The 56,181-nt window shown below is 69.5% G+C and carries 52 protein-coding genes, 1 tRNA gene and 3 pseudogenes (1 of these 56 only partly in view); 26 read left to right on the top strand and 30 right to left on the bottom strand.

Annotation, left to right across the window (positions count from 1 at the left end; translation table 11 throughout):
- Positions 1-209: 209 nt before the first annotated feature.
- Positions 210-1,016, bottom strand: a complete 807-nt coding sequence (locus Ato02nite_RS24980; protein WP_213009049.1) for a VOC family protein — start codon at positions 1,014-1,016, stop codon at positions 210-212.
- 79 nt (positions 1,017-1,095) lie between these two features.
- Here Ato02nite_RS24980 and Ato02nite_RS24985 point away from each other — a divergent pair, with 79 nt between their 5' ends.
- The gene (locus tag Ato02nite_RS24985; RefSeq protein WP_213009050.1) at positions 1,096-2,265 is read left to right on the top strand and encodes a cytochrome P450; all 1,170 of its coding nucleotides are present in this window, start codon (positions 1,096-1,098) and stop codon (positions 2,263-2,265) included.
- A 2-nt stretch (positions 2,266-2,267) separates the two neighbouring features.
- The gene (locus Ato02nite_RS24990; protein WP_246607395.1) at positions 2,268-2,747 is read left to right on the top strand and encodes a DinB family protein; all 480 of its coding nucleotides are present in this window, start codon (positions 2,268-2,270) and stop codon (positions 2,745-2,747) included.
- A 65-nt stretch (positions 2,748-2,812) separates the two neighbouring features.
- Here Ato02nite_RS24990 and Ato02nite_RS24995 read toward each other — a convergent pair whose 3' ends face one another.
- Both Ato02nite_RS24995 and Ato02nite_RS25000 read right to left on the bottom strand, forming a co-directional pair.
- Entirely contained in the window at positions 2,813-2,998 is a 186-nt protein-coding gene (locus Ato02nite_RS24995; protein WP_213009052.1) for a substrate-binding domain-containing protein, read from the bottom strand.
- 15 nt (positions 2,999-3,013) lie between these two features.
- Complete coding sequence (locus Ato02nite_RS25000) at positions 3,014-3,208, bottom strand: LacI family DNA-binding transcriptional regulator (protein ID WP_213009053.1); 195 nt, start codon at positions 3,206-3,208, stop codon at positions 3,014-3,016.
- A gap of 182 nt (positions 3,209-3,390) precedes the next feature.
- On the opposite strand from Ato02nite_RS25000, the gene Ato02nite_RS25005 reads away from it, so the two are divergent.
- The 3 genes from Ato02nite_RS25005 (at position 3,391) to Ato02nite_RS25015 (ending at position 7,292) form a co-directional block, all read left to right on the top strand.
- Complete coding sequence (locus Ato02nite_RS25005) at positions 3,391-4,362, top strand: glycoside hydrolase family 6 protein (protein ID WP_213009054.1); 972 nt, start codon at positions 3,391-3,393, stop codon at positions 4,360-4,362.
- 148 nt (positions 4,363-4,510) lie between these two features.
- On the top strand, positions 4,511-4,993 hold the full coding sequence (locus Ato02nite_RS25010) for a hypothetical protein (RefSeq protein ID WP_213009055.1): 483 nt from the start codon (positions 4,511-4,513) through the stop codon (positions 4,991-4,993).
- 97 nt (positions 4,994-5,090) lie between these two features.
- Positions 5,091-7,292 carry a glycoside hydrolase family 3 N-terminal domain-containing protein gene (locus Ato02nite_RS25015; protein ID WP_246607396.1) on the top strand — a complete coding sequence of 734 codons (2,202 nt, stop codon included), beginning with the start codon at positions 5,091-5,093 and terminating at the stop codon, positions 7,290-7,292.
- Between the two features lie 9 nt (positions 7,293-7,301).
- On the opposite strand, the gene Ato02nite_RS25020 is transcribed toward Ato02nite_RS25015, so the two are convergent.
- The gene (locus Ato02nite_RS25020; RefSeq protein ID WP_246607397.1) at positions 7,302-7,886 is read right to left on the bottom strand and encodes a TetR/AcrR family transcriptional regulator; all 585 of its coding nucleotides are present in this window, start codon (positions 7,884-7,886) and stop codon (positions 7,302-7,304) included.
- A gap of 85 nt (positions 7,887-7,971) precedes the next feature.
- Here Ato02nite_RS25020 and mddA point away from each other — a divergent pair, with 85 nt between their 5' ends.
- Both mddA and Ato02nite_RS25030 read left to right on the top strand, forming a co-directional pair.
- A complete protein-coding gene (gene mddA / locus Ato02nite_RS25025) occupies positions 7,972-8,706 on the top strand; it encodes a methanethiol S-methyltransferase (RefSeq protein ID WP_213009057.1) in 735 nt (244 codons plus the stop codon).
- Positions 8,693-10,798: an alpha/beta hydrolase gene (locus tag Ato02nite_RS25030; RefSeq protein WP_213009058.1), complete on the top strand. Its 2,106-nt coding sequence runs from the start codon at positions 8,693-8,695 to the stop codon at positions 10,796-10,798. Before mddA ends, Ato02nite_RS25030 begins: the two co-directional genes overlap by 14 nt.
- 54 nt (positions 10,799-10,852) lie before the next feature.
- Here the strand turns inward: Ato02nite_RS25030 and Ato02nite_RS25035 are convergent, their stop codons facing one another.
- A complete protein-coding gene (locus tag Ato02nite_RS25035) occupies positions 10,853-11,557 on the bottom strand; it encodes a hypothetical protein (protein ID WP_213009059.1) in 705 nt (234 codons plus the stop codon).
- A 147-nt stretch (positions 11,558-11,704) separates the two neighbouring features.
- Here Ato02nite_RS25035 and Ato02nite_RS25040 point away from each other — a divergent pair, with 147 nt between their 5' ends.
- A complete protein-coding gene (locus Ato02nite_RS25040; protein ID WP_438873070.1) occupies positions 11,705-12,622 on the top strand; it encodes a serine hydrolase in 918 nt (305 codons plus the stop codon).
- On the opposite strand, the gene Ato02nite_RS25045 is transcribed toward Ato02nite_RS25040, so the two are convergent.
- From Ato02nite_RS25045 to Ato02nite_RS25055, 3 genes are read right to left on the bottom strand one after another with little or no spacing between them, the layout of a single operon-like run.
- Positions 12,612-13,190 carry a DedA family protein gene (locus tag Ato02nite_RS25045; RefSeq protein ID WP_213009060.1) on the bottom strand — a complete coding sequence of 193 codons (579 nt, stop codon included), beginning with the start codon at positions 13,188-13,190 and terminating at the stop codon, positions 12,612-12,614. The two genes, Ato02nite_RS25040 and Ato02nite_RS25045, sit on opposite strands and share 11 nt — an antisense overlap.
- Entirely contained in the window at positions 13,187-13,963 is a 777-nt protein-coding gene (locus Ato02nite_RS25050) for an MBL fold metallo-hydrolase (RefSeq protein WP_213009061.1), read from the bottom strand. The genes Ato02nite_RS25045 and Ato02nite_RS25050 overlap by 4 nt, the downstream gene beginning before the upstream one ends.
- A complete protein-coding gene (locus Ato02nite_RS25055; RefSeq protein WP_213009062.1) occupies positions 13,960-14,460 on the bottom strand; it encodes a DUF1990 domain-containing protein in 501 nt (166 codons plus the stop codon). Before Ato02nite_RS25055 ends, Ato02nite_RS25050 begins: the two co-directional genes overlap by 4 nt.
- Positions 14,461-14,513: 53 nt before the next feature.
- Between Ato02nite_RS25055 and Ato02nite_RS25060 the strand changes: the two genes are divergently transcribed.
- From Ato02nite_RS25060 to Ato02nite_RS25085, 7 genes and pseudogenes are all read left to right on the top strand, one after another.
- A complete protein-coding gene (locus Ato02nite_RS25060) occupies positions 14,514-15,467 on the top strand; it encodes a diacylglycerol/lipid kinase family protein (protein WP_246607398.1) in 954 nt (317 codons plus the stop codon).
- On the top strand, positions 15,464-16,471 hold the full coding sequence (locus Ato02nite_RS25065; RefSeq protein WP_213009064.1) for a YihY/virulence factor BrkB family protein: 1,008 nt from the start codon (positions 15,464-15,466) through the stop codon (positions 16,469-16,471). The genes Ato02nite_RS25060 and Ato02nite_RS25065 overlap by 4 nt, the downstream gene beginning before the upstream one ends.
- An 8-nt stretch (positions 16,472-16,479) precedes the next feature.
- Positions 16,480-17,091, top strand: coding sequence for a toll/interleukin-1 receptor domain-containing protein (locus Ato02nite_RS25070; protein ID WP_213009065.1), 612 nt, complete (start codon positions 16,480-16,482; stop codon positions 17,089-17,091).
- Positions 17,088-17,651: pseudogene (locus tag Ato02nite_RS53315) on the top strand (tyrosine-protein kinase family protein); the annotation flags it as partial. The gene Ato02nite_RS25070 and the pseudogene Ato02nite_RS53315, both read left to right, overlap by 4 nt.
- Positions 17,652-17,918: 267 nt before the next feature.
- On the top strand, positions 17,919-18,875 hold the full coding sequence (locus tag Ato02nite_RS53320; RefSeq protein ID WP_438873072.1) for an effector-associated domain EAD1-containing protein: 957 nt from the start codon (positions 17,919-17,921) through the stop codon (positions 18,873-18,875).
- Between the two features lie 30 nt (positions 18,876-18,905).
- Positions 18,906-20,363: a phosphatase PAP2 family protein gene (locus tag Ato02nite_RS25080; protein ID WP_213009067.1), complete on the top strand. Its 1,458-nt coding sequence runs from the start codon at positions 18,906-18,908 to the stop codon at positions 20,361-20,363.
- 2 nt (positions 20,364-20,365) lie between these two features.
- Entirely contained in the window at positions 20,366-21,115 is a 750-nt protein-coding gene (locus tag Ato02nite_RS25085; protein WP_213009068.1) for an endonuclease/exonuclease/phosphatase family protein, read from the top strand.
- A 12-nt stretch (positions 21,116-21,127) separates the two neighbouring features.
- On the opposite strand, the gene Ato02nite_RS25090 is transcribed toward Ato02nite_RS25085, so the two are convergent.
- Together Ato02nite_RS25090 and Ato02nite_RS51835 are read right to left on the bottom strand one after the other, a co-directional pair.
- Entirely contained in the window at positions 21,128-22,711 is a 1,584-nt protein-coding gene (locus Ato02nite_RS25090) for a GGDEF domain-containing protein (protein ID WP_246607400.1), read from the bottom strand.
- Positions 22,712-22,803: 92 nt separating this feature from the next.
- Complete coding sequence (locus Ato02nite_RS51835) at positions 22,804-24,822, bottom strand: fibronectin type III domain-containing protein (protein WP_246607402.1); 2,019 nt, start codon at positions 24,820-24,822, stop codon at positions 22,804-22,806.
- Positions 24,823-24,909: 87 nt separating this feature from the next.
- Between Ato02nite_RS51835 and Ato02nite_RS25100 the strand changes: the two genes are divergently transcribed.
- Positions 24,910-25,794, top strand: a complete 885-nt coding sequence (locus Ato02nite_RS25100; RefSeq protein WP_246607404.1) for a hypothetical protein — start codon at positions 24,910-24,912, stop codon at positions 25,792-25,794.
- On the opposite strand, the gene Ato02nite_RS25105 is transcribed toward Ato02nite_RS25100, so the two are convergent.
- From Ato02nite_RS25105 to Ato02nite_RS25120, 4 genes are all read right to left on the bottom strand, one after another.
- Positions 25,791-25,964, bottom strand: a complete 174-nt coding sequence (locus Ato02nite_RS25105) for a DUF4236 domain-containing protein (protein ID WP_203798362.1) — start codon at positions 25,962-25,964, stop codon at positions 25,791-25,793. The genes Ato02nite_RS25100 and Ato02nite_RS25105 overlap by 4 nt on opposite strands.
- Positions 25,965-26,028: 64 nt before the next feature.
- Entirely contained in the window at positions 26,029-26,484 is a 456-nt protein-coding gene (locus tag Ato02nite_RS25110; protein ID WP_203727839.1) for an RrF2 family transcriptional regulator, read from the bottom strand.
- A 65-nt stretch (positions 26,485-26,549) separates the two neighbouring features.
- Positions 26,550-27,404 (bottom strand): helix-turn-helix transcriptional regulator, encoded by an 855-nt coding sequence (locus tag Ato02nite_RS25115; protein WP_438873071.1) that lies wholly within the window; start codon positions 27,402-27,404, stop codon positions 26,550-26,552.
- 192 nt (positions 27,405-27,596) lie between these two features.
- Complete coding sequence (locus tag Ato02nite_RS25120; protein ID WP_020514863.1) at positions 27,597-28,028, bottom strand: SsgA family sporulation/cell division regulator; 432 nt, start codon at positions 28,026-28,028, stop codon at positions 27,597-27,599.
- A gap of 277 nt (positions 28,029-28,305) precedes the next feature.
- Here Ato02nite_RS25120 and Ato02nite_RS25125 point away from each other — a divergent pair, with 277 nt between their 5' ends.
- From Ato02nite_RS25125 to Ato02nite_RS53440, 3 genes and pseudogenes are all read left to right on the top strand, one after another.
- The gene (locus Ato02nite_RS25125; protein ID WP_213009070.1) at positions 28,306-28,707 is read left to right on the top strand and encodes a TIGR02611 family protein; all 402 of its coding nucleotides are present in this window, start codon (positions 28,306-28,308) and stop codon (positions 28,705-28,707) included.
- Positions 28,708-28,759: 52 nt separating this feature from the next.
- Positions 28,760-28,831 (top strand) — tRNA-Val (locus Ato02nite_RS25130).
- 83 nt (positions 28,832-28,914) lie between these two features.
- Positions 28,915-29,340: pseudogene (locus Ato02nite_RS53440) on the top strand (DUF488 domain-containing protein); the annotation flags it as partial.
- Between the two features lie 69 nt (positions 29,341-29,409).
- Here Ato02nite_RS53440 and Ato02nite_RS53445 read toward each other — a convergent pair.
- Positions 29,410-29,511, bottom strand: a pseudogene (locus tag Ato02nite_RS53445) (hypothetical protein); the annotation flags it as partial.
- 419 nt (positions 29,512-29,930) lie between these two features.
- Between Ato02nite_RS53445 and Ato02nite_RS25140 the strand changes: the two are divergent.
- Positions 29,931-32,381, top strand: coding sequence for a cellulase family glycosylhydrolase (locus Ato02nite_RS25140; protein ID WP_213009072.1), 2,451 nt, complete (start codon positions 29,931-29,933; stop codon positions 32,379-32,381).
- A 449-nt stretch (positions 32,382-32,830) separates the two neighbouring features.
- On the opposite strand, the gene Ato02nite_RS52575 is transcribed toward Ato02nite_RS25140, so the two are convergent.
- The 7 genes from Ato02nite_RS52575 to Ato02nite_RS25170 form a co-directional block, all read right to left on the bottom strand.
- Complete coding sequence (locus tag Ato02nite_RS52575; RefSeq protein WP_281419787.1) at positions 32,831-32,959, bottom strand: hypothetical protein; 129 nt, start codon at positions 32,957-32,959, stop codon at positions 32,831-32,833.
- A gap of 1,709 nt (positions 32,960-34,668) precedes the next feature.
- A complete protein-coding gene (locus Ato02nite_RS25145; protein ID WP_213009073.1) occupies positions 34,669-35,550 on the bottom strand; it encodes an arginase family protein in 882 nt (293 codons plus the stop codon).
- A 126-nt stretch (positions 35,551-35,676) separates the two neighbouring features.
- On the bottom strand, positions 35,677-36,342 hold the full coding sequence (locus Ato02nite_RS25150) for a hypothetical protein (protein WP_213009074.1): 666 nt from the start codon (positions 36,340-36,342) through the stop codon (positions 35,677-35,679).
- Positions 36,343-36,385: 43 nt separating this feature from the next.
- Positions 36,386-37,183 (bottom strand): DUF4142 domain-containing protein, encoded by a 798-nt coding sequence (locus tag Ato02nite_RS25155; RefSeq protein WP_213009075.1) that lies wholly within the window; start codon positions 37,181-37,183, stop codon positions 36,386-36,388.
- A 219-nt stretch (positions 37,184-37,402) separates the two neighbouring features.
- Positions 37,403-39,034, bottom strand: a complete 1,632-nt coding sequence (locus Ato02nite_RS25160) for a cellulose binding domain-containing protein (protein ID WP_246607406.1) — start codon at positions 39,032-39,034, stop codon at positions 37,403-37,405.
- 409 nt (positions 39,035-39,443) lie between these two features.
- Positions 39,444-40,319: a ketopantoate reductase family protein gene (locus Ato02nite_RS25165; RefSeq protein WP_213009076.1), complete on the bottom strand. Its 876-nt coding sequence runs from the start codon at positions 40,317-40,319 to the stop codon at positions 39,444-39,446.
- Positions 40,316-42,499 (bottom strand): MMPL family transporter, encoded by a 2,184-nt coding sequence (locus tag Ato02nite_RS25170; RefSeq protein WP_213009077.1) that lies wholly within the window; start codon positions 42,497-42,499, stop codon positions 40,316-40,318. Before Ato02nite_RS25170 ends, Ato02nite_RS25165 begins: the two co-directional genes overlap by 4 nt.
- A 186-nt stretch (positions 42,500-42,685) precedes the next feature.
- Here Ato02nite_RS25170 and Ato02nite_RS25175 point away from each other — a divergent pair, with 186 nt between their 5' ends.
- Together Ato02nite_RS25175 and Ato02nite_RS25180 are read left to right on the top strand one after the other, a co-directional pair.
- Positions 42,686-43,261, top strand: a complete 576-nt coding sequence (locus Ato02nite_RS25175) for a TetR/AcrR family transcriptional regulator (RefSeq protein ID WP_213009078.1) — start codon at positions 42,686-42,688, stop codon at positions 43,259-43,261.
- A gap of 128 nt (positions 43,262-43,389) precedes the next feature.
- Positions 43,390-44,598: an alpha/beta hydrolase gene (locus Ato02nite_RS25180; RefSeq protein WP_213009079.1), complete on the top strand. Its 1,209-nt coding sequence runs from the start codon at positions 43,390-43,392 to the stop codon at positions 44,596-44,598.
- Between the two features lie 151 nt (positions 44,599-44,749).
- On the opposite strand, the gene Ato02nite_RS25185 is transcribed toward Ato02nite_RS25180, so the two are convergent.
- From Ato02nite_RS25185 to Ato02nite_RS25200, 4 genes are all read right to left on the bottom strand, one after another.
- A complete protein-coding gene (locus Ato02nite_RS25185; RefSeq protein WP_213009080.1) occupies positions 44,750-45,208 on the bottom strand; it encodes an ankyrin repeat domain-containing protein in 459 nt (152 codons plus the stop codon).
- A 134-nt stretch (positions 45,209-45,342) separates the two neighbouring features.
- Positions 45,343-45,840, bottom strand: coding sequence for a hypothetical protein (locus tag Ato02nite_RS25190; protein WP_213009146.1), 498 nt, complete (start codon positions 45,838-45,840; stop codon positions 45,343-45,345).
- Positions 45,840-46,358, bottom strand: coding sequence for a SigE family RNA polymerase sigma factor (locus tag Ato02nite_RS25195; RefSeq protein ID WP_213009081.1), 519 nt, complete (start codon positions 46,356-46,358; stop codon positions 45,840-45,842). Before Ato02nite_RS25195 ends, Ato02nite_RS25190 begins: the two co-directional genes overlap by 1 nt.
- A 118-nt stretch (positions 46,359-46,476) precedes the next feature.
- Positions 46,477-46,752 (bottom strand): hypothetical protein, encoded by a 276-nt coding sequence (locus tag Ato02nite_RS25200; protein ID WP_213009082.1) that lies wholly within the window; start codon positions 46,750-46,752, stop codon positions 46,477-46,479.
- Positions 46,753-47,613: 861 nt separating this feature from the next.
- Here Ato02nite_RS25200 and Ato02nite_RS25205 point away from each other — a divergent pair.
- The 3 genes from Ato02nite_RS25205 (at position 47,614) to Ato02nite_RS25215 (ending at position 50,997) form a co-directional block, all read left to right on the top strand.
- Complete coding sequence (locus Ato02nite_RS25205) at positions 47,614-48,798, top strand: flavin-containing monooxygenase (RefSeq protein ID WP_213009083.1); 1,185 nt, start codon at positions 47,614-47,616, stop codon at positions 48,796-48,798.
- A 116-nt stretch (positions 48,799-48,914) separates the two neighbouring features.
- Complete coding sequence (locus tag Ato02nite_RS25210) at positions 48,915-49,691, top strand: SAM-dependent methyltransferase (protein WP_213009084.1); 777 nt, start codon at positions 48,915-48,917, stop codon at positions 49,689-49,691.
- 70 nt (positions 49,692-49,761) lie between these two features.
- Positions 49,762-50,997: a M50 family metallopeptidase gene (locus tag Ato02nite_RS25215; RefSeq protein ID WP_213009143.1), complete on the top strand. Its 1,236-nt coding sequence runs from the start codon at positions 49,762-49,764 to the stop codon at positions 50,995-50,997.
- A gap of 21 nt (positions 50,998-51,018) precedes the next feature.
- Here Ato02nite_RS25215 and Ato02nite_RS25220 read toward each other — a convergent pair whose 3' ends face one another.
- Positions 51,019-51,759, bottom strand: a complete 741-nt coding sequence (locus Ato02nite_RS25220) for an esterase family protein (RefSeq protein ID WP_213009085.1) — start codon at positions 51,757-51,759, stop codon at positions 51,019-51,021.
- A 135-nt stretch (positions 51,760-51,894) separates the two neighbouring features.
- Here Ato02nite_RS25220 and Ato02nite_RS25225 point away from each other — a divergent pair, with 135 nt between their 5' ends.
- Complete coding sequence (locus Ato02nite_RS25225; protein ID WP_213009086.1) at positions 51,895-52,353, top strand: PLL family lectin; 459 nt, start codon at positions 51,895-51,897, stop codon at positions 52,351-52,353.
- 124 nt (positions 52,354-52,477) lie between these two features.
- On the opposite strand, the gene Ato02nite_RS25230 is transcribed toward Ato02nite_RS25225, so the two are convergent.
- The 3 genes from Ato02nite_RS25230 to Ato02nite_RS25240 form a co-directional block, all read right to left on the bottom strand.
- Positions 52,478-53,245, bottom strand: coding sequence for an oxidoreductase (locus Ato02nite_RS25230; protein WP_213009087.1), 768 nt, complete (start codon positions 53,243-53,245; stop codon positions 52,478-52,480).
- A gap of 10 nt (positions 53,246-53,255) precedes the next feature.
- A complete protein-coding gene (locus Ato02nite_RS25235; RefSeq protein WP_213009088.1) occupies positions 53,256-54,044 on the bottom strand; it encodes an alpha/beta hydrolase in 789 nt (262 codons plus the stop codon).
- Between the two features lie 89 nt (positions 54,045-54,133).
- On the bottom strand, positions 54,134-56,181 hold the 3' portion of the coding sequence (locus Ato02nite_RS25240; RefSeq protein WP_213009089.1) for a helix-turn-helix transcriptional regulator. The gene runs 733 nt beyond the window's last position; the window shows 2,048 of its 2,781 coding nt (coding positions 734-2,781); the start codon falls outside the window, past its right edge; the stop codon is at positions 54,134-54,136.

A 56,181-nucleotide genomic window follows, 5' to 3' on the forward strand; every position in this document is an offset into this window, starting at 1 on the left:
GGGGGCTTTTAAGAGCTTGCGCCGCATGTGGCTACGAAAGCGCCTGTGGCTTGGGGGTGTGTAGTTGGAGCAAACGCAGCGGCTCGAATATCTGGGGTTGGGGTTTGTGCGGAGCGTTCGCGAACGCAGTGCCCAAGCCGAACCCCCCACCCAGGCCCGGCGGTCTCCGAGCGCTCGGCCGGGGGTTCGGGGGCAGAGCCCCTGAGGTCTTACGACCTCCGCAAATGCGGATCGACGGCGATCGTCTCGGGGGTCAGGCCGTAGTACGACGCGACCTCGCGCAACCGCTCCTCGCCCCGCCCGAGGATGAAGCGGTGCCCGTCCGGGTCGCGCACCACGAAGTCGCGCATGCCGTTGGGCCGAGAACCGACCGGCTCGACGATGTCGGCGCCGGCCTCCTCGTATTCCGCGCACAGGGCGTCCGGATCCTCGACGTAAACGTAGGCGACCTGCTCGGGCGGGGGTGCATCGCCGGTCCAGGGAACCAGCAGGAGCATCTCGACCGCGCCGCTGGCCAGGGCGGCGACACTGTCGTCCGCGGTGCGCCACGCGAGGCGGAAACCGAGGGCCTCCTGGTAGTAGGCGACCGAGCGGTCCAGGTCGGCGACCGAAAGCCGCGGCATCACGTGCAGCCAGGTCGTCAGGTCGGTGCGTGCGTCAGTGGTCACAGTTTCCTCCTGGGTCAGTGCGTCGACCGCCTGCAGCAGGCGGCGGACTTCTTCGAGGCGGGCTTCCAGCCGCGCGCGATGGTCGTGGAACAGCCGGCGCCGTTCCTCGTCGCCGGTGCCGGCCAGGACGCGCCGGATGTCGGCGATGGGCATGTCCAGCGACCGGAGCAGGGCGATGACCCGCGCGGCACCGGTCTGGCCGGACGTGTAGTAGCGGTAGCCGGACTGGGCTTCCCGGCTCTCCGGTTCGAGCAGCCGCAGCCGGTCGTAGCGGCGCAGCTGCGGGATGCTCAGGCCGACAAGCTCGGCGAACTGCCCGATCTGCCAGCGTTCGGATTGATCGTCCACGGGTCGATTCTGCGAGGCTGACCCGCGTCAGGGTCAAGAGGCCTTGCCACCATCCACGATGGACCTGTCGAATCAGGCGATGACGACCGTCGAATCGCAGCGCAAGGTCGACCGCGGGGAACTGGCTCCGGGATGCCCGGTGCATCGGGGGAGCGATGACGTCTGGCGCATCCAGGACTATGCGACCGCCCGCGAATTCCTCCGGCACACCGAGACCAGGCAGGCCGGTTTCGGCATCGAGGGCGTCAAGCGTTTCGCCAAGGGCATGCGCCTGGCCGTTCTCTACCGGGACGGGCCCGAGCACCGCGAGCACCGCCGGCAGACCGCCAAATACTTCACTCCCAAGCGGGTCGACTCGGCCTACCGCGGCCTGATGGAACGGCTGGCCGACGAGCAGTGCGCGGTGCTCCGCAGCGCCGGGACGGCGAACCTGTCGGATCTGTCGTTCCAGCTCGCGGTGGCCGTTGCCGCGGAGGTGGTCGGGCTGACCGAGAGCCGGGGGAGCACGGCCAAGCGTCTCGACCGCTTCTTCGCGCTGGTGCCGGACGGCGACGCGAAAGGCCTCTCGGCGCTGTATCAGGGTCTGCACCAGCTCTACACGATGGGCGCCGTCTACTGGCGGGATGTCCGGCCGGCGGTCAACGCGCGGCGGAAGCAGGGCCGGGACGATCTCATCTCGCACCTGATCGATGAAGGGTGCAATCGCAAGGAGATCCTGGGGGAGTGCGTCACGTTCGCCGCGGCCGGGATGATCACCACGCGGGAGTTCATCTCGGTGGCGGCGTGGCATCTGTTCGCGGACGAGGAGTTGCGGACGCGCTACCGGAGCGGAGACGAGAAGGCGCGGTTCGGGGTGCTGCACGAGATTCTGCGGCTGGAACCGGTCGTCGCCGACCTGATGCGGTGGACCACCGCGGACGTCGAGGTCGGCGGCGTGACGATCCCCGAAGGGGTGCTCGTCGACGTAGGGGTGGCCGCCGCGAACGCCGACCCGGCCGCGGTCGGCGACGATCCCCAGCTCGTGTGCCCGGCGCGGCCGCTCGCCGACGGCGTCGCGGACTCGGGGCTGTCGTTCGGCGACGGCGCCCACCGCTGCCCGGGTGCGTACATTGCGATTCAGGAGACCGACATCTTCCTGACCAGGCTGTTCGCGATGGAAGGGCTGCGCATGGTGCACGAGCCGAAGGTGCGTATCCGTCCGGAGATCGCCGCCTACGAGTTGGTCGGGCTGATCGTGGCGGTGGAGTGAGCGTGGGCCTGCGCGATGACGAGCGGACCACCCTCGAGCAGTTCCTCGACGAGCACCGCGCCGGGGTGCTCCGGGCGCTGGACGGGCTCGCCGACGCCGACGCGGCCACGCGCCTGCTGCCGCACACCGGGATGACCATCGGCGGGATCGTGAAGCACCTCGCGCAGATGGAGGACCTCTGGTTCACCTGGAAGTTCGCCGGGGGCGACTGGCCGCCGCCGTGGCCGCACGGTGAGCGGGAGGAGTGGGCGTGGGAGTCGGCCGCCGAGGACACGGTGGCCGAGCTGGCGGCCCTCTATCGGGTGGCGTGCGCGCGCAGCCGGGCGGTGGCCGCGAGGCAGCCCGACCTGGACGCGCTCGCGGCGTCCCCCTCGTTCGGCAAGGGGCCGGTCAGCCTGCGCTGGCTGTTCGTGCACATGATCCGGGAGACCGCCCAGCACCGCGGCCACCTCGACCTGATGCTCGACGTGGTGCGCGGCTAACACTGCAACGGCACCTGTAGTCCATTCACCGCGGAACAGTCGGGGGAGCGGCCGGCTCGGCCCGGTCATGCTGACTCGCGCAGCACCAATTTGGTGGGCAGGATGAGCGGCGTACGCCCCTGCCCCCCGATCAAACCGATGAGCATCCGGGTCATTTCTGTTCCCAAGGCCTGGATCGATTGGTGGACCGTGGTCAATGGCGGATCGGCTCGCTCAGGCATGCCCAGATTGTCGAAGCCCACCACGGCCACGTCGGTCGGCCATGATCATCGACTCGCGGTAGCCAGGCACAGCAACAGGTGCAGGTCGGTCTCCTCGCGGGCCGCGGACACTCCGACGATGACCTGCGCGACGAAGGGATCGGCGAACAACTCGGGCCGGTCGTGGGAGATCGCGAGGGCGACGATGCCGGTCTGCTGGGTGGCCAGGGCGCGAGCGGTGCGGTTGGGCAGGTAGCCCATAGGCCTGGAAGCGGTCCCAGTTTCGCATGCGTCACCGTGTCATGCCGATCAGATGACGAACGGTGAATCGTGGTCCTCTTGACTTTCTAGGAGGCTCGGCTAAGCATCGCATCGATAGGTATCAATCAAGATTACTGGAAGCGCTTCCAGTAATCCGTCCGCTCAATGCTTCGGAGACCGTGATGAGACAACGAATCCGTTCCCGTACGCTCGCCGCCGCACTGGCGTTGGCGGTACCCGCGGTGCTGCTGCTCGCCGCGCCCGCCGCCCACGCCGACCCCATCAGCCAGACCAGCGGCTTCTATGTGAACCCCAACTCGGGCCCGGCATCGTGGGTTGCCGCCAACCCCGGTGACGGGCGCGCCGCCGCGATCCGGAGCCAGATCGCGCAGAAGCCGATGGCCAGTTGGTTCGGCAACTGGAGCGGTGACATCACCGGTGCGGTCGGCCGATACGTCGCCGCTGCCGATGCTGTCGACAAGCTGCCCCTCCTGGTGGCCTACAACCTCCCCGGCCGGGATGCCTGCGGCGGCCACTCCGGCGGAGGTGCCGGCAGCGTCGCCGCCTACGACTCGTGGATCGCCTCCTTCGTCGCCGCCATCGGCAGCCGGCCTGCCGTGGTGGTCCTCGAACCGGACTCGCTGGGCGACTTCAGCTGCATGAGCCAGACGCAGATCAACGAACGCGTAGGCATGCTCTCCCGCGCCGCCGGCCAGTTCCGGGCCAAGGCGCCCAACACCTGGGCGTACCTCGACGCCGGCAATCCGGGCTGGGTGGACGCGCAGACCATGGCGCAACGCCTCAACATGGCCGGGGTGGCCAACGCGCACGGTTTCGCGCTGAACGTGTCGAACTACTTCCGGACCAGCGAGAACACCAACTACGGCAACAGCGTCGCGTCCGCGCTGCAGCGGTTCGGATACAGCAAGCCGTACGTGATCGACACCAGCCGCAACGGCAACGGCTCCAACGGTCAGTGGTGCAACCCGGCGGGTCGCCGGATCGGCACACCGAGCCAGATGGGCGGCGGTGCCGAGATGGTGCTGTGGCTCAAGACGCCGGGGGAGTCCGACGGCAACTGCGGGGTCGGAGCCGGATCCACCGCCGGGCAGTTCCTGCCGGAAGTGGCCTACAAGATGATCTACGGGTACTGACCACGAACATCCGCCGTGTGGGGTGACACGCCGTCCGGCCGGACGGCTGGGCGGCGTCGTCCCGTTCGGGTCGGGTCGTCGGACTTGTCCGCGCGGGCCTGCGATCTTGGGGGTTTTCCGAGCGCGGTCCGGCTGGCATGGTGTCGGCATGAGCCAGCGCCTGTACAACCGAAGCAGCCGGACCATCGCCGTGGCCGACGTGCCGCCGGATGTGCTGGCCGCGATCGAGGCCCACGCCGCGGAACGGCTGCTGGACCCGATCACGGAGACGGCTGTCGCGTGCGTGGCGACGCTCTCGAAGAGCCTGCGCAAGCCGGGCTTGTTCGCCCGCCTCGGCGGGCGGATGCCCGAGGCCGAGCATCAGACCTTCGCCGTCCTGATACCGACGACCCTGGTGGTGGCGACCGCCGGCGACCAGCGCGGTATCACCGTGCTGTCGACCCGTCTGGCCGACGTCGACCTCGTCGGACAAACCGATCCCGCGTACGCCGTCGACTCCAGCATTCATGTCCGGGGACGCTGGGGTGGTCCGGACGTCGGGTCGTACGTCGTCGCGCTGGGTGACGACCCCGCGGGGCAGGCGTTCCACGCCGCCTTGCGTACGGCCGTCGCCGCGGCGAAGCGCTCCTGATGAGTACCGCTTTCGGTCACGTATTGACCCGGCGTTGTTTTGGGAGCGCTCCCATGTCACGATGACGGTCAATGTCAGTCGGGTGTGAGGACACGCCATGCGACCTTCCGGAACCGCCACCGCCGCTGTCGCCCTGGCCGCCGCCGGCCTGCTCGGCGCCATCGTGCCGGCACCCGCCGAGGCTCGTGCGGCCGTGCTGCCGTATCAGGACCCGTCGCTGCCGGTCGCCACCCGCGTCACCGATCTGCTCGGGCGGATGAGCCTGGACGACAAGGTCGGCCAGATGACGCAGTCGGAACGGGGAACGACCACCGCCGCCGATGTCACGGCGTACCGGGTCGGGTCCGTACTCTCCGGCGGCGGCTCCGCGCCGTCGCCGAACACCCCGGCCGGCTGGGCCGACATGTACGACGCCTACCAGCGCGGCGCGCTCGCCACCCCGCTGCAGATCCCGATCCTGTACGGCATCGACGCGGTGCACGGCAACAACAACGTGCCCGGCTCGACGATCTTCCCGCACAACATCGGCCTCGGTGCCACCCGCGACCCCGCCCTGGTGGAGAGGATCGGCCGGGCCACCGCCGAGGAGGTGACCGGAGCCGGGCAGGACTGGACGTTCGCGCCGTGCCTCTGCGTCGCCCGCAACGACCGGTGGGGCCGCACCTACGAGTCGTTCGGCGAGAAGCCGGAGATCGCGACGGCCATGACGACCATCGTGGACGGCCTCCAGGGCTCCCGGCTGGACGGGCCCGCCTCCGTGCTCGCCACCGCCAAGCACTACATCGGCGACGGCGGGACCACCGGCGGCACCGACCAGGGCAACACCCAGATCAGCGAGGCCGAGCTGCGGGCCGTGCACCTGCCGCCGTTCGCCGCCGCGGTGCAGCGCGGCGTCGGCTCGGTGATGATCTCCTACAGCAGCTTCAACGGGGTCAAGCTGCACGGGAACAAATATCTGATCACCGACCTGCTGAAGGGCGAGCTGGGCTTCACCGGGTTCGTCGTCTCGGACTGGGCCGCCATCGACCAGCTCGACGGCCAGCGCGGGTTCACCCAGGCCGAGGTCGTCACCGCGGTCAACGCCGGCCTGGACATGATCATGGTGCCGACCGACTGGAAGACGTTCGTCGGCTACCTGCGCGCCGCGGCGCAGAGCGGGCAGATTCCGCTGTCGCGGATCGACGACGCCAACCGCCGCATCCTCACCAAGAAGTTCGAGCTGGGGCTCTTCGAGCGGCCGTACGCGGATCGCGGTTACGCCACGACGATCGGCAGCGCCGCGCACCGGGACCTGGCCCGGCAGGCCGTCCGCCAGTCGCAGGTGCTGCTGAAGAACGCCGGCGGGATCCTGCCGCTCGCAAAGACCGGCGGCAAGATCTTCGTGGCCGGCAAGAGCGCCGACGACATCGGAAACCAGAGCGGCGGGTGGACCCTCAGCTGGCAGGGCGCCGGCGGCAACACGGTGCCCGGCACGTCGATCCTGGCCGGCATCCGCGCCGCCGCCGGCAGTGGCACCACCATCACGTATCAGCGGGACGGCACCGGCATCGACAACTCATACCGGGCGGCCATCGCGGTGGTCGGCGAGACGCCGTACGCCGAGGGGCAGGGCGACCGGACCGGCTCGATGAGCTTGGACGCGACCGACCTGGCCACCCTCTCCCGGCTGCGCTCCGCCGGCGTACCGGTGATCGTCGTTCTGGTGTCCGGCCGGCCGCTGGACGTCGCCGCCGAGATCGGCAACTGGAACGCGCTGCTCGCGGCCTGGCTCCCCGGCAGCGAAGGAGCCGGGGTCGCCGACGTGCTCTTCGGTGACTACGCGCCCACCGGCAAGCTGCCGGTGACGTGGATGCAGTCCGCCGCCCAGCAGCCGATCAACGACGGCGACGGCAAGACACCGCTGTTCCCGTACGGCTTCGGGTTGACCTACGCGGATACCCAGCCGGACCCGGACCCGACGCCGACCGATCCGGCCCCGGCCGGGGCGTGCCGGGTCCGGTACACCACGAGCGACTGGAGCTCCGGCTTCACCGGCACCGTCGCGCTGACCAACACCGGGCCGGCGGCTCTCGCCCCGTGGACGCTGAGCTGGACCTTCACCGGCGGGCAGACCGTGACCCAGGCGTGGTCGGCCCGCGTCACCCAGAGCGGCGCGGTGGTCACCGCCACCGGCGAGACGTGGAGCGCGTCGCTGGCACCGGGCGCGACGGTCAGCTTCGGTTTCAACGGGTCGCACGGCGGCAGCAACCCGCGTCCCGCGGCGTTCACCCTGAACGGCGCCGCCTGCACCGCCGAGTAGCTCTGGCGATCAGCCGGCGCCTTCCTCGAACTGCCGGATCAGCGGGCCGAGGCTGCGCAACCAGTCACGCGCACGGGAGCTCCAGTCCGTCCCACCGAGGAGGACCACCGCTTCGCCACCGAGGAAGGACAGCCCGATCAGCCCGGCCACGTCCTCGGCGCGCAGTGGCCCCAGCGACCCGAACCGCTGTTCGGCCTCGCGGGCCACCTCGGCCAGCACCTCGAACCACGACTGCAACAGCTCCAGTACGCGGTGGGCCACCGCACTGTCCGACCAGCCCGCCGCGATCATCTCCTGCAGGACGCGCACGTATCCGGAGGCCAGATCGTCGTCGAGGAAGTCGCAGGCCTGCTCGTAGCGCTTCCACAGGGGCATCTCGGTGCCGTACATCTGGCGTTGCCGGTCGATCAGCCGGCGGTTTTCGTAGTCCAGCAGCGCCAGCACGAGTCCCTGCTTGCCGCCGAAGTGGTAGTGGATCTGGCTGAGCGGAACCCCGGCCTGGTCGGCGACCCGCCGGGTGGACAGTGCGGCGAAGCCGTCGGCCAGGACGCGTTCGCGCGCCGCCTCGATGATTCTGTCGGCTGTCGGGTTCACGTCGGATCCTCTTGTCGGTCGGTCGACCGAATGATAGCTTGCGCGCATTCGGTCGGTCGACCGACTCAGGCGGAAGGAGAGTCGCATGCTCCGCAAGGCACTGACATTCACCTATGGGGCAGTCGCCTACCTGGCGTTCCTCGGTGCGTTCCTGTACACGATCGGTTTCCTGGCCGGCGCGGTCGTCCCCAAGGACGTCGACGACGGAACGGTGCGTCCGGTCTGGCAGGCGGTAGTGGTCGATCTGGCTCTGCTGGGCCTGTTCGCCGTCCAGCACAGCGTGATGGCCCGGCCGTGGTTCAAACAGCGCTGGACCCGGATCGTGCCGCCGGCCATCGAGCGCAGCACCTACGTCCTCGCCGCGACGGTCGCCCTCGTGCTCCTTCTGTGGCTGTGGCAACCCTGGCCGACGACCGTCTGGTCGGTCGACGCCGGCTGGGCGCGCGCCGCGCTGTGGTCGCTCTACCTGCTCGGCTGGGGCTTCCTGGTACTCAGCACGTTCGCGCTGGGCCACTTCGACCTGTTCGGCCTGCGCCAGGTGCTGGCCCGCCGGCACGCCGAGCCCAGCTTCCGCGAGCCGCCGCTGTACCGCGTGATCCGGCACCCGATCATGGTCGGCTTCCTCATCGCGTTCTGGGCTGTTCCGGACATGAGTGCCGGCCGGTTGCTCTTCGCCGCGGCCTCCACGGCGTACATCATGGTGGGTGTGCGTCTCGAGGAGCACGACCTCAAGCAGCAGCTGGGCGCTCCCTACGCCGACTACCTCGACCGGGTGCCGCGCTTCGTTCCCCGCCCGAAGGTGAGTCATGGCGAACACTGACGGCTTCGTCGAGCACGGCAACATCAAGATCCACTTCGAGGTGTACGGCAAGACCGGCCCGACCATCCTGCTGATGCCCTCGTGGACGCTGGTGCACAAGCGGCTGTGGAAACTGCAGGTCCCATACCTGTCCCGGCACTTCCGGGTGGTCACCTACGACGGCCCCGGCAACGGCCGCTCCGACCGCCCGCGCGACAGCGAGCCGTATTCGCAGGAGAACCAGATCGCGTACGCGTTGGCCGTGCTCGAGGCCACCGGCACCGACAAGGCGGTGGTCGTGGCCCTGTCCCGCGCCGCCAACTGGGCGCTGGAACTGGCCGCCGAACACCCCGACCGAGTGCACGGCACCGTGGTCATCGGTCCCGCGATCGCCCTGCCCCCGCACGCGGCCCGGTCGACCAACCTCGACATCACCGCCGCCGAACCCGATCTGCCGGCGAGTGCCGTGCCACTGCTCGGCACCGATCCGCCGGCCCACTGGACGAAGTACAACTGGTCGTACTGGCTGTCGCACTACGAGGACTTCGCCTGGTTCTTCCTGGGGCAGTGCTTCCCCGAGCCGCACTCCACCAAGGCGATCGAGGACGGCGTGGCCTGGGCCCTGGACACCACCGGCGAGGTCCTGGTGGCCGAGAGCCGCGCACCCCGCCCGGACGAGCAGACGGTACGCGCCTGGTGCGCCCGGATCGACAGTCCGCTGCTGGCCCTGCACGGCACCGACGACCGGATCTCCCCGCCGGCCCGCAGCGAGTTGTTGTGCGAGTTGACCGGCGGCGAACTGGCCACCATCGAGGGCGCCGGCCACATCCCGCTGGTCCGCGACCCCGTCCGCGCGAACCTGTTCATCCGCCGCTTCGCCGAACGGTTCCGCGTCCCCTCCGGCCACCGTTCGTGGCCGCGATGGAACAGCCGGCCGAAACGGGTGCTCTATCTCAGTTCACCCATCGGGCTGGGCCACGCGCGGCGTGACCTGGCGATCGCGCGGCAGCTCCGGGAACGCCGGCCCGGAGTGCGGATCGACTGGCTGACCCAGCATCCCGTCACCCGCATGCTCGCCGACGCCGGCGAGCGGATCCACCCCGGAAGCCGGCTGCTGCGCAACGAGTCCGCCCACATCGAGGCCGAGTCCGGCGAGCACGACCTGCACGCCTTCCAGGCTCTGCGCACCATGGACGAGGTCCTGACGAACAACTTCATGGTCTTCCACGACGTGGTCACCGAGCAGCAGTACGACCTGGTGGTCGGCGACGAGGCCTGGGATGTGGACCACTTCCTGCACGAGAACCCCGAGCTGAAGCGTTTCGCGTACGCCTGGTTGACCGACTTCGTGGGTTTCCTGCCCATGCCCGACGACGACGAGCGGGCCGCGCTGGTAGCCGCCGACTACAACGCCGAGATGATCGAACGGATCGCCCGCTTTCCCCGCCTGCGGGATCGGGCCGTCTTCATCGGCGATCCGGACGACATCGTGCCGTCGCGGTTCGGGCCGGACCTGCCGTCCATTCGCGACTGGACGGAGGCCCACTACGACTTCGCCGGCCAGGTGACCGGCTTCGCCCCGGTCGACCGCGCCGCCTTGGGCTACCGGCCGGGCGAGCCCGTCTGCGTCGTCACGGTCGGCGGCTCCGGGGTCGGGTACGACCTGCTGCGCCGAGCGGTGGACGCCTACCCCGAGGCCGCCCGTCGCGTCCCCGGCCTGCGCATGGTGGTGGTGACCGGCCCGCGCATCGACCCGTCCGCGTTCCCCCGCCACGACGGGCTGGAACTGCACGGATACCTGCCGGACCTGCATCGCCATCTGGCCGCGGCCGATCTGGCCGTGGTTCAGGGCGGGCTCACGACCTGCATGGAGCTGACCGCGAGCAACCGCCCCTTCATCTACGTCCCGCTGCGCCACCATTTCGAGCAGCACTTCCACGTGGACCACCGCTTACGCCGCCACAACGCCGGCCGCCGGATCGACTACGACGACCTGACCCCGTCCTCGCTCGCGGAGGCGATCGCCGCCGAGATCGGGCGCGAGGTGCATTACCGTCCGGTCCCGTCCGACGGTGCCGATCGGGCGGCCGCCTTGCTGGCCGACCTGCTCTGACGCGCGGCGGCGTCAGCCGGGCACGCACCAGGAACTACAAGTGCCGATGCGGGCCTAGTCGCCCTGTTCGATCTTCTCCTCGCCGCGGCGGCGCAGCATGCGCAGGCCGGGGATGCCGGCGATGGCCAGCCGCAGGTCCTCGGTCACCTCGAGGAGTTTGTGCAGGTCGGGGCCGACCTGGTCGAGCTTGGCGAGCAGCGGCATCACGTCGTCGACCAGGTGGGCGCGCAGCTGGGGCAGCTGGTCGACCATCCGGATCGCGGCGGTCACCTCTTCGGGGGACAGCTCGTCGACGAAGCGGGCCGCCAGTGGAGCTCCCTTGCGCAGGGTCTCGGCGTACGCCTCGAGCAGTTGGGTGGCGTCGACCGCGGCCGTTTTCGCCTGCTGGATCACCGCGGCGGCCTCGGCGCTGATGCCGGAGGCGGCGTCGGTGATGCCGGCGGCCTCGCCGACGACCGACGACGCCGCCTGGGTGATGCCACCCGCATCCCGCACCACCACCGACGCGCCGGCGGTGATCGCCCGCGCCTCCACCACCGTGGTCTCCGCCTCGTCGACGATCAGGGTGACCCGGCCGATCAGCAACTCGGCCTGGTCGGCCAGGACGGTAATGCGGCTGACCAGCAGTTCGGCCTGGCCGAGGGCACTCAGCACGCGGACCGGGAGGGTCGCGGCCGCGGCGGCGATCTCGACCGCCTGGCCGATCGTGGTGCGGGCCAGGTCGGCGAGCGCGGCGGGGGAGACGAACGGGAAGGCCATGTCTCCATCATGCGCCCGGCTGTCCTGCCACGCGATCGATCACACGCCGTGAGCGGCGGTGTTCCGTGGGTCGAAAGTCTCTGTCAACTTCGTATGCAGCGGGGGTCGAGCCGCCCAAAATCGGCGCGAACACGGCACTATGGCTCAGTGCGTACTCGAATCTGGATTCTGGCGGTGGCGGCTGTGGGAGTCCTGGGCGGTGCCGGACTGGTCGGTGTGGGCATGATGAACGACGCCGACGGCAGCGGCGCGACGTCGCTGGCCGGCGTGTTCCAGGACGCTCCGGCCGACAAGGCCTCGCCGACGCCCACCGGGCCGACACCCGAGGAACTCGCGGCCCAGGCGCACGCCAAACAGGTGAAGGCGCTGGACGCGGCGCTGAAGAAGTACGCGGCGACGGTGCCCGAGTTCTCGGTGGCCGTGCTGGACAAGAAGACCGGCGAGAAATATTCGTTCCGCGGCACGGAGAAGTACGAAACGGCCAGCGTCGTGAAGGTGCAGGTGCTCGCGTGCCTGCTGCTCACCGCGCAGGACAAGCAGCGTGATCTCAGCTCGACCGAGTTGTCCCTGGCCAAGCGCATGATCCGGCTCAGCGACAACGACGCGACGACCTCGCTGTTCTCCCGGCTCGGCAAGGCGCCCGCGATCCAGAAGTGCGACAAGCGGCTCGGCCTCACCCAGACCACGGTCAACAGCGCCTGGGGCCTGACCCGTACGACCGTCGACGACCAGGTGAAGCTGCTCGGTGAGCTGGTGGACTCGAACGGCCCGCTGGACGCGGATTCGCGCGAGCTGGCCTTCACGCTGATGAGCACGGTCGACGAGGGCCAGGACTGGGGTGTTCCGGCCGCCGCCACGACCGGCGAGACCACCACCGTCAAGAACGGGTGGCTGCCGCGCTCGACCGAGAACAACCGCTGGATCATCAACACGGTCGGCCGGATCACCGGCGGCGACACCGACGTCTCGATCGCGGTCCTGTCACACGGTCACGCGTCGATGTCCGGCGGCATCGCCGTGGTGGAGAAGGCCGCCAAGATGACCCGTCAGTACCTCAAGTACTAGGCGCTGTGCGGGCGTCGCGGCGCTTCTGCCACCACGAGATGCTCTGGTTGACGACCAGGATGAGGATGACCGCGGCGACCACGCCCTCCCACGGCTTCGGGAAGATCGAGCCGCCGGCCACCCCGATCGCGGCGTAGACGGTGGCCCAGAGCGCGCAGGCCGGCAGGTTGGCCGCCACGAAGGTGCGCCACGACAGGCCCAGGAAAGCGGCCGCCAGCAGCACCGGCACCCGGCCGCCCGGGATCAGCCGGGACACCAGCAGCACCGGGAGCGGGCTCTTCTCCAGGCGCAGCTTGACCGAGGCCAGGTGTTCCTCGTCGCGCAGCCAGCGCAGGCGGCGAGCCAGTTTCTCGCCGCCGAGCCGGCACATCGCGTACATCGCCAGGTCGCCGACGTAGGCGCCGGCCGCACCGAACGCCACCACCAGCACGATGGTGAGCGGGTGGTGCTCGTGGAAAGCCAGGGTGGCGGCACCGCTCACGGCCGCGCCGGTCGGCACGATCGGGATGATGGCGCCGAAACAGACCACGGCGAACAACCACGCCATGGCACCCAGATAGGCGATCACGCGCCGCGCCCGATGGTCACCGATTCGCCCTGGTCGAGAACCCGCACATGCACCTCCGGCGCGCGTTCCGCGGCCAGCTCGGCGAACCGGGTGCCGGGGTCGCGGAACATGTGCGGGCGGACCCGGCCCATGCCGATCGGCCACAGCGTGCCGTAGTGCACGGGCACCGCCCAGGCCGCCTTCATCCGGCGCACCGCCTCGACGGCGTCGGCCGCGTCGAGGTGGTGGTGCGCGCCGAGGGTCGGGCCCCAGCCGCCGACCGGGACCAGGGCCAGATCGAGCGGGCCGATCGCGGTCATCTCGTCGAACAGGCCGGTGTCGCCGGCGAACCAGGTGCGGGCGGCGCCCTCGACGACGTAGCCGATGGCCTCGGCGCGCTCGCGGGACCAGGGGCCGCGGCCGCCCTCGTGGGCGGCGGGCACGGCCCGGACCTGCACGTCGCCGACGGTGACCTCCTCACCCGGGGAGACCTCGACGCAGCGGCGGGCGTAGCCCGGGCCGAGGCTCTTGGCCACGAACGCGGCGGCGCCGCGCGGCATGATCAGCCGGGGCGAGCCGGGAACGATCCGCAGCGAGGCCAGGTGGAAGTGGTCGGCGTGCAGGTGGGACAGCAGCACGGCGTCGGGCGGGGCGGGCAGCCGCGGGGTGACACCGGCCATCCGGCGCAGGTGGGCGACGCGGTCGGTGAGAACCGGGTCGGTGAGCAGGGTGGTGCCGGAATCGGCGAGCCACACGGTGCTGTGGCCCCACCAGGTGACCGACGTCGTGCTCACGCGTTCACCGTACAGAGCCGCCGCAGCGCACGGCCGCACAGCCGGGCGTACGCGTGCTGGCCGACCACCGCGAACGGGCCGGCCAGCCGCATCGGCAGGCGGGCCGGGCGGCTGTACGCGAACACGGTGAACCAGACACGGTCACGTTCGTCGTGTTCGACGTAGAACGCCTCCTCGCCGGAAGCTTGATGTCCGGGCAGTGTTCCGTACCCCCAACCGGTCCTTCTTTCCGTTCTTTCGCTCCAGACCACCTCGCACGGGACGCTGAGCGGACCGACCCCGACGGTGAGCCGGACTCCCGGTTCGGCCGTCGGCCCGGAGGTCACGACGCGGGCTCCGGTGGCTCGATGCATCCGGAAGGACAAAACGTGTGAACCGGCACGTTCGTAGAGATCGGATCCGGATCCGAGGGGCATCCGGAAGAACAAATGCCGGAAACCGGGCGGCCGCAAACCGGTCTCGGTCCCGCCGACGGGGGAGTATGTCAAGTCACTCACCCCTGCATGATTCCCGAGTCGCCGCGAATCGAAGCTTCCGGCACACTGTCGGCGTGACAGGTCCCCGGAGCGCGGTCGTCTTCAATCCCACCAAGGTCGACGATGTCGACGAACTGCGCCAGATGGTCGAGAAGGGTCTCGCGGGCAAGGGCTGGCCGCTGCCCACGTGGTACGAGACCACCCCGGAGGACCCGGGCCGGGGTCAGACGAAGGACGCCGTCCGCGACGGCGCCGAGCTGATCTTCGCCTGCGGCGGCGACGGCACCGTGATGGCCGTGGTCACCGCGCTGGCCGGCTCCGACGTCGCGATGGCCGTGCTGGCGGCCGGCACCGGCAACCTGCTGGCTGCCAACCTCGGCCTGGCCGGCGACCCGGCGACCGGCGTGCAGGTGGCGCTGGACGGCGGCCGGCGCCGCATCGACGTCGGGGTGATGGGCGACCTCTGCTTCGCGGTGATGGCCGGCATGGGCTTCGACGCGCAGATGCTGGCCGGCACGTCGGAGAAGGCGAAGAAACACATCGGCTGGATCGCGTACGTCTTCGGGGCCGCCCGCCACCTGCGCGACCGCCCGATGCGGGCGCGCATCGTGCTGGACGGCGACCGCTCGCTGCCGCGCCGCCCTCGTTCGGTGATCGTCGGCAACGTGGGCCGCCTGCAGGGCGGCGTGCGGCTGCTCAGCAAGGCCGACCCGGCCGACGGCAAGCTCGACGTGGCCATCCTCAGCCCGAACAATCTCGGTCACTGGGCCAGCCTCGCCTGGGCCGTGGTGAGCCGCCGCAAGCGGGTGCCGTTGATGGAGACGTTCACCGCCGAGCGGGTGGAGATTTACACCAAGCAGCAGGAACAACGGCAGCTCGACGGCGATCTGATCGAGCCCGGTCGCAGCATGAAGATCAGCGTCAAACCCCGGGCGCTCCTGCTCTGCGTGCCACTTCCGGACGGCGACCCCGATTTGGCGTACGACGTGAGCGCGGCCAGGAAGAGTGCCGAGGACCTCCGCTCGTGAGTTCGACCGAACCGGTTCCGGAAACCCGGGACATGAGCGGCGACGAGCTCTCGGCCGACGACGCGCTGCTCGCCCTGCGCCGCTACGGCCGCTGGCCCCTCGTCCGCGACGCGTTCATCCGGTTCCGCTACGGCGACGGCTTCAGCCACGCCCGCGCCTTCGCCTTCCAGCTCTGCCTGGCCGCCGTACCCTTCATGATCGCGGTGGCCGGGCTGGCCGCCGACCTCGGCGCGGAAACCCCAGGCCAGGTCGTCGCCGACACGATCGCCTCGATCACCCCCGGCCAGAGCGAGTCGCTGGTCCGCGAGTTGCTGGCCGACACCGAACGCAGCCGGGACGCCGGCGAGGTAGCCCTTTTCCTCGGTCTGCTCACCGGCCTGGTCGCGCTGACCACCGCGATGGCCCAGATCGAACGCGGCGCCAACCGCATCTACGGCGTCGAGCGCGACCGCCCGGCCCTGCTGAAATACGTCCGCGCCGCGATCCTGGCCGTCCTGGCCGGACTGCCCGCACTGTTCGGCTTCGTGCTGCTGGTGGCCGGCCGCCCGTTCGGCGAGTCGGCCGAGGAACACTGGGGCTGGGGTGGCCACCTGCGGGTCACCTGGGACGTGGTGCGCTGGCCGGTCAGCCTGGTCCTGATCGTGGTCGCGGTCGGCCTGATCTTCCGGTACGCCCCGCGCCGCCACCAGCCCGGCCTGTCCTGGCTGCTGTTCGGCGCGGCCGTCTCCACCATCCTGTGGTGGCTGGTCAGCCTGCTGCTGGCCGGGTACGTCCGGGTCAGCGGCGGTTTCGGCGCCACCTACGGGCCGCTCACCGGCGTCATCGCCCTGCTGCTGTGGGCCAACCTGACCGGCATCGCCCTCTTCCTCGGCGTGGCCTTCGCCGCGCAGCTGGAGGCCCAGCGGGTGGGCGTCCGCCGACCCGCCAAACAGGACAGCTGGAAGCCGGGCCGCACCGGCGAGATCCCCCGTGCGCGCGGTCGCGGCACAAGGCAAAAACAATAGACTCAGGCGTGGCGTACGAGTACGAGGTCTTCCTCAGCTACCGGCGAGCGGGTGAGTGGCCCCGGTTCGTCAACGACACGTTCCTGCGGATGTTCAAGTTCTGGCTCGAGAACGAGCTGGACGACCCGCGCGTGTTCGTCGACACCGAGATCATCGAGACCGGCGCCTCGTGGCCGCAGGTCCTCGCCAGGGGCGTGTCCACCTCCAAGGTGATGCTCTGCCTGTGGTCCCGGCAGTACTTCGCGAGCAGCTGGTGCCTCGCCGAGCTGGCTCAGATGCTGGCCCGCCGAGCGGCCGTCGCCGAGCAGACCGGCACACCGCCGCCCCTGGTGCTGGCCGCGGTGATCCACGACGGCGAGCACATCTCGCCGGACCTGGGTGATATCCAGCGGTTCGAGATCCAAGGACTGGCCACCCCGTGGCTGGCACCGAAGACCCCGGACGAACAGGAGCTGTCAAACCGGATTCGAGTCCTGTCCGGGCATGTCGCGCGCGCGGTCGAACAGGCACCCGACTACGACCCGGAATGGACGAAGCTGGCCACCGAGACGTTCATCGACCTCCATCGCCGTTCCACCCGGCAGTCGACGGTGCCGAGCCTGGGAGGGAAGCCGACATGATCGTCACGTTCTACTCCTACAAAGGCGGCACCGGGCGCACAATGGCCCTGGCCAACATCGCGGTGCTGCTCGCCCGGGCGGGCCGTCGGGTGCTGATGGTCGACTTCGACCTGGAAGCGCCGGGTATCTGGCGGTATTTCGCCGATCTGCAGAGCGGCTTGGACCAGCGCGCCGGGCTGCTTGAACTCCTCCAGGAGCGCCGGTCCTCCTGGCGCGGGTCGGTTGTGCCCATCCGGATCGGTGCGCAGTCGGTGTCGCTTCTGACCAGCGGACGGCAGGACGACAGCTATCCGGGGCGGCTGCTCGCGTTCGACTGGCAGGGGTTCTTCGACGCGGACGGCGGTGAGTACTTCGAGCGGCTGCGTACGGAGTGGCAGGACGAGTACGACTTCGTGCTGATCGACAGCCGCACCGGCGTCACCGACATCGGCGGCATCTGCACGATCCTGCTGCCCGACATGATCGTCCCGGTGTTCGTCGCGAACGCGCAGAACGTGGACGGCGTGGTGGATGTACTGCGACGCGCGCAGAAGGGGCGCCAGGATCTGGCCTATGACCGGGCCCCGGCCCTCGTGCTGCCACTGCTGTCCCGTTTCGACGGCCGCACCGAGTTGGAGCTGGTCAACGAGTGGCTGACCATCGCGGCCAATCGGTTCGGCGAGTTCTACACCGGCTGGCTGCCGATCGGGATCGAGCCCCGGCAGATTCTGGAGCGCACGAAGCTGCCCTACGTGGCGTACTTCGCCTTCGGCGAGAAGCTGGCTGTCCTGTTGCAAGGGGTGTCCGACCCGGATTCGCTGGGTTTCGCCCTCAACGCGATCGCCACGATGATCGACAGCAGCCTGTCCGACCTATCGAAGGTCCTGCCCGACCGTATCTCCCCACGGCCCGCCGGGAACGAGGCCTCTCCCGCGCCGCTGGACGATTCCTGGCTCGCCGTTGTCTACTCCCGAGAGATCGCTACCAAGGCCGCCGCCTTCGCGGTGGATCGGCATCGACTCCTGACTGCCGGCTACGTCGCCGAAGGGACGGAAATAAAAGTTGCCTTTCCGAAGGCGACCGGCGACCGGCTATATGACGTTGCCCGCGTGTCCCTCCCCGAGGACCGGCAAAGATTCGACGCGGCCGTGCTGCATCTCGCCGAGCCGCTGCCGGACTCGATCACGCCCGCCCCGCTCAGCTTCGTTCCGCCGGCCCAATTGGTCGGGAGCCCGTGGTGGGCGTTCGGATTTCCGAGCGACCTGGGCCGGGCGAGCCGAGGGACCATCGACGCGAACCTCTCCCTCGGCCTGGTGCAGCTGGAGCCGACGTCCCGGTCCGGCATCGAGTCCGGATTCGGCGGAACAGCGCTGTGGTCGAGTGCGACCGGGGCCGTGGTGGGAATCGTCGTAGGAACTACTGGCGCAGGCAGCGGCATCGGGTTGTCGCTGCACCGAGTCGATGCGGTACTGCCGGGCGAACGGCTTCGTGCGCTCGGCGACCCGCTGACCGGTTCCGCCCCCCTCGGCCCGCTCCATCGGGAGCAGTTCGTCGATCAACTCGCGACCATTGCAGGTGCCGAAAGCCAGGCATATGCGCTGCTGGGGAGGATCCGCTTTCCTCGGGAACGCACACCGGCTTTTTCGAGCTACGCGTCGGCTGAGCTCTTCTGGGAGCGCATCCTCGTCGAGCTGGAGAACGGCATCATGGAGGGCGGTGTGGCCCGGTTGGCGGAGGCGGCGCTCAGCCTGTACACCGCCAATCGGACGTTGCAGGAGATTGCCGCCTCCCTGCGTGCTGTGTAGCGGTCGGGTCCGGCGGGTATTTGGCCCCGCATGACCGATGACGACAACCGGGTGGTGGAACGCGCCGGCTGGGCGCCGATCCGGCATTTTGCCGAGCGCAGCGTTCTCGGGCTGGTCGCCGTCGTGGCGGCCGGGCTCGGGTTCGGGGTGTTGCTGTTGCTCGTGCGGTTTCACTGGGGGCCGATGCAGCGCCTCGATCAGTCGATCGCCGATGGGCTCAACAATTTGGTCGCGCCGAACTCGGCTGCGGTTGCGGTGCTCAAGGGGATCTCGACGGCCGGTGGGCGGAGCTTCCTGATTCCGCTGGTCGTCGTCGTGATCGTGCTGCTGCTGATCCGGCGGCGGCCGCGGCTCGCGATCTACCTGGCCGTCACCGGGCTCGGGGCGATGCTGCTCGACCCGTCGCTCAAGGCCCTCGTCGGGCGGGTGCGGCCGGTGGTCGCCGATCCGATCGCCTACGGCGGGGGGAACAGCTTCCCCAGCGGGCACACGCTCGGCTCGACCATTGTCTACGGCATGCTCGCGCTGGTCTTCCTGTCGCTGGTCAAGGGGCGCGGGCGGGGCTGGCTGATCGGGGTCGCCGCGGTGGTCATCGTGGCGATCGGGCTGAGCCGCATGGCGCTCGGCGTGCACTTCCTGTCCGACGTACTCGCGGGTTGGCTTCTGGGTTTGGCCTGGATCAGCGTCACCGCGTACGCCTTCCGGGTCTGGCGCCGCGAAGCGGGCCATGTGACGCCTTCGCTGGCGGCGGGCCTCGAACCGGAAGCCGCCGCCGACCTCGCCCCGGCCCCGGCCGAAGGGCCGCTGCTGCCGCACCCGTGGGCGAAGGGCGCCGAGATCCTGGTCGGGTGGGTGCTCACGTTCGGCCTGCTCTGGGCGTTCGGGTGGCTGGTGACCCGGTGGAACCCGCCGTTCGACGACGGCGTGCCCCGGTGGCTGCAGACGTTCCGCACCCCGGGCCTCGACCACCTCAGCTGGCTGTGGAGCAAGGCCGGCGACACCCACGCGATCCTGATGGTGTCGCTGATCTTCTGCCCGATCGCGCTGGCCCTGTGGCGGCAGTGGCGGCCGGTGCTGTTCCTGGTGCTGGCCATGTTCGGCGAGCTCACCCTGTTCCTGACCAGCGCGGCCGCGACCGGCCGGCCCCGGCCGGGGGTCGAGCAGATGGACGGGCAGATGCCCACCTCGTCGTTCCCGTCGGGACACATCGCCGCGACCATGTGCCTCTGGGTCGCCATCGCCATCGTGGTGCTGGCCCGGACCCGGCACTGGTGGCGCTGGGTGTTCGTGGGTCTCGCGGTGATCATGCCGATGGGGGTGGCGCTGTCCCGGATGTACCGCGGCATGCACCACCCGACCGACGTGGCCGGCGCGGCCCTGCTGACCGCCTGCTGGCTGTCGGTGCTGTGGTTCACGGTGCGGCCGAACGAGCACGCCGAGACCGCCACCGAGGCCCGCGAAGAGGCCCGCGCCCTGGTGACGGCGTAGCGATGCGGCTGCTCACCTGGAACATCCTGGTCGGCGGCGGGGACCGGTGGCCGGCGATCGAGGCCGTGCTGCGGCGCGAGCGGCCCGACGTGCTCACCCTGCAGGAGCTGCGCGGCTTCGACCAGCGCCGGCTCGACCAGCTCGCGGCCCGGCTCGGCCTGGTCGGGCACCTGTCCCGCTCGGTCTTCGGTCAGCCGGTCGCGGTCCTGGTCCGGCCGCCCCGGCAGATCTCCCGGCGCTGGTCGGTGCGGTGGCGGCTGCACCACGCGGCCGCGGCGGTCACGGCCGGTGACCTCACCGTGGTGAGCACCCACCTCAACCCGTTCTCGCCCGAGCGGCGCCGGCGGGAGGCGACCTGGCTGGCGGCGCACTTCCGGTCGCGCAGCCGGCTGGTGCTGCTGGCCGGCGACCTCAACGGCCTCGACCCGCACAGCGACCACACCGAGGCGGTGGCGTCGCTGGATCCGCGCTACCGCCGGCGGCACCTGGCCGCCGACGGGACGGTCGACACCCGAGGGCTGGCCGCGTTCGAGCGGGGCGGGCTGGCTGACCTGTGGCTGCGGGCCGGTGCCGGGGACGGGCGGACCGTGCCCACCGGGCTGGGTGGCGGCGAATTCGGCGGGATGCGCCTCGACTACGTCCTCGGCAACCCCGCGGTGGCCGAGCGGGTGCGCGAGCTGCGGGTCCTGCGCGGCGACGAGACCGAGTACGCGTCCGACCACCATCCGGTGATCGCCGACTTCGATCTCTAGGGCACGCCCGCGCTACGCCGGATCCGCGACCACCCGGTCCCGGCCGGCCCGCTTCGCCGCGTACAGATTGCGGTCCGCCTGCGACAACAGCGCCGACACGGTGGCCCGGCCGTCCGCCGCGGTGGCGACCCCGATGCTCGTGGTCACCGGCAGCGCACCGGTCACCGGCTGCCAGCCGTGCGTGCGGATGCGCAGCCGCAGCAACTCGCAGCGCTTTCGTGCCTCGGCGCCGTCGACCCCCGGGAAGATCAGCAGGAACTCCTCGCCGCCCATCCGGGCCGCGATCGCCGGGCCGTCGGCCGCCTCCTCCAGCAACGTTCCGATGTGCTGCAACACCGTGTCACCGGTGGCGTGCGACAGCGTGTCGTTGATCCGCTTGAAGTGGTCCAGGTCGGCGATCGCCACCGAGATCGGGGTACGCCGGGCCGCCGCCTCGGCCAGCATGGCGGGCAGCCGCTCGTTGACGTACCGGCGGTTGTGGAGGCCGGTCAGCGCGTCCCGGTGGGCCATCTCGCGGAAGTGCTCGCTGGCCCGGCGTGCCTCGTTCGCCTCGAAGACCGCCTGCAGGGCCCGGGCGCGGGCCTCCCGCTGAGTGGAGTGCAGGGCGGTGGCGTCGGCGTGAAAGAGCAGATGCTCCTCGTACGCCTCCCGGAAGTTGCCCTGGGCGGCGTGCAACGCCGCCTGCTCCTGCCGCGCGCGGGCCCGCAGCCGGCCCAGTCCGTTCGTCTCGCACTGGAGGACCGCCCGGTCGATCGCGATCTGCGCGTCGCCGAACCGGCCGGCCAGCCGGCGTGCCTCGGCCAGGGTGAGCATGCACTCGGCCGCCGCGTCGCCCTCGTTGGCCGGCAGGCTGCCGTCGAGGATGCCGGCCAGCGCGTTCTCCACCGACTCGTAGCGGCCACCCATCATCTCGACCCGGGCCACGGTGTCCCGCTCGTTCGCCGAGAGCGGGCGGCCGGCCTTGCCGGACGCCATTCGCATCTGCTCGGCCAGGGTGCGGGCGGCCGCCTCGTCACCGTTCTCGTAGGCCGAGTAGGTCATGTTGTTGAGCACGAGCAGAGCGAGCGCGTCGTCGCCGATCTCGTCGGCGATCCGCAGCGCCTCCCGGGACCGCCGGTCACCCTCCTCGGTGGAACCGCTGTCGTCGAGCGCCACCGCCAGGGTCATCAGATGCCGCGCCCGGATCGCCGGGGGCACGTCGTCGCCCAGGTGCGCCACGCACTGCACCCCGTGGGTGAGCGCGTCGGAGATGTCGCCGACCAGCCGGTAGAACATCGACAGTTCGCGGTGGGCCCGGGCCAGGACGTACGGGCTGTCGTGCGCCTCCGCCCAGGCCCGCGCCTGGTGGGCCAGCCGGCCGCCCTCACCGACGCGGCCCGCGCGCAGCAGAGCGTCCGCACCCAGCAGCGCGGCCCGCTGGACCGCCTCCTCGTCGCCGGCCTCCCGCGCCTCGCGTTCGACCGCGGCGGCGGGCTCCCGGACACTGCGGTAGTCGATCACCCCGCGGATCTCGAGTTCGGTCAGGGTGGCCGCGAAGGCCGCACGGACGTCGTCGGCGGCCGTGGCGTGGCCGCGCTCCACCGCCTTCGTCGTCACGTTTTCTGCTTCCTGCCGGGGGGTGCCGTGACGACCCATGGTGCACAGCGGCGGGAGCAGAACCGGGTGCCGCCCGGTTGCGGCCGGGTTGCTTATCTGCGGGTGCAGACCGGGGCCGACGCGGCGATGCGGTCGGTCGCATAGGCCACGGCGACGGTGAAGCAGTAGTTCTGGTCGGGGTTCAGCCCGTACACCATGTAGTCGGCCGTGCCCGCCGGCAGCTGCTGGAACGCCCGCAGCTGCTGCCCGGCCCGCCCGCCGGAGACCAGCACCGGCCCCTCGGCGTCCTTCGGGTAGGCCCAGCTCAGCGCCACGCTGTCCCGGTTGTCCCGGAGCTTCACCCCGCTCGGCGCGCCCGGGTCACCGACCGGGGGCGCGGTGGCGCTGCTCGCCACGGTGGGGGTGGCCGACGGGCCGGCGGCGGTGGTGGTGATGACGGGGGCCGCGGTGGGCTGCGGGCCGGTGGCGCCGTCCGCGTCGGGCAGGGTCAGCGCCACGATCGCGATCGCCACCGCGATGCCCGCGATCAGCACGGCGACCAGCAGGAACGGCTGGCGGCCGCGCCCGGTCACCGGCTGCTCGGTGCGCACCGGCAGAAGCCGCTCCGAGTTGGGCGGGGTCGCCAGGGTGCTCGCCGGGGCCGAGCCGATCGGCTGCGGGCGCCCGTCCGGGCCGTAGTCGGGGGCGCGGTGGCCGGGCAGCGGCGGCGGGGTGTCGGCGCGGGCGTGCCGGCCGATCAGGTCACCGGGAGCCTGGTGCACGTCGGCGAGGTAGAGCGGCTGCTGGTAGACGGTGCCGTTCGGGTCGGTGGGGCGGTTGTCGGGCGGCGGGCGCAGCGGATCGGCGTCCGGCGGGAAGCCGTCGCCACCCGGGTCGGGAACGCCCGGCCGGCGCGGGAACGGCACCTGCTGAACGGTCGGGGTGTCGTCCTCCGCGTGCTCGTCGTCGTAGGCGCCGTCGTCCCACGGGCGGCTGTCCCGCAGCATGCCGTTCTGCGGGCCACCGTTCCGGGCATCGCCGTACTCCGGGCCGCCTGGAAGCGGGCCGCCCGGATGAAGATCCGCCGGATGTGGGCCGCCCGAATGTGGGTCGGCTGCCTGGGGGTCGGCCGTAAGTGGGCCGCCCGGATGTAGAGCCGCCGGGTGTGGGCCGGCTGCCTGGGGGTCGGCCGTAAGTGGGCCGCCCGGATGTAGAGCCGCCGGGTGTGGGCCGGCCGGATGTGAGCCATCTGCCTGCGGGTCGCCCGGAAACGGGCCGGCCGGATTTGGGTCGCCTGCCTGCGGGTCGCCCGGATGAGGGCCGGCTCGATGTGGGTCGGCCGGATGCGGGTCGACTGCTTGAGGGGCGGGCGGGATCGGGCCGCCCGGGCGGGGTGCGGGCTGCTGCGGGCCGGTCGACTGCTCCACCCGGCCGCACACGTGCCGGCCGGTCGCCGACGCGGTGGCCAGCGCGGCCACCTGCCGCACCAGCGGGTGGTCGGCCGGCAGATAGCGGGCGCACAGCTCCTGGGCCAGGGCGAGGTGCTCGCGGGACTCGGCGTCGCGGGCGCACTCGCGCTCCATCGCGCCCAGCCGGGCCAGCATCTTGATGCCGGCCGGCGCGGCGTCGCCGTGCTGGGCGCGATGCCTGGTCCAGGCGTCGGTGAGCCGGGCCCGGGCCGACTGGCAGTGCCCGGCCGCGTGCTCGGCGGTGGCCAGGTCGGCCTCGGCGGCCAGTACCCGCGGCGCATCGGGCCCCTCGCGGGCCGACAGCTCGGCGACCAGGGCCTGATAGACCTGCGCGGCCTTGCCGTAGTGGCCGACCCGCTGCAGCACCGCCGCGTGCGTGGCGGCCGCGCCCAGCGTGCGCTCGTCGTGCGGCCCGTGCAGGCGCTCCTCGGCCTCGTGCGCGTAGGCCGCCCACAATCGAGCGCTGTGCGGGTCGCCCAGCGCGATCAGCAGGCGGGCGTGCAGCGCGGCGGCCAAGGCCAGATCGGCGTCGGCGTGCCGCGGATCGGTGGCGTCGGCCGGGTCGAGCGCGCTGGCCAGCACCCGCTGGGCACCGACCAGATCGCCCGCGGACGACAACGTCTGCGCGCGCTGAGTCAGGTCGGCGGTCGTGGCCGAAGGCATGTGTCCCATAGTGCTCGCCTGAACACCCTAGGTACAACCCCGCAGCCGCGCAGCACTTTCCGACTACGTACCGCGACAATGTAGAGCGTGATTGCGACCGTGAAGCGAGAACTGCTGGTCCGGCATCTGGAGGCGTGGGCTCCGGCCGCGCTGCACCGCGGGCGGCGGGTGACCTACGCGCACGGCTTCGCCGATGCGGACGGTGGGGAATCGGCCGAGGCGGCGGCCCGGGTGCTGGTCGAGCAGACCGATTTCGTACGCGGCCGCGAGCTGTCCATGCTGCTGGTCGGCGAGCAGGCGGACGGCGTACGGGAAAGGCTTGTCTCGGTTGTGGGTGCCGCGGCACTGACCGTTCTCGCGGTGTCCGGCGGCACCGACGCGCGGCTCGCGGTCGCGCTCAAGGCGGCCGGTGCTCACCGCGTACCGCTGCTGGGTTTTCTTGATGCGAGCGCGAGCGAGCCGCCCGCGCCGGCCACCGTGGCCGCCTTGGCGGTGGGCAAGCCGGCGGAGTTTCTGCTGGTGCTGCCGCCCGGCACGGAGGTCGATCCGTATCGCGAGGGCTGGCCGCTGTGCGCGTCGGTGGAGCTGGCCACCGGGGAGGAGCCGGGGGAGTTGCTGGTCTTCGGAACCACGTCGGGCAAGAGCCTCGAGGGGTTCAAGGAGGCATTGTGGGCGGTCGACGAGTTTGCCGGAGTGCGTTACCGCGACCCCGGTGACCCGGACCGGCACCTGATCGACATCTCACTCAGTCCACACCCCGGACCGCTGCGGCGTGAACTGCTCGCCCACCTCGGCCGGGTTGGCTCGGCGACGGTGACCGAGCTGCGGACGTTCGCGCTCACGTCGACGATCTACCGGGCGGCCGACGCGACCCGGGTGCTGCACACCCTGGTCGACTCGGGGGCCGTCACCCGCCAGCCGCCGAACGGGCGACTGGGCGGGGATGTCGTGATCGGCCTGGGAGACAACTAGCGCTTGTCCTGCTTCCAGGACAGCGGGCCGGGCAGGTCGACGCGGTGTGCGCGGGTGCGCGAGTTCCAGGACCAGCGGCCGATCTTGAAGCTCCAGGAGGAGAAACCATTCTCCGTGAAGTTCAGGATCAGCGGCCCGAACTTCTTGCGGCTGCGGAACAGGATGGCCATCGGTACGTCCTCCCTGGGGGTACTGGGTTGGGCCATCGATTCCCGGTTTTGAGTTTTTGCAAACTCAGCGCGGCTGCCAGGCGTCGGGACGGGTGGTGAGCTTGCGGACGTGCGCCGGCATCCGGCCGCTGATCAGCTCGGCCAGGCTCACCTCGTCGACCACCTCGCGGACCGCGGCCCGCACCGCCACCCACAGGTTGGGCAGGTTTTCGGCGGCACCTTCATATCGTGTCTCCTCCGGACGGAGACCGCGCACACCGGCGAGTGGTCCATCGACCGCTCGCAATATCTGGCCGATTGTTACGTCTCGGGGGGGCTGTGACAGGGTGTAGCCGCCTTCGGCACCTCGCTGGGCCCGGACCACACCCGCACGGCGCAGATCGGCGAGCACTGCCTCGAGGAACTTGCGGGGCATGTCCTGGTCCTGGGCAATGGCCTGGGCCGACATCAGGGATGGATAGGCCTGCGCCAAGCTGAGGGCGGCGCGGACCGCGTAATCACCACGCGCGGAGATCTGCACCCACCCATCATGCCCCCTTGATGTCAACAAGCCGCACATACCCCATGGATGAATGGGAATTACGCTCAGTCAGGGGGTCGTCGCTGCTCGGGGATCGCGGCGTGGTTGTCCGGAGTGGCATCCGCGCGGAACTGACCGGGGCTGATCCCGACCTCGCGATGGAAGAACCGGCCGAAATTGGTCGGCTCCGGAAACCCGAGGTGGCGGCCCACTTCGGCGACCGACATCGGGGTGCAGGCGAGCAGCCGGCGCGCCTCGAGCGCGACCCGGTCGTCGACGACCTGCTTGGCGGTGCGACCGGTGACGGCCAGGCTGGCCCGGGTCAGGGTGCGCACCGAGCAGCCCATCTCCTCGGCGTAGTCCTCGACCCGGCGGCTGCGCGGATGACCCGACTCGAGCCGGCGCCGGAACCGGGCGAACGTGCGGGCCTCGGCGCCGTGCACCGGTGGCCGGCCGGCCAGCAGGGCGATGCGCAGGAGCAGCACGGCCAGTTGGTGGCGCAGCAACTCGGCGGCGAGCGGGCCGGCCCGGTGCCGCTCGCAGTCCACCGCCAGTTGGGTGAACTCGCTGATCACCGCGTCCTCGTCCTCGCCCTCCAACTGCCAGCGGGTCGGGGATTCCGGTTGATCGGGCCAGTGGTCGCCGGCCAGCCGGCCGTCGAACGTGACGACGGAGGCGGCCAAACCGTTCGAACCCAGCTTGAGTGCCTGCCCCGGGCGGACCCAGAGCAGGGTGCCCGGCCGGCAGGTCTTCGCCTCGAAATCGACCTCGACGGTGCCGTGGCCGGCCGTAGCCAGCAGCAACGCGTGGAACGTCGGGCGCCACGGCGGCATCGGCTGGATCTCTCGCAGAACGCACGTGCCCACGCCTGCCCAGCCGGGCGGCGAGAGCGCTGTGGCGTGCGTTCTTGTTGAGGTCATCGCGCCGACGGTAACTGCCGATGACCAACGACGCACGTGCTAAAAGGCCGCGTGACGGGAATCTGCTGGAAAACCCGGATGATTGTCCTTTGTCGGGCCTTTTGTCCGGTTGCAATTCATTGCTGTACAGAAAAGACCCGCGCGGACCGGCAGTGTCCGCGCGGGTCTTTATCTACTTGATCTACGTGCGCTCTATCTTCCCGCCAGCAGGCGGTTGACCGCGGCATCGACGTCCAGATGTTCTGATTCCCGGCCGCGCGGCACCACGACATAGGTGCGACGGAGGAATCGGACGAGGACACTGCGGGGTACTTCGAACAGGGCGTTGCCGTCCGGAGACGACAGCGCCAGGGCGACGAAATCCCCCCGCGGCGTGGCCCACGGCCACACCCGGACGTCGCCGATGCCCGCGGGCTCATCGAGCCCGGTCACGAGAAGTTCCCGTGCGAAGGACCAGCTCACGGCTTCCCCACCGGCTGATTCCGCATGGAACAACACGTGGACCGCATAAGGGTCGGCTGGGTCGTAGCGGAGACTGGCGCGCACGGGCAGAGCCGTGGCGTCAGGCGCTACGAGCCGCAGCGAGGTCTCGACCTCGACGGTCGTTGGACGAATGGTACTCATGGACGAACTCCCCCCGGCACCGCTGCGAGGCTGGTGAACCCCGCGTTTCCCATACTCAGGTGATCCCTGTCGTTACGCTCCGCCATACGCTGATCTCACCCAGTAGTGGGAAGACGGTTCCGAAAACCCTTTCGCACAAGACGTAAAGCGATATCTTGTACTGTTCTGCCCCAAGTACTCGGTTCCGCCCGGCGTCGGGTGGTCCAGCAGTTGACTTACTCCGGTAACGTCCATTCCTCCCGGGTAGTGACGGGGACTCGGGACACTGGGGGATGAAATGAGCACGAAAGCGGACGAAGATCGGGCACCGATGGGCGTTTTGGACAAGATCCGGGCGAACCCCACCGGTCGTCTTGCCCTCAAGATCGGAATTGGCGTGCTGGGCGGCCTCGTGGTCGCCGTCGGGATCGTCCTGATCCCCTTCCCCGGGCCTGGCTGGGCGATCGTGATCCTCGGCCTGGCGATCTGGGCCGTCGAATTCGCCTGGGCCAAGAATCTGCTCGAGTTCACCAAACGTCACGTCAAGGCCTGGACCAGTTGGATCGGCCGGCAGAGCCTCGGGGTGCGCGCGATCATCGGCGTGGTCGGGATGATCTTCGTCGCCGCCATCGTCTGGGTGTCGGTGAAGCTGAGCTTCGGCATCGACCTGATCCAGGAGGCACGCGACTGGCTGAGCTGACCCCGGATTGGCAACCCGGTGGCGCCGTCTAGTACAGTCTGTCTGCAGTTGAGGGCGATTAGCTCAGCGGGAGAGCGCTCCGTTCACACCGGAGAGGTCACTGGTTCGATCCCAGTATCGCCCACCCTCGTTTCACCAGCTCAGAGGCCTGTTGCCAGAATCTTGGTAACGGGCCTTTCACGTATTGCTCGTTACATTGGGAGCAAAATGGGAGCGCAAGATCATGTCGGGTCTGAGGTGCCTACGACTGTGACACCCGGGCTGGTCGGCGTCGGCTATGAGGGGCTGACGGTCGGCGAGTTGGTGGCCCGGCTCAGGGATCTGGGAGTGACCCGGCTGGTGGACGTTCGGCTGACGCCGATTTCGCGGAAGCCGGGGTTGAGCAAGACGGCACTCGGCCGTGAGCTGGCCGCGGCGGGCATCGTCTATGAGCATCGGCGGGAGTTGGGTAACCCGAAGTCGAACCGGGCGGGTTTCGCGTCCGAAGGTCTGCAGCGAGCGGACGCGCGCCGGCGGTATGTGGGGCTGCTGGGTGGCGTCGAGGCGAGTGGTGCTTTGGATGCGCTGACGGAGGCTGGGCGTCTGGAGCGGGTGGCTGTTCTCTGTTTTGAGGCCGAGCAGGACCGTTGTCACCGTGATGTGGTGCTGGCGCAGGCCCAGCGACGGCTCACGGGCGGGCCAGCACCAAACGCCGAGCACGCTGAGGACGTGTGCGCGTTTGGCTTGACTGCCGACGTAGACGGCGACGTCACGGCTGGGCGCGCATATCTCGTCGAGGATTCTGCCGCGGATGGCCTGGATCAAGGGGTCGCAGGTCCGAATCCTGTCAGCCCGACAAAATAAGGCCGGTGACCTGCGGAAACGCAGATCACCGTTTTCGTTGGATCAAGACTACTCACCGAAAACCCATCGTTTTCAAGTTCTAACGTCGCTGCGTAACCTCTCCGGCAAGACTCACGATGCCCCAGTGAAGCGGGGACCGTGCTCACGAGAGGCGGTCCGCGACCCGATGGATGCCCGCCTCGGCGCCAACGCAGGATTGCTACGGCATCGTCACTGCGAGTGATCCGCCGCACCGCCACCGCGACAGCGGTCATTTCCCCCTACTGTCCCAGCCGCGGGACGTTAGTAACCATAACGAGCAAATCGGAAATATTGGTGACTGTGATAGCCTGCCCGCCGTTTGCACCGGGATGCCGGTCGGGCACACGGGGAGGAGCCGCATGCGCCGATTGCTCGCGCGGATCATTGTCTTGATCATGGCGTTGGGCGTCGCTGCCTGTGGCTTGTCGGCCTCCCCCGATCCGGTGCCGATCCCCGTTCCGGTGCCGACTTCCGATTCGGTGCCGACCCCCGATCCGTATGCGTTCACGTCCGCTGATGTCGGCTTCGTCGATGGCAGCGACCAAGAGCACCAAGTGGACCGGATCGCGGCGATGGACGCGTATGTCGGGGACAAGAAGCCGATCGTCCGCATCGACCTGTACTGGCACCTCGTGCAGCCGGCCCGCGACGTCGCGCCGAACTGGACCAGACTGGACCGTGTGATCAACGCCGCCTACGAGCAGGGCGTTCGGGTGCTGCTGATCCTGGACTACTCGACGAAGTGGGCCAACGGCAACCGCGGAACCAACTATTTTCCGACGGACGACGCTGCCTGGGCCGTCATCGTCCGGCAGGCGGTGGCGCACTTCGGGCCCAAGGTGCAGGCCTACGAGGTGTGGAACGAGCCGAACCTCAAACAGTTCGGTAAATACGGTGACAACAGCGTCGACGTCCGCGCCGGGCGCTACTGGCAGCTGGCGAAGATCGCTTATCAGGAGGTGCACGCCGGCTGTCCCCAATGTGTCGTGCTGGCCGGCGGCTCGACGGGCGGCGACACCTACGAGGACGCGAACGGTGTCTGGCATGGCGACGACGAGGCGAGCGTCTGGCTGGAATGGGCCTACGAGCACGGGATGGGCGGATACCTGGACGCGGTCGCTTACCACCCCTACGCGGACTTCGACGGCGGCAACCTTCCCTCGTTTGCGAGGGACCCGTGCCAAGCCAACCGCCACCATCAATGGCACCGGTTCTGGTCCTGGTTCGGACCGGATGACCCCAAGTGTGGCGGTCTGTCGGCCCTCCGCGAGGTGATGGTCCGCCACGGCGATGCGGGCAAGCAGATCTGGGGCACCGAGATGGGGTTCCCCAGCGATGGCTGGCGTGACCCGCAAACGCCGGAGCACGTCCGCGATGCCCTTGAGGAGGGGGTCCGGATGTGGCGGTCTCGCCCCTACGCGGGGCCACTGTTCGTCTATTCCTTCCAGGACGTCCCGACGACGGTCAAGCGCTGTAAAGCCGATCCTCACGACGTGCAGTGCCACTTCGGGCTCCGCGACAGCTACGGAAATCCCAAGGAGCCGATGTACAGCGACGTCCGCGCCGCGCTGATCGGTGACGACTGGCTGCCGACGCTCGCACCGGGCCGGTCGCTGTTCCGGGGCGCGGAGGTGAGGTCCGCGAACGGCCAGTTCACGCTGAGGATGCAGGCCGACGGCAACCTGGTGCTGTACGACCTTCGCGGTCGGGCGCCGGCGCCGATCTGGGTGCGGGGCGACCGGCGCGGGTACCGCCTTGCCAACCGGCACGACGGCAACCTGGTCCTCTACGACTACGCCAACCGGCCGCTGTGGGTTTCCAGCACCTCGGGTCGGGGCGTCTCGACAATGCGCCTGCAGGACGACGGCTCCCTGGTTTTCGGCTCCGGTGCCGGCGAGTATTGGTCGGCCGCGCCAGGCGCAACGGCATACCAGCACCTGGCAGGAGCACAAGCAGGAACCGACCCGTACGAAGGGTCGATGTACACCTCAGTTGGTGCCACCCAGGCCGGCGGAAGTATCTACCAAGATATCAACAAGACCGTCAATCCCGGCGATACCGTATGCGCGGACGGCCACGTGGTGACCGAAGGCGAAGCCACCGATGGCGCCGGCACCTTCGCGCTTTTTCTTACCGGGGGCGTTGCCGAAACCTCAAACAAGAGCGTCGGCAAGCTCCCGAACGGCAATAGTTGGACGCCATTGAGCACTTGTGTCACTGCAACAAGTGGACATTCGGCCGTGCGCGTTCAGTTTTTCCCCGCTGTCGGTGGTCCGACGATTGGTGTCGATGCTGTCGACGTGCACCTCAGTGTCGCCAAGAATGGCGGCTTCAACAACGGCTTCGACAGTTGGACGGACGCCCCCGGCTCACAGCACGCCATCTATGGTCCCGGCGTCACCGGCAACAATCCCTATGAAGGGACCGGGTTCGCCGCTACCAACACCACCGTGGCTGGTGGCGGTATATACCAGGATGTCAACCTGGCCGTAAAGGCAGGGGACACCTTCTGTGGCAGCGCTCAGGTCGCTTCGCAAGGCCTGACAGAGGGTGTCGGTGGCAGTTTCGCGATATGGCTGATTGGTGGATCTCAGGTAAACTCGGTAACTACTTACGCAAACCTGCCTGGTGGTAGCGACTGGACTCCCGTCTCCACCTGCGTTACAGCGGCGACCGCGTACAGCAAACTCCGTGTGCAGTTCTATCCGGACCCGAACACCGGCGCCGTGGTCATCGACGCTGTCGATGTCCGGCAAAGCCTGGCCGTCAACGGCGGATTCAACACGCAGGGCGATTGCGTGGTCTGCTGACTACACCAGCGTCCTGACCGCCCTGCGCGCCAGGTCCCTCTACAAAATCCTGCTGACGACAGCTCGGCAAGGAGACAGACCGGTTGCTGGCACACGACTCGGAAGGCCAGCGGCGCATCCGGATCCGGCCAGCGGTTACCCGGGAGCCTGACTCGACTCGAACGGTGCTGCCATCCTTGAGCTCAGTGACGCGCGCTTACCCGGCATCGCGCGCGTTGGGCAGGCCTGCTGGTTCAGAGTACGGCCCACCGCGAACTCATTTGCCGCGTCGAGGGCGTCCCGGGGCGCGGTCGAACGGCGTTGGCGGGAGCGGCAGCTCCCCTCGCAGCAGCTGTACTTTGCCACCGTCCGCCCGGCCGAGCGCGCTGACGTCGTCGTGTACAACGATGACCCTCAGCGCCGGCCTGGGAGGAAGGACCTCGATCTGGATAGCTCGGCCCGGCCGTTGGCTACCTGTTGCGCGAGCGCAGGAACAGGATCACGACTATGGCGATAGCGACAAGGGCGAAGAAGCCGATCAGCACCGGTTCGGCGACAGGGGTCTTCGGGCCGCCGACGACGGCGAGGTCTTCCAGCATGCCGGTCTCCGTCCGATAGGGAGCGCTTTCCTGTTCCCGGATTGCCGAGCGTGTAATCCGGTCAGGGCTGACCGACGATGATCGCCATGCGTCGAACTTGGTGGCCGACCAGAACGAAAGCGCTCCCAGATCCGTCGTTCTGCCCAGATTCGGGAGTAGCGAGCACGGTTCCGGGGTATTTGCGAGCGCTGCGCCTCCAGGAACTCCTGGTAGGGCCTGGCGCCGGCGCCGTCCAGCCACTCGGCGGCACCTTCCGCGAATGCGATCACGCGGTCCGAGCCAGGCGCATCGTCAGGTTCACTCGTCGGAGGCGCATCGGAGCCTAAGTTCCGGGCATCTGAGCTATGGCGGGAGGTTCAGATGGCGCTTGAGATGAGATTTCTCGGTACGGTCAGGCCGACCCGACTGCCGCTTACCGTATATCCGCACTTTGGCCCACCTTCGGCCAAGTCGAGCCGGGCAGACATCTTCGTATTAATGCCCTTTTCTCCAGCGTTCCGGCCCGTGTATACGGAATGCATTCGCGTCGTCGCCGAAAACCTCGGACTGACGGCTGAGCGCGCGGACGACCTGTTCACTTCCAATCAAATCATGGAGGACGTATGGAGCGGCATCAACGAGGCCGGCGCGATCGTGGCGGACTGTACGACGCGTAACCCGAATGTGTTCTACGAAATTGGCATCGCACACACTGTAGGCAAGCCCGTAATTCTGCTTACGCGAGATGTCTCAGACATTCCCATCGACCTCCGACACTTCAAGTACCTCCTATACGAGACCTCGCCAACTGGAGCCGCGCGACTCCGGGAAGATCTGACTCGAACTATTACAACGATCTTCGGCTTAGATCAGTGGGGTTACTCAAAAGCAATGGAAGGGTCGTTACCAGATTCTCGCGCTACGCCAACGCCAACTCGAAAGTTGCCGTCAAATCGGCGAGTCGGCCGGCGTCTGTGGCGCCGTAGGATGGGCAGGGATACCCCTTCGCTGCGGCCATTGTCGGCCGACGGCAGGGGCGAGCCGGACGGCGATGGCAATGACGTCGCACACGACGCATAGGGTGAGAGCATCGACCGGGGTGTTGCACCGCCCAACACCTAGATCATCCACCCCACAGTTCGTGCCCAATCGTATGACGGGGTGCCGAGCTATCGCCCAGCAGGGACGTTGACTTATTGCTTCTCCGGCATCAAAACGTTCAGGGGAAAGGCAGTCACCTACGGCCGAGTTGGGTACACGTGCGGGTGTCACTCGATTTGGGTTTGGCGGCAGCGCCGCAAGTTGAGTCGGCCCGCAGTAGGTCACGATGATTTGCACCATCTCCCTCGCGCTTGGCGTCCGCTCATGCCGCCGATTACGCGCGGGGCACGGTGACAGCGAAATATCCGTCGCGTCGCGTCTGTGCAGGTCGTTTGCAGAGTCGCTGGTCAGAGGGGTTGCGGTCCGTCCGTTCACACCGGAGAGGTCACTGGTTCGATCCCCGTATCGCCCACCACAGTTTCAGCAGGTCAAAGGCTTGTTCCCAGATATTTGGTAACGAGCCTTTCGCATTTTGCTGCTACGGCGAGAGCACAAGATCGTGTCCGGGTCTGAGATGCCCACGACCGCGGCGCCGGCGATGCCAGGGGCTGGTCGGCGTCGGGTATGAGGGGTTGACGGTCGGTGAGTTGGTCGCCCGGCCGCTCGAGTCCTCGGGATGTGGTTCGGCGTCAGTGGTCGGCGAGTTCGGCGAGGAACCGCACGATGCGCCGGGCCGCCCGCCGGTCCGGGTCCAGGTCGGTGTTGTAGACGCCTACGCTCAGACCTCGACACTTCGGGCTACGCAAGGCTCGGTGGACGACGGTGGTGAGCTCGTCCCAGGTGAGCCCGCCAGGCGTGGCCGGGTCGCCGGCCGCGGCGCAGGCTGCGAAATCGTCGCCTCGTAGGACATCGAGGTCGACGTGGACCCACCAGCCCGGTGTGGTCCGATCGAGGTGCTCGGTGGCCTCGTCGGCCAGTCGGGCGGCCTGCCCGTGCACGTGCTGCGCGGCGTGCAGGCGCACGCGGTCGGCGATAGTGGGGACGGCGATCGCCTCGCGGTAGCGTTCGTCGCGTTGACCGAGCATGACGATGGCGTCGGGGTGGAGCGCGGGCAGGCGAGCCCGCATCGGCTCGGGGGTCTTCTGGCCGGTGAACCCGAGCAGTAGTGCGATCTCCATGTTGGCGGCTTCGCCGTCCGGCGAGGACTCCATGGTGGTGGCGTCCTCGTGAGCGTCGATGAACAGCAGGCCGGCAGTGCCCTGCTGGTCGCGTAGTGCGGGGAGGGCGCCGAGCAGGACAGCGCAGTCCCCGCCGTAGAGCAGCGGGAAGCGGTCTTCTGCGAGCGAGTCGCGGACACGGTCGTAGACGGAGTCGGCCGTGATAAGCAGCGCGGCTTCGTTCACGAACCCGCCGGCGCCGCGGCCGGGGTCAGGCTCGGGAGCGGTGACATCCAACGTCATGGCTGCGCCGGGCAGCGCCTCGGCCAGTCCCGCCTCGCGGAGAACGGAGGGCGCATGGGCTTGGCCGCGGGGCCGTCCCGAGCCGTCGAAGCACACTCCGATCAGATCCACCGCGCCAGGCCACCTGGAGGACATCGGAACATGATGCTGGCGGGGCGGGAGGACAGGCAAGCGACAAGCGGCTTCGGTGACCCAAGGCGCCGAGGGACCCGTTCCGACGAACATGCCGCCGGGACCTCAGCGGGCGTCGGTGGCCCCGGTGTTCGTTGCCGAAGGCTCGCTTCGCCGTGCGGTCGCCCAGGTCCAGAGGGCAAACCCGGCACCCATGGCGAGCATGGTCAGCACCCCTCGAGGCGAGAAGATATGGCTGTCGATGAAGGACCACCCGGCGGCAAGCAGTACCACGGTGCCGGGCAGCACCCGGATGCCGCGCCTGCCGGCCAGCGATGCCGCGGTGGCCAGCGTGGCGGCGAGGAAGGCATACACGCCGACGGTCCCGAGCCCGCCGCCGGTCTCATAGAGCGCGAGCACCAGTCGTCGCAGCTCGGCCGGGTCTCCGGGCTGGCCCGCAACGGTGCCCGCGCCGATCCCGGCCACCGCATCCAGGCCGGTATATGCGACGGCGTACACCGCCGCGCACGTCCAGGCGACGATCCGGGCCACCCTGGGGGTGCTGCCGCGTGGCCGTTCCCGCAACAGCACCACGAAGCCCAATGCCAGCAGTGGAAAGACCGGCAGCAGGACGATGTGCAGCCACACCCAGCGATGGGCCGTCGCGGCGGACAGTCCGCTCGGATGGACGAGGCCGGCGAGAGCCAGGAGCGCCGGCCCCAGAGTCACGAGCACCAGGGTCGGCACCGGCCCACGGCCGGGGTGGCGAGAGTCGTAGTTCGAGTCAGTCATGGTGGTCACCGGATCATTAGGAAGATGGTCGATCGTCGCGATCTCACCGGCGTCCGTGGTGCGGCCGGCGTCGGTTGCCGGCCAAGCGCAACGTCGCGAACACACCCATGCCCAGACCGGCGGCGAGCGCGAGCAGTACGACGGGCAGGTTCGTCGTCGACGTCGGGCTCTGATCGGCGGCCGCCAAGGGCCTTGCAGCGGTCGCCGGCGCGCTAGGAGCCACCGCTGCGGGGTTCGGCGCGGTCGGCAGGGCTGCGAAGTCGACGATGCCGCTGCTCTCCAGCAGCGTCATGTGCGTCACCACGAACTGGTTCGCTTGCTGAGCCAGCTTGCGGACGGTGTCGTTGCGCGTGGTCGCCCGTACGGTCCCGATCGCCGGAAAGATCTTTCCGTGCGCCGCGCGGAGCCGGGCGATGTAGATCTCGTCGAATTCGGCACCATCGGCATCGCGCATTTCGGCAAGCCAGCCCTGCTGATCGCTGTTCGGCTTGTTCGGCACAACGATCCCCAGCTTCTTCGCGGCGGCGCGGTCGAATGCGTCGAGCACCTCGTGCTGGGCCGCGATCTCACGGCCGATCTTCTGGATGCGCGGATCCCGCGACTTCTGCTGCGCCATCTCACCGGCCGGGATCTCCCACAGGCCGGCCAGACGCACCTTGACGACCAGATCCTGGTCAGCGGCCGAGAGGCGGCCTTCGCCGTCGTCGGAGATCAGCTCGTTGGGCGGCACCGGGACGTTCGGCTCGGCGTGCGCAGCCACCGGACTGGCCAGGAGCAACCCGACGGAGCAGACCGCGATGCCGCACAGCCGGCGCCACCCGGTCGAACCGATTCCCTGCATTCGATCTCCCAAGACATCTCGCGTGTCGCCGTGACGAGCCCGAGTGGACCATCGACACGTCTTGCCGGTCGGAGGTACGCGGCACGCAGAGCCAAGGATGAAGGCGCAATAGGTTCGTAAGAAGTTCCAGGTCGGAGTACGAAACCCGATGACCGGCCCGTCTTCGGCGCCGAGCGAGTGGACGCCCGACGCCGAAGACGGCCGGCTGGTGCCAGGTGGTCAGCCCGTGCAGGCCGCTGTGCCGGACGGAGCGGTGCCGGTGCCCTGGAAGCCGAACTCGGTATATCCGCCGGCGGCTATCCGTCCGTTGTAGGCGACGTTGCGGAAGCTCACCGAGCCGGTCGTGCCGGTATTGGTGGCGTTCCACGCGCTGGTCAGGGCGCTGCCGGAGGGGAGCGGCACGGTGACCGTCCAGCCGTCGACGGGCGCGGCGCCGGCGGTGACCCGGACGGTGGCGACGTAGCCGCCGTTCCACTGGTTGACCGCGACCGACGCGGTGCAGCCGGAACCCGTCGGCGGCGGGCTGGTCGGCGGCGTGGTCGGTGGCGTGGTGGGGCCGCCGGTGGTGGGCGTGATGGTGATGCGGTAGGCGTTGTTGGTGGACATCGTGATCGGCACCGTGATCGTGCCGCCGGACGGGGTGTAGGTGCTGCTGGAGATGGTGCTCGGGCCGGCGGAGGCGACGGTGCGGCCCTGCGAGACGGTCTGCTCGACCTTGACGTTCACGGTGCCGGCGAGGTTCAGCGCGTTGAGGCCGTTGACGGTGACCGCGCAGGCGCCGTTGCAGTTGCCGACGACGATGCTGACCTGGTTCTTGCCGTCGGGCACGGCAGCGAAACCGTCGATGCCGGTCTGGGCGGGCGGGGTGGTGACGGCCATGTTGCCGGTCATCGCGCCGTACCAGGTGTACATCCAGTAGGCGGCGTTCGGGCTGCCGCCGCGTGCGGTAAGCAGGTCGCCGAGTGTGCCGGACTGGTTCCAGAAGGCCAGTTCGGCGTCGCGGATGCCGAGACGCTCGAACTTGGCGACGTAACTGACCAGCGGACCGGGCAGGCCCACCTCGCTGGGTGCGGCGTACTCCTCGATGGCGATGGGTCGCCGGCTGATGCCGAGTTTGTCCTCGAGGGCTTGGACCTTGGCGACATCGCCGGCGATCTTGGACGCGGACGACAGCTCGTGCCAGGCGAGGACGTCCGGCACGGTGTTGGTGGCGACGGCGTTGCGGAGGAAATTCTCCATGTCGCTGATGTTGTCGGAGAAGCTCGGACCCTGGATCGGCTTGTTCGGGTCGATGGAGCGGACCTGGCGGAATGTGGTTGTCCAGAACGACTCGTAGGTGCCGTTGGCGTTGTTCCAGGTGTTGTCCGACTCGTTCCACAGTTCGTAGGCGGAGACGCTGTTGTAGTAGGACGACGATTTCATCGCATTGATCTGCGAATTGACGAACGGCGTCCAGGTGCTCCAGCTGAACTGGTACGGCCAGCCCGGGTAGTAGTCGGACAGCCGGTTCACCAGCTTCGCGCCGACGCTGACCGCGGTCGGCGCCACCACGGAGATGTCGCCGGTCGGCTGCTGCTTGCCACCGGCGGGCATCTGGACGAAGGTGTTGGGCTTGATCGCCTGGGCCAGGGCCACCGACGGCTGGGTGGCGTTCGCCAGCCCGTACAGGCTGCCGGTCGCGACGTGCGTCACCGGCCGCAGGACCTGGCCGGCGTTCACGGTGAGGGTCGTCGCGGCGGCGGCGGACGCCGGAGTCGTTACACCGGCGAACGCCAGCCCGGCCGCCACGACCGCTACGGACGCCAGGCCGACGGTTCTTGGCCGCCCCTTCGGCCGATCGGAATGAACCATGATTGCGGGACCTCTCTGGTCGGGTTCCGCGGCCTTGAGCGGGTGAGCGGAACCATTTTCCGGGGCAGCCGCCGGAGGGGTTGGCGCGGCAATTGTCGAGTCGACGGTCGGAATCTCGATCGGTGAGCGGCGTTCAAGGACGGAAACCGCATCGATGGGAAACCGTTGTCCGGTGTCGCCCTCCCATGGTGGTGCCTACCTGACAGATGACGGAGGAAAACGTTTTCTCACGGTAACCACCAGCTTTTCTGAATGTCAAGCATCGATCCGTATTGATGTAAACCGATTGCTGTGCGTGGCCACGGAATAGAAGAACCGCCGAAATTCATTCTGAAAAATTGTTATAACGGCAGGGCGAGCGTTATCGGCAATTCGCTCGGCGCGGCACCCGGCATGCTCCCGGCAACGCCTACCGGGCCTTGCGCTGAGCGCGCAGCTGTTCGGCCAACCGGTCGAGTTCGGCCGCTTCCGTCGCGGGTGAAGTGTTGCTGAGCCCGCTTTGTGTGGCCGTCGGGCTTCGCAGGAACCGCCGGATGACGGGCACGAGCACTCCGTCCGGCAGAGTCCGCACCGCGGCGAAACCGCGCGGGACCGGCGGCGTCGGCAGGGCGGCCAGGTTCTGCCGCATGCGGCGGATCATGCCGCGGACCGCGGCCGGATCACCGGCGAGCGCAGCCGGGCCGCCCGCCGCGGCCACCGCCTGCCCGAGGGGCACCGCGAATGCGGCGTGCGTCCGGAGCCAGGCGTCCATCCGCGGCTCGGCCCTGGCGTTGATCCCGGCGGTGCGGAACATCCGCACGATCCGCTCCAGTCGAGGGCTGTCGCGCCCGCCGGGTTCGCCGATCGGCATCGGGACGCGGCGGGTCACGAACCTGTTCGCGCGGTGGCGGACCACGTCCCCGTCCATCGTGCCGCCGCCGGTGGGGAAGCCGAGCAGCACCCGCTCGTGGCCGATCACCGCGCCCAGCGGCTCGGCGCCGGCCGCCCACGCGTGCAGGAACAACACGTCGCCGTGGAGGCCGGCGACCGATTCCAGGACGGGGTCCACCTGATGGGCGCGGACCAGGACGGCGATCAGGTCGTACCCGTCGGCCGGGTCCTCGACCACCGGCACCGGCACCCGCCGGACGATCGGGCTGTCACCCTCGGCGAGCTGAATGCCGTGCCGCCGCAGGGCGGCCAGGCGCTCGCCCCGGGCGAGAAGCGCGACGTCGTGCCCGGCCTCGTGCATACGGACCGCGAGCAGGCTGCCGAGGACGCCGGCGCCGTATACGAGCAGCCTCATGCCTGCACCCGCCCGGGGATGCTCACAGCCGGTTCGAGGGGCACGTCGTCGAGTTGGTGGCGCAGCTTCTCGCCTTCGACGTCCACATCGGGCATCAGCCGGTCCAGCCATTGGGGTAGCCACCAGGCGGCCTTGCCGAGCAGGGTCATCACGGCCGGCGCGATGGTCATCCGGACGACGAACGCGTCGAAGAGCACGGCCGCGGAGAGCGCGAAACCGATCGATCTGATGAGCGGGTCGGGGGCGATGATGAATCCGGCGAAGACGCTGATCATGATGATCGCGGCGGCGGTGACCACCCGGGCGCCGTGGCCGAAGCCGGTGATCACGGCCTCGCGGGCTGCGGCGCCGTGCACGTAGTCCTCGCGCATCCGGGTGACCAGGAATACCTGGTAGTCCATGGCCAGGCCGAACACGATGCCGATCACGACGATGGGTAGGGAGCTGACGATCGGCCCGGTGCGGTCGGTGCCCCAGCCCCATTGGAACAGTGCCACGAGGGCGCCGAAGGTGGCGGCGAGGCTGAGCAGGAAGCCCACGGTGGCCTTGATCGGTACCAGCACCGACCGGAACACCAACATGAGCAGCAGGAACGCCAGACCCACGACCACTGCCAGGTAGGGGAGGAGGGCGCCGGCGAGTTTGGTGGAGACGTCGATGTTGACCGCGGTCAGGCCGGTGACGCCGACGCTTGCGCCGGTGACGGTGCCGTCGAGGTGGCGGATGGCGTGTACGAGGTCTTTCGTGGCGGTGTCGCCGGGTCCGCTGGTGGGGATGACGGTGAGCAGGGCGGTGTCGCCGGCGGGGTTGACGGCGATGGTGGCCGCGGTGGTGACGCCGGGTAGGGCGGTGATTTTCTGTACGACTTGCTCGGCGGTGTTCTTCGCGGCGCCGGCCGGGGTGTCGACCACGACGGTGAGTGGCCCGTTGAAGCCGGCGCCGAAGCCGGTGGCCACCAGATCGTAGGCCTTGCGTTGGGTGGTGCCGGTTGCGGCGGTTCCGTCGTCCGGCATGCCCAGTTGCAGGTCCAGGGCCGGGGTCGCGACGACGCCGAGTGCGGCCACGGCGATCAGCAGTGTGGCGACCGGCCGGCGGGCGATCGCGCGGGCCCAGCGGGTGCCGAGGTTGGTGGTGCCGGCCTCGGGGTCGCGGGTGCGCCGAGTGCGGGCGCGTCTGCCGAGGACCCGACGGCCGGCGAAGCCGAGCAGGGCGGGCAGCAGGGTCAGCGCGATGACCACGGCGATGGCCACGGTGAACGCGGCGGCCAGGCCCATCTGGGTCAGGAACGGCACGCCGACGACCGAGAGTGCGGCCAGCGCGATCACGACGGTGAGGCCGGCGAAGACGACCGCTGAGCCGGCGGTCCCGACCGCCCGGCCGGTCGCTCCCTCGGGTTCGCGGCCGTCAGCGAGTTCGTGCCGGTAGCGGGAGACGATGAACAGGGCGTAGTCGATCGAGACGGCGAGGCCGAGCATCAGTGCGAGGATCGGCGTGGTCGAGGACAGGTCGATGAAGCCGGTGGCGGCGGTGATCACACTGATGCCGATACCGATGCCGAACACCGCGGTCAGCAGCGGCAGGCCGGCGGCCAGCAGGGATCCGAACGTGATCACCAGAACCACGGCGGCCACCGCGACGCCGATCACCTCCCCTACGCCGAACTCGTTCTGGGCCTGCAGCGCGTCACCGCCGACCTCGACGCTCAGGCCCTTGTCGCGGGCCCGCTCGGCGATTCCGGTGAGCGCGTCGAGGTCGCCGTCGGTCAGCTCCTGCGCCGGAACCCGGTAGGTCGCCTGGGCGAAGCCGACGGTCCCGGCCTGGTTCACGGCACCGGACCGGAACGGGTCGTTCACCGAGGCCACCTGGGGTGCTCGGCGCAACTCGGCGACGACCTGCTCGACGGCGGCCTTCGTGGCCGCGCCGGTGAGCTGCTGTCCGGCCGGCGCGGCGAACACCACCCGTGCGGTGGCGCCGTCGGCCGACGCCTGCGGGAACCGTTCCTGCAGCAGGTCGATCGCCTCCTGCGACGGCGTCCCGGGAATCCGGAACGCGTCAGACGTGGAACCGGACAAGGTCGCGGCGCCGGTCACGGTGACCGCGAGGACCGCCAGCCACAACCCGACGACCAGCCATCGCCGACGGAACGCGAACCGGCCCAGCCGGTACAGGAACGAAGCCATCTCGGATCTCCTCCGGAACATCGATGTGGTCCGCAAGCTAGCCGATCGTGCAGTCGGGCGCTGCACGATCGTGAAGTTGCTCACTTTACGATCGTGCAGTAACTTACTTTACGATCGTGCAGTTGTTGCCTGAACGATCGGCCAGTTAGGCTTCGTGGCACCACCGGGGTTCAGCAAGGAGGACGCATGTCCGTGACAGCAGTCCGGGCGACGGACAGCCGGCACCGCTTCATCGACGCCGCGACCCGCCTGTTCGCCCGGCACAGCTTCGCCGGCACGTCGCTGCAGATGATCGCCGACGAGGTGGGCGTCACGAAGTCGGCCGTGCACCACCATTTCCGTACTCGAGAGGAACTGCTCACCGCGGTGGTCGAGCCGCTGGCCGGGGAGTTGCGGGCGGCCGTCGCGGCGGCCGAGACGCAACGGACCAGGAGGGCCCGGGCGGAGCGCATGCTCACCGGCTTCATCGACGTCGTGATCCGCAACCGCGTTCTGGTCCCCGTGCTGGTCGGCGATCCCGGGGCGATCGAGACCCTGCGCTCGCACGCCGACATGAGCGACCTGGGCGAACGTCTGCTCAAGTTGCTCGCCGACGTCGATCCCGGCGTGGGCGGGTGGATCAAGGCCGATCTCACCGTCTCCGGGATTGCCTGCGGGATGGGCGTGAGAGCGCTCGAGCTCGACGACGACCTGCTGCGCGAGCACCTGGTCGGCGCCGGCCGGCGCATCCTCGGGCTGCGTGCCCCGCGCTGCCTCCGCTGACCCCGGCGGCGGTCGTGCCTGCGTGGCCCCGCTGGTTTCTCGCCGCTCTTGGGGTATAGCAGGCTGTACCAATAAGTGGGTAGCTGCCTGGATCGATCGGGACCGCTGCGGAAAATAGCGTTCTTGGCATGACGACGAAGAAGTACCGCAACCTGACGATCGGACTCATCGCCACCGGCGCCCTCCTCGCCGGCGGTGCCGGAGTCGCCACCGCTGATGCCACGCCGAGCGCCCGCGCCGTGCAGTCCGGCTGGGACGGTGTCACCCGCGAACAGGTGCAGATCGACTTCGGCCAGGGCTGGGTCACCAAGGCCGAGCTCACCTATCCGAGCCGCGCCCGGCGTCCCCTGCCGCTGGTCGTCTTCCTGCACGGCAGCGGCCGCAACGACATGAACCAGACGTTGCCCGACGGCAAGGGGGCGACCTTCGTCCCGCTCGCACAGGCCGCCAGCCGGGAGGGCTTCGCGACCCTGCGGTTCAACAAGCGTGGAGTGACCGACATCGGACCGGTGGAGAGCACCGACCCGGCGCAGCTGACGCCGAAGAACCCGTACGACCAGATCCAGCGCGATGCTGCCTCGGTGGTGCGGTTCGCCGCTCGATCGCCGAAGGTCGACCCTTCGAAGATCTTCCTCCTCGGCCATAGCGAGGGCACCAACGTAGCCGCCAACCTGGCTGCCGATCCGAAGAGGTTCGGCATCCCGAAGCCGGCCGGCGTGGTCGAGATGGGAGTCGTCGGACTGCCTGTCGAGCAGTTGCTGACCTTCCAGATCTTCGGCCGGCTGCTGGCCGAGCTGCACGACGAGTTCGACGTGAACGGCGACGGTCAGCTCACGGCCGTCGAGGCGGCCGACGGCCTGGTGGCCCAGCCCAAGGAGGTTGCCGACCAGTTCCGCGCCGTCCTGCTCGACGGCAGAAAGGTGCTGGCCAGCACTGACAAGAACCACGACGGCCGGATCGCGATCGACGCCGAGGCCGGCGCCGTGCTGCGCAAGCTCACCCACATCGACGACTACCCGAACCTGCCGGACCTGGACGAATACACGATCAACTACGCGAAGGACATCGCCCGCTTCCCGACGGTCTCGCAGGCGTTGCCCAAGTTCTCCGGCCCGACGCTGATGCTCAACGGTGAGAACGACATCCAGACCCCGGCCCGCGCCGCAATCGTCGCTGACGCAGCCGTCGCCGCGGCCGGCAACAAGGACCACAAGCTCGTCATCTACCCGGGCATGGCGCACACCATGAACATCACCCCGAAGTTCCACCCGGAGTTCGGCGAACCCGACAAGCAGGTCATCACCGAGATCCAGGGCTGGCTCAAGGCCCACCGCTGAGGGAGTTCCGCGGTTTCCGAGACAGCCGAGGCCGGTCAGGGTCTCAGCCGCCGACCAGAGCCCGCCGACCGGCGGCCGGGTCGGCGGCCTCTCGGCGGAGCCGGACCTGGGCGACCCGGGCCCGGTATTCCTGAGGGACCGGCCTCCTGGACTACCTGGCTCCGGCTGCTTCGGTGGTTCGCCTCGTCGGCCCGGGCGTGGCGGTGTGGTCTGCCGTGAGCAATTCGAGAGTGTGCCGGTGGCCGCCGGCCTCGGCCCACTGCGCTGCCGTGCGGCCGGAACCGTTGTCCTCGCGCTGGTTCGGGTCGGCGCCGGCCGCCAGTAGTACCCGAACCGACCTGTCATGCCCCCAGCACGCCGCGCCGCACAATGGCAGCCCTTCCTCGCCGGTCCCGCTTTCGGCATTCGGATCGGCGCCGGCGGCCAGCAGGACCCGCACGTTGTCGACCCGGTCCTGCACGCTCGCGCGGTACAACGGCGTAGACCGGCCCGGACCGGGCGTGTTCGGGTCAGCGCCGGCACGGATGAGCCCGACGACACGCTCGACGCCGGCCCAGCCCGCCGCCTCCGTGAGGCGCTGCTGCAACTTCTTTCGGCGACGCCTGTTCACCGCCCTATTGTGAACGAGCGCCTTCACTGTCTGTGGCTACCGGCCATGGCGCGGTTTGGCCGCCACACCCTGCCAGGAGTGGGCACCGCCGTCATCCCGCCGCCTGTCCCGACCTCTTCCGTACTCAACTGCCGTCAGAAGGTGCAGAACGGTGCCGGCTGGGTGAGGCCAAGTTCCTTGCAGTCCCAATCGGTGCCCTGCTCGTGGTACCGCCAACCCGTATCGGTCGTGTAGTGGAACAGGTAGCGGACGTTGCCGCCGGTCGGGCGCTTCACGTCGGCTGCCGCCCAGGTCTCCGCGCACTGCACCCCGGTGGACGCGAAGGACCAGTCCGGCGGCAGTTCGACCAGGTCGCCGAGGGTTTCGATCGATGGACAGTCGGGCTTCCCCGGTCCGGCACTGCTGGGGGCGGCTGCGGGTGGCGGCACCGGGCCGGGCCGGTGGCCGGCGGCCAAGGCGACCGTACCGCCGATGGCGAACACCACCGCGGCGGCTGCGACGCCGGCGGCAGCAGTCGCCCGCCGTTGGGACTGCCGCGACCTGCGCAGGGTCCGCTCGTACAGGTCGGTGCTGCCGCCGTGCTCGCTCAGATCGGACATGGCCTGACGCAGCGGTCCGAGGTTGTCGGTCATCAGGCCTCCTCCATCACGGCCGAGAGCAACTCGGGCGCTATTTCGCGCATGCGGGCCAGTGCCTTGCTGGTCTGACTCTTGATCGTGCCGACCGAGCACTGCAACAGGTCCGCGGCCTCGGCCTCGCTGCGGTCCTCGAAGAAGCGGACCACCAGCACCGCGCGCTGCCGCTGGGTGAGTTGGGCGAGGGCCTGGTGCAGGGCGAGCTTGAGATCGGTACGGCGGGCGTGGTCACTGCCGGGCGCCACCACGTCGGCCAGTTCCCCGGGCAGGGACTCGGCCACCTTGCGGCGGCGCCACCAGCTCACATGCTGGTGGTACATCGCGGTGCGGGTGTACGCCTCGAAGTGCCCCGGATCGTCCAGCCGCCGCCGGCCTCGATGGGTTCGGGCCAGAGCGTCCTGCACCAGATCCTCGGCGAGGTGCCGGTCGCCGGTCAGCAGGAACGCCGTCCGGAGCAAGGCCGGCGAGCGGGTCCGGACGAACTCCCGGAACTGATCGTCGATCGAGTCCGCCATGCCCCGCTCTTGCTCCCCACGTGCCGCACATCCTGTCAGCCGGCGGCGGTGCGGCCGGCTGACTGTGGCGCACACCGTAGCCGGTGTGCACCACAGCGCGCGGCTGCGGTCACCCCGGTCAGGAGATGCAGAACGGTGCCGGCTGGGTGAGGCCGAGGTCCTTGCAGTCGTATCCGCTGCCCTCGCCGTAGTACTTCCAGCCCGTACCGGCCTTGTAGTGGAACAGGTAGACGCCGTCACCGACGTTCGGGCCCTGTGGATCGGCTCCCGCCCAGCCCTTCACGCACTCGACATTGCCGAAGGTCGCACCCTTCGGCAGTTCGACCAACTTCTGCAGGACCGTCCCCGATGGACAGTCGGCACTCTCGACACCGCCGGGCGCCTTGGCGGTCACCGTGGGCGTAGCAGCGGGGCTGCCGTCCGCCGGGGCAGCCGGGGCCGGAGCAGATGCGGTTGAGCCAGGGCCGGGTGCCGCCGTGGCGGTACAGGCGGTAAGCGCGAACAGAATGGTGGCAGCGGGCAGCAGCAGAAGACGGCGTGCAGACATTTCCGGACCCCTATGGATGGTGGCGATCGTTGCTTACATCCGGGTACATGCGATCCACCGCCCGCAGGTTGCCGCCGACCAGAATTTATCTCCATTTCTTTCGGCGACCCGTGCGCCGTGAGCCGGAACCGTGGCCTGTCCCCGCTCGTGGCCCCCCGGGGCCGGGTCGGTCAGCTGCCGACACTGAGTTAGGGGTGTAATCGATATCGCTTCCTCGTTCACGCGCCTGACGTAGCGGTTTCAGTCAGTCCGTGCCGATCTGTCGGACGAGCCGTGTGGTCTGGGTGTTCGGCTTCGCGGGTTGGGTTCCCGGAGCTCCGAGCCGATGGCAGGAGCAGTCGGCCATCCGAGCTGGGCGTAGCTCTGTGTAACGAGCGCACGCGACCTGCGCGACCCATCGGCAGGGTGCAGTCCGTGGGCTCATATGGGCCCTCTTCGCTCGGCCACCGTGAGGATCGCGGCGTAGCGGCACCTCACCGGTGTCTTGTACGGCAGCCTCCATCAGCTGCCAGGCTGCACCCGGACGGCGGCATGGTACGTCCATCGGACCACTCATGGGGCTGGGAAGAGCTATTCAGCTGATGCGACAAGATCATCCTTATGATTCTTTGATGGCGTGCATGGGGGCGACCGCGAGGACACGTTCGGTGGATATTTGCCGTCGCGGGCGTCGTGCTCTTCTGTGCTGTGCGACGCGATGGGAGCGGGATGACAGGCCGAGGGGTCTACGAACAGTCGACGCGGCTCGACCCGGCCGCCGAACCGGTTTTGATCATCGGAGCCGGGCCGGCGGGGCTGGCTGCGGCTGCCGAGCTCCGTCACCACGGCGTTCCGTCGCGGATCGTCGATCGTGCCGACGCCGTAGCGTCGTCGTGGCGCACCCGGTACGACGCGCTTCGTCTCAACACCTGCCGTTGGAATTCCGTGCTGCGGGTCGGCGATCGGTATGCGCCGGGAACGCCGTTTTTCCCGTTGCGCGAGAACGCTGTTGCGTATCTCGAGAATTTCGCCGCAGAGCACGAGGCCGATGTGCAGTTCGGTGTGCAGGTCAACCGTATCGAATCCGTCCCCGAGGGTTGGCGCGTGTGCACCTCGGCGGGGCCGATGACAGCACGCCAAGTCGTTGTCGCCACCGGTCATCAACACACCCCATGGCTGCCGGATTGGCCCGGCAAGGACGAGTACGCCGGACGGATCGTGCACTCTTGGAACTACCGCAACCCGCAGGAGTTCCAAGGTCTTGACGTGCTTGTCGTCGGGGCCGGTTGTTCGGGCCTCGACATCGCCCGTGATCTCGCTCAAGGCGGAGCGGCGCACGTGCAGGTTGCGGTACGAACACAACCCAACTTGTTGCGCAAGAAGTCACTCGGACTCCCGACGGATCTACTCGCCGCGGTACTGCACCGAGTTCCCGTTCGCGTCGCTGATTCGGTGGGACGTTTCGTGCAGCGTTCGAGCATCGGCGATCTGCGGCAATGGGGATTGAACCGGCCCGAAGAAGGCATCTTCACGCGCCAACACCGCGACGGTAGCCCTCCGGTCATCGTCGGCGATGACGTGTTCGACGCCATCCGGAATCGCCGGTTCGAAATCGTCGCCGGTGTGTCCTCCGTTGGCGCCGATGGTGTGCGGCTGGCTGACGGGACCATGCTGCAGCCCGATGCCATTGTTGCCGCAACCGGCTACACGTCCGGACTCGAAACGGTCGTCGGTCACCTCGGCGTGTTGGACGAACGGGGTAATCCATTGAACTACCGGCAGCCGGCGGTTCGACCGGGCTTGCATTTTCTGGGGTATGCGCCCTGTATGGGTGTCATCGGAAGAGACGCGAAGCGGGTTATGCGACATGTGCTCGCGGAGCTGAAATCGTCGACGGTCACCGCACCTTCGTAACGCACCGGCGCTGCCGGTTCGTGGCCTACCCCGCGGTGCGGTTTCTTGCGGCCCGTGGTGGGTTCGACCGGGTGCCTATGATCGCTGTCTGAGGGCTGCCCTATCGAAGGGTTCTGATGACTGATCCTGGGATTGACGCTAGCCGGCCCAGTAGCGCGCGGGTGTGGAACTACCTGCTGGGCGGCACCGACAACTACGCCGTCGACCAGGAGCTGGGGGAGGCGCTGCGCTCGGCCAATCCAGGGATCGCGGAGGTCGCCCAGGCCCAGCGGCGGTTCCTCGTCCAGGCGGTCACGCTCCTCGCCGGTGAGGTGGGCGTCCGGCAGTTCCTGGACATCGGTGCCGGTCTTCCGACGGCCGACAACACCCACCAGGTCGCGCAGCGCGTGGCGCCTGAGTCGCGGGTCGTCTACGTCGACAATGACCCGCTCGTGCTGGTGCACGCCCGAGGGCTGCTGACGAGTTCTTCCGAAGGCGCTACCGCGTACGTCGATTCTGACGTCGAGAATCCCGAGCGGATCCTGAGCGAGGCTGCCCGGACGCTCGACTTCGGCGAGCCGGTGCTGCTGACCATGATCGGCATCCTGGGTAACGTCGCCGACTACGCCGAAGCCCGCTCGATCGTTGAGCGGCTGCTCGATGCCGTGCCGTCGGGCAGCTACCTGGCGGTCAGCGACGGAACGAGCACCAGCGCGCAGAGCGTGGAGAGTCAGCGGGTCGCGAAGCAGAGCGGTCACCCGTACAACCTGCGCACGCCCGACGAGATCGGCGGTTATTTCCAGGGTCTGGAACTGCTCGAGCCGGGCGTGGTGCCGACCTCACTGTGGCGTCCGCAGCCGGGAACAGCACCTGAGGCTCTGGACGTGTACTGCGCGGTGGGCCGCAAGCCTTGACGCGCCACGAGGAAGACGCCGGCGCGGACGGGCTGAAGGTCGCGGGCGTTCGCTATCCTTCGGCGCTGTGATGTCGAGGGTGTTGTTCACGATGGCCTTCGCGCTGGCCATCCTCGTCTCGGTGAGCCTGCACGAGGCGGGGCACCTGCTCGCCGCGAAACGCTTCGGGATGCGGGTCACCCAATACTTCGTGGGGTACGGGCCGACGATCTTCTCGTGGCGGCGCGGCGGGACGGAGTACGGCCTCAAGGCCATCCCTCTCGGCGGATTCTGCAAGATTGTCGGGATGACCCCGGACGACGACGTCGACCCGGCCGACCAGCACCGGGCGATGTGGCGGTTCCCGGTGTGGAAGCGCACCGTCGTCATGGTCTCCGGTGTTCTGGTGCAGTTCGCCCTGGCGATCGTCACGCTCTGGTTCGCCGCCGCGTACGTCGGTGTGCCCAATCTCGATTACCCGCAGAGCGAGGCCGACCTGGCCGCGCAGCCGGCCGCGATCACGATCGGCGACTGTGTCACGCCGGACGCCGCCCGGTCCTGCACTCCTGCCGACCCGGTGGCGCCGGCCAGGGCGGCCGGGCTGCGCACCGGTGACGTGCTCACCGCCGTCAACGGAGTGCCGATCACCAACTACGGCGATCTGGTGCGGGTCGTCCGCCAGGCTCGGCCCGGGCCGGCGGAGGTGGCCTACACCCGCGACGGGCAGCCCGCCGTGGTGCGGGTCGACCTGAGTGCGGTGCGGCGCCCGCCGCTGGACAGCCCGGCCGGCCCGGTCGCGACCGTGGCCGCTCTGGGCGTCGGCCAGCACATCGCCGCCCCACCTGAGGTGACCTTCGGCCCGGCCGGCGCGGTCGGGGCGACCGCGACCTATTCCGGCTGGATGGTCGAGCAGACCTACGAGTCGGCCAAGCGGATCCCGTCGAAGATTCCGGCGCTCTGGCATTCGATCACTGGTGCGGAGCGTGACCCGAACACGCCGATCAGCGTGGTCGGGGTCAGCCTGATCGGCGGGGAGGCGGCCGCGCTGGGGCTCTGGTCGGCGGTACTGATGATCTTCATCGGGCTGAACGTCTTCATGGGCTTCTTCAATTTGCTGCCGTTGTTGCCGCTCGACGGCGGGCACATCGCCATCGCCTGGTTCGAGCGGGCCCGCTCCTGGGTCGCCGCGCGGCTGGGCCGGCCCGACCCGGGCCGGGTGGACTATCTCAAGATGATGCCGATGACCTACACGGTCATCCTGATCGGTGGCGCCTTCACGCTGCTCACGCTGACCGCCGACATCATCAACCCGATCACCATCCGGTAGGACCGCCGACTCCGCCGGCGGCTAGCAGAATCGGGGCAGGTGGTGGGATAGCTGGGCCTGCCAGGACGGCCAGTCGTGCGGTACGTCGTGCCCCCAGAGATCCAGTTCGTGGTGGATGCCCTTGGCGGTCAGCAGGTCCGCCATCCGCCGGGTCGAGGCCAGTGATCCGGTGGTGTCCTCCCACTGTCCCTGTCCGCAGACGAGCAGCAGCGACAGCCTGGAGCGCAGCCAGTCGAGATGATCGCCGTGCAGGTTCGCCGCGTACGCCATGGGGTTGTTGAAGTAGAGGGCGGTGCCCTGCTCGCCCCAGCCGCGCCAGGTCGTGGGGTCGTAGTTGCCGGAGAAGCAGAGTGCCAGCGGGAAGGTGTCGGCCCGCTTGAAGGCGAAGTTGAGGGCGTGAAACGCGCCCAGGGAGCAGCCGGTGGTCACGATCTCGGCGGTGCCACCGCTGTCGTCGCGGATGTGCGGCACCACGGCGTCGAGAATCCACGACTCGTACGCCCCGTGCCGAAGCGCGCGTTCCTCGAGGGGAAGGCCGGCGGCCGACCAGGTCCCGGCGTCGAAGGAGTCGACGCAGTAGAGCTTGACCCGGCCCGCCTCGATGAGGTCGCCGACGGCGGCCACCATGCCGTGGTCCGCGAACTCGTTCGCGTTGCCGCCCTCGGTGGGGAACACCAGAACCGGGCGACCGTAATGCCCGTAGGCGGCCACCGAGCCGCGGGCGCCCGCCGGGGACCACAGGTCTGCCGTGTAGTGCCGCATCCCGCCATCCTGCCCGCTGCCGCCGGCGTGGGCGCGATCAACGCGACCACCCGCATCGGCTCGGCGACACAAACCTTGCCCGGGACATCGATGCAGGTGATCGTGTATGCACGCGGACAGGCAGAGGGGGACGTCATGGCACGAACCAAGCACTCGCTGCGGCGACGGTTGTTCCGGTTGACCGCGGCCGTGGTCGTCGGGATGGGCCTGGTGGCCGGCACGGCCGGGCCGGCCATCGCCGCGCCGCAACCGCCAGGTGCGGAGGAGCCGACTAGCGGCGGTTTCTGTACGTACCACAACTGGGGCGGCAGGTTCTACTGCGGCACCGGCCGGGTGTGGGCGATGCCGAACCGGCTGCGGGAGCTCTTCGTGATCGGGACGGATCTCTCGGTGTGGACGCGGTGGGAGACGACGAACGGCTCCAGCGGCTGGGTCGACCTGCAGGGCGCCTGCCTGCCGGCGTACACCTTCGTGCTCCGGACGTACGCGGCCAGCCCCGCGGAGATGCGGCTGCGCTGCACCGGCACTGATTACCGCATCTGGTACAAGCACCGATACAGCTCGGGCGCCTGGACCGGCTGGAACCCGGAGTGACCCGCAGAGAGGCCCCCATGTCGTCCGACGCAACCGAACAAGCTCAGCCGCTCGACGCGCTCGCCGCGACCCTCCACCGGACCGAGATCCTGCACCGCCCCTCCTCGATCCCCGGTCGCGACTTTCAGAGCGTGGGTTTCAGGCCGCCGTCGATGGCGAAGTCGGCGCCGGTGATGTTGCCGGCGCTGTCGCCCGCCAGCAGCAACACCAGGGCGGCGACCTCGTCGGGCCGGGTGAAGCGGCCGGTGACGGCGTCGGTGGCGGCGTGCGCGGCGATGTCCTCCGCGGAACGGCCGGAAGCCTGGCTGAGGGTGGCGGCTACGCCGTCGTCGCCGAGCCACAGGGCGGTGCTGACCGGGCCGGGGCTGATCGTGTTGACCCGGATGCCCTGCGCTCCGACCTCTTTGGACAGCGCCTTGGAGAAGTTGACGAGGGCGCCCTTGGCCGCGCTGTAGTCGATGACCAACGGGTCGGGCAGCGAGGCGTTGACCGAGGCGATCGTGACGATGGAACCCGCGCCGCGGGCGAGGAGATGCGGCAGGATCGCGCGGGTCGTCCGTACGGCGGAAAGGAAGTTGATGGTCAGGGTGGTCAGCCACTGATCGTCGGTGACGGACAGGAAGCCGCTGGTCCGTGGGGTTACCGCCCCGACATTGTTGACCAGGATGTCGATTCCGCCGTAGGTGGCAACGGCCGCGGCGGCGAGCGTGGCCGGCCCGTCGGCCGCGGTGATGTCGACCTGTACGGGGTGAACCGCCAGGTCTTTCAGTTCGGGAGGGATGGTGCGGGATCCGGTGACGACGTTGGCGCCCTCGTCGGCGAGTGCCTTGGCGACGGCCAGCCCGATGCCTTTGCTGGCGCCGGTCACGACCGCGGTTTTGCCCTGGAGCATGGCGTTCCCCCTAGAGACCGTGTCGCTGGAGCCAGGCGAGCGAGGCGTCGGCCACGTCGCGCCAGCCGTGGTCGATGGTCAGCGAGTGGCCGCGATCCGGGAATTCGAGCAGGTCGGTGACCGCGTCGGAGTGCCGGTACTGCTTCAGCGTCGCGCGGGTGACCGCTTCCGGCACGGTGTGGTCCTTGCCGCCCATCACCAGCAGCAGCGGACCGCGCAGCTCGTTGGCGGTGTCCACCTTGGCCGGTGAGTACGGGTCGAAGTTCGCCGCGGCCGCCTCGAACAGCGGCTTGCCCGGTGCGGGGATCGCCCACCGGTCGAACAGCGCCCGCGACTCCTCCTCCGGGACGGCGTTGCCGAAGGCGAAGCGGAACTGCTCCGGGGTGAGCGACACGGCGCGGTGCTTGTTGGCCGGGTTCTTGAAGACCGGCAGGGTGGCCCGGAGGGCCGACAGCGGCAGCGGCAGGACGCCCTTGATCTGTGCGGCGTCGACGGCGACCGCGGCGGCGGCGAGGTCCTGGCCGAGGAGCTTCTGGGCGATCATGCCGCCGAAGGAGTGGCCGATGAGGATCGGCTTCTCGCCGAGGTCCGCGATGAGGGCCGCGTAGTGGGCGACCACGTCGTCGATGCCGCGGTCGGCGATCGACTCCGGGTTGGCCCGGGCCTCCTCGACCGTGTCCGGGTCGCCGGGCCAGCCGGGCGCGACGGTCCGGTAGCCGGCCGCGGTGAAGTACTCCTGCCAGGGCTGCCACGAGGTCGCGTGCAGCCAGAGGCCGTGGATGAAGACGATCGTCGCCATGGGCGGATGCTCCGTTCGATCGGTGTGCTGTCCTGCGCCAGCGCACCATTCGCGGACACCCGTTCGCCCCGGGGAAAGACCCCAGTCCGTCAGCCGCCGTGCGGGCCTGGGGTCAGCGCCGCGGCCAGTTGGCGCCGGGAGGTGACCCCGAGCTTCCGGAAGATCTTGTTGAGGTGGTACTCGACCGTGGATGCCGTGACGAACAGCCGGGTGGCGATCTCCGCGTTGGTGGCCCCGCCGATGGCCAGCGTCGCCACCTGCAGCTCCTGCGGCGTCAGGCGGGCACCCTCGGGCTCGGAGCGCTTGCGCGCGGACTCGCCGGTGGCCCGCAGTTCCACCCGGACGCGCTCGGCGAACGCGGCCGCACCCATGGTGGCGAACATGTCGTGCGCGGTCCGCAGTTGCTCGCGCGCGTCGGTCCGCCGGCCGCGGCGGCGCAGCCATTCGCCGTACACAAGATGGCTGCGGGCGAGGTCGGTGCGCACCTCGGTCCGGCGAAGCTGATCGATGGATTCCTGATACAGATCTTCGCCGGCGGAAACCGGGGAGAGCAGGGCTCCGGCCCGGGCCAGGAGACCGCGGGCCCACGGCGTATCCAGGATCGGCGCACGCTGCGCGAGCCGCGCGAACGCGGCCTCGGCGAGGTCACGGTCGCCGCCGCGCACACCGGCCTCGACGACGTCGGCCAGCCGCCGGTTCGCGTCGCCGCCGGGCAGGTCGTCGGCGAACACGAGCCGGGTGCTGGCCAGCGCCTCCGGATAACGGCCGAGGCTCAGCTCCAGGATCGTCAGCGCGTGCTGCACGTGGTAGTGCAGGATGCCGTAGCCGAGCTGATCCACCCACACGCGCTGGATGCGCTCGGCCGTGGCCCGGGCCTCGTCCTCGCGGCCCAGCCAGGCCAGCAGCTCGACACCGCGCTCGCCGTTCCGGGTCGGCAGGCCGAGCGCCGCGTCCAGCTCGGCGCCCTCGTTCTCGTACGCCTCGGCCTGGCCGAACCGGCCCGCCAGGATCTGCCACGACACCTCGTTGTCGAGGGTCGTCTTCAGCGCGTGCAGCGCACCGTGGTGGCGGCAGAACGCGTCCATGCGCGCGCCGGCCACCTGGTAGCCGCGGTCGTCGCACAGCTCCAGGGCGGTCCACACGCCGATCACGCCCATCGGGTCGGCGACCGCGGTCAGATCACCGGTGCACAGCTCCACGACCGCGGCCCGCAGCAGCGGCACCGCCTCGGCGTAGTCGCCGGCGATCCGGGTGGCGACGGCGTCGAGCAGCAGATCCACGGCGGTCGCCGCACCCGGTTCCGGCCGTGCGGTGCGGAGTGCGGCCCGGGCGATGTCGATCATCCGGACCCCGACCATCCGGGTCCCGGCCAGGGTGCCGATGTTCAGGGCCTCCCAGAGCATGCCCCGGACCGTACGGTCGTCCAGCGTGCCGTAGGCGGTCACCGCATCGAGCAGGATCGCCGGTGACCGCCCGACCACGCCGCCGCTGAACAGGTGCACCGCGGCCCGGGTGCGTTGCCCGGCCGCCCGCAGCGCCGGCTCGGTGAGACCGGGCGTGGCCTGGTCGAGCCGCCGCGCGGCCGAGGCGTTGTCGCCGGTTCGCAGATAGGGCCCGGTGGCGGCGAGGAACCGCAGGGCACGTCGCTGCGGGTCCTGGGTCAGCTCCGCCGCCCGGGACAGGAACGCGGCCTCGGCGGCGTAACCACCCCGGCCGCGGGCCCGCTCGGCCGCGTGTTCCAGCTCGTCGGCCACGCCGTCGTCGAGCCCGGCGACCGATTCGGCCAGCTGCCAGGCCCGGCGTTCGGGGTGGTGGTCCCGGTCGGTGGCCGCGCCGAGCGCGGCGTGCACGGCCCGCCGGTCGGCCGGCGTCGCGGCGTTGTAGATGGCGGACCGGATGAGCGGGTGGCGGATCGCGTACTCCCGCCCGGGCAGCAGGATGCCGGCCGAGATGGCGGCGTCGAGCGCGGCCGGGTCGAGGCCGAGCCGCTCGGCGGCGCGCCAGAGCACCGCCTGGTCGTCGCCCGGTGCCGCCGCGACCAGCAGCAGGAGCAGCCGGGTCGGCGCCGGCATGTCGAGCACCTGCCCGGCGAAGTGCGCTTCCAGGCTCCGGCCGATCGGCAGCAGCTCCGGCAGCA

Source organism: Paractinoplanes toevensis, assembly GCF_018332695.1.
Taxonomy (GTDB): Bacteria; Actinomycetota; Actinomycetes; order Mycobacteriales; family Micromonosporaceae; genus Actinoplanes; species Actinoplanes toevensis.

What these genes read in the sequence shown, in the direction of transcription:
- Ato02nite_RS25015 (WP_246607396.1), top strand. Translation starts at nt 5,091, where the DNA reads ATGCGACCTTCCGGAACCGCCACCGCCGCTGTCGCCCTGGCCGCCGCC.
- Ato02nite_RS51835 (WP_246607402.1), bottom strand. Translation starts at nt 24,822, where the DNA reads ATGCCTTCGGCCACGACCGCCGACCTGACTCAGCGCGCGCAGACGTTG.
- mddA (WP_213009057.1), top strand. Translation starts at nt 7,972, where the DNA reads ATGCTCCGCAAGGCACTGACATTCACCTATGGGGCAGTCGCCTACCTG.
- Ato02nite_RS25120 (WP_020514863.1), bottom strand. Translation starts at nt 28,028, where the DNA reads ATGAGTACCATTCGTCCAACGACCGTCGAGGTCGAGACCTCGCTGCGG.
- Ato02nite_RS25220 (WP_213009085.1), bottom strand. Translation starts at nt 51,759, where the DNA reads ATGCGGCACTACACGGCAGACCTGTGGTCCCCGGCGGGCGCCCGCGGC.
- Ato02nite_RS25030 (WP_213009058.1), top strand. Translation starts at nt 8,693, where the DNA reads ATGGCGAACACTGACGGCTTCGTCGAGCACGGCAACATCAAGATCCAC.
- Ato02nite_RS25160 (WP_246607406.1), bottom strand. Translation starts at nt 39,034, where the DNA reads ATGGTTCATTCCGATCGGCCGAAGGGGCGGCCAAGAACCGTCGGCCTG.
- Ato02nite_RS25230 (WP_213009087.1), bottom strand. Translation starts at nt 53,245, where the DNA reads ATGCTCCAGGGCAAAACCGCGGTCGTGACCGGCGCCAGCAAAGGCATC.
- Ato02nite_RS25155 (WP_213009075.1), bottom strand. Translation starts at nt 37,183, where the DNA reads ATGCAGGGAATCGGTTCGACCGGGTGGCGCCGGCTGTGCGGCATCGCG.
- Ato02nite_RS52575 (WP_281419787.1), bottom strand. Translation starts at nt 32,959, where the DNA reads ATGCTGGAAGACCTCGCCGTCGTCGGCGGCCCGAAGACCCCTGTCGCC.
- Ato02nite_RS25215 (WP_213009143.1), top strand. Translation starts at nt 49,762, where the DNA reads ATGTCGAGGGTGTTGTTCACGATGGCCTTCGCGCTGGCCATCCTCGTC.
- Ato02nite_RS25080 (WP_213009067.1), top strand. Translation starts at nt 18,906, where the DNA reads ATGACCGATGACGACAACCGGGTGGTGGAACGCGCCGGCTGGGCGCCG.
- Ato02nite_RS25125 (WP_213009070.1), top strand. Translation starts at nt 28,306, where the DNA reads ATGAGCACGAAAGCGGACGAAGATCGGGCACCGATGGGCGTTTTGGAC.
- Ato02nite_RS25105 (WP_203798362.1), bottom strand. Translation starts at nt 25,964, where the DNA reads ATGGCCATCCTGTTCCGCAGCCGCAAGAAGTTCGGGCCGCTGATCCTG.
- Ato02nite_RS25005 (WP_213009054.1), top strand. Translation starts at nt 3,391, where the DNA reads ATGAGACAACGAATCCGTTCCCGTACGCTCGCCGCCGCACTGGCGTTG.
- Ato02nite_RS25210 (WP_213009084.1), top strand. Translation starts at nt 48,915, where the DNA reads ATGACTGATCCTGGGATTGACGCTAGCCGGCCCAGTAGCGCGCGGGTG.
- Ato02nite_RS25170 (WP_213009077.1), bottom strand. Translation starts at nt 42,499, where the DNA reads ATGGCTTCGTTCCTGTACCGGCTGGGCCGGTTCGCGTTCCGTCGGCGA.
- Ato02nite_RS25010 (WP_213009055.1), top strand. Translation starts at nt 4,511, where the DNA reads ATGAGCCAGCGCCTGTACAACCGAAGCAGCCGGACCATCGCCGTGGCC.
- Ato02nite_RS24985 (WP_213009050.1), top strand. Translation starts at nt 1,096, where the DNA reads ATGACGACCGTCGAATCGCAGCGCAAGGTCGACCGCGGGGAACTGGCT.
- Ato02nite_RS25085 (WP_213009068.1), top strand. Translation starts at nt 20,366, where the DNA reads ATGCGGCTGCTCACCTGGAACATCCTGGTCGGCGGCGGGGACCGGTGG.
- Ato02nite_RS25140 (WP_213009072.1), top strand. Translation starts at nt 29,931, where the DNA reads ATGCGCCGATTGCTCGCGCGGATCATTGTCTTGATCATGGCGTTGGGC.
- Ato02nite_RS25205 (WP_213009083.1), top strand. Translation starts at nt 47,614, where the DNA reads ATGACAGGCCGAGGGGTCTACGAACAGTCGACGCGGCTCGACCCGGCC.
- Ato02nite_RS25115 (WP_438873071.1), bottom strand. Translation starts at nt 27,404, where the DNA reads ATGACCTCAACAAGAACGCACGCCACAGCGCTCTCGCCGCCCGGCTGG.
- Ato02nite_RS25000 (WP_213009053.1), bottom strand. Translation starts at nt 3,208, where the DNA reads ATGGGCTACCTGCCCAACCGCACCGCTCGCGCCCTGGCCACCCAGCAG.
- Ato02nite_RS25190 (WP_213009146.1), bottom strand. Translation starts at nt 45,840, where the DNA reads ATGACCGACAACCTCGGACCGCTGCGTCAGGCCATGTCCGATCTGAGC.
- Ato02nite_RS25225 (WP_213009086.1), top strand. Translation starts at nt 51,895, where the DNA reads ATGGCACGAACCAAGCACTCGCTGCGGCGACGGTTGTTCCGGTTGACC.
- Ato02nite_RS25165 (WP_213009076.1), bottom strand. Translation starts at nt 40,319, where the DNA reads ATGAGGCTGCTCGTATACGGCGCCGGCGTCCTCGGCAGCCTGCTCGCG.
- Ato02nite_RS25195 (WP_213009081.1), bottom strand. Translation starts at nt 46,358, where the DNA reads ATGGCGGACTCGATCGACGATCAGTTCCGGGAGTTCGTCCGGACCCGC.
- Ato02nite_RS25235 (WP_213009088.1), bottom strand. Translation starts at nt 54,044, where the DNA reads ATGGCGACGATCGTCTTCATCCACGGCCTCTGGCTGCACGCGACCTCG.
- Ato02nite_RS25035 (WP_213009059.1), bottom strand. Translation starts at nt 11,557, where the DNA reads ATGGCCTTCCCGTTCGTCTCCCCCGCCGCGCTCGCCGACCTGGCCCGC.
- Ato02nite_RS25180 (WP_213009079.1), top strand. Translation starts at nt 43,390, where the DNA reads ATGACGACGAAGAAGTACCGCAACCTGACGATCGGACTCATCGCCACC.
- Ato02nite_RS25150 (WP_213009074.1), bottom strand. Translation starts at nt 36,342, where the DNA reads ATGACTGACTCGAACTACGACTCTCGCCACCCCGGCCGTGGGCCGGTG.
- Ato02nite_RS25175 (WP_213009078.1), top strand. Translation starts at nt 42,686, where the DNA reads ATGTCCGTGACAGCAGTCCGGGCGACGGACAGCCGGCACCGCTTCATC.
- Ato02nite_RS53320 (WP_438873072.1), top strand. Translation starts at nt 17,919, where the DNA reads ATGATCGACAGCAGCCTGTCCGACCTATCGAAGGTCCTGCCCGACCGT.